The 54,535-nt window shown below is 64.2% G+C and carries 55 protein-coding genes, 1 tRNA gene and 8 pseudogenes (2 of these 64 only partly in view); 28 read left to right on the top strand and 36 right to left on the bottom strand.

What is annotated here, in order from left to right:
- The 5 genes from FOM02_RS34150 to fabI all read right to left on the bottom strand — a co-directional run.
- Nucleotides 1–241 carry the 5' end (the start) of a radical SAM protein gene (locus FOM02_RS34150; RefSeq protein WP_231164295.1) on the bottom strand. 887 nt of this gene lie to the left of the window's left edge, so the window shows 241 of its 1,128 coding nt (coding positions 1–241); its start codon is at nt 239–241; the stop codon falls past the left edge of the window.
- A gap of 535 nt (nt 242–776) precedes the next feature.
- Nucleotides 777–1,967 (bottom strand): adenylate/guanylate cyclase domain-containing protein, encoded by a 1,191-nt coding sequence (locus FOM02_RS34145; RefSeq protein WP_027558297.1) that lies wholly within the window; start codon nt 1,965–1,967, stop codon nt 777–779.
- Between the two features lie 76 nt (nt 1,968–2,043).
- The gene (gene aroC, locus FOM02_RS34140; protein ID WP_027558296.1) at nt 2,044–3,132 is read right to left on the bottom strand and encodes a chorismate synthase; all 1,089 of its coding nucleotides are present in this window, start codon (nt 3,130–3,132) and stop codon (nt 2,044–2,046) included.
- A gap of 205 nt (nt 3,133–3,337) precedes the next feature.
- Nucleotides 3,338–3,937, bottom strand: coding sequence for a histidine phosphatase family protein (locus FOM02_RS34135; RefSeq protein ID WP_027558295.1), 600 nt, complete (start codon nt 3,935–3,937; stop codon nt 3,338–3,340).
- Nucleotides 3,938–3,949: 12 nt separating this feature from the next.
- Nucleotides 3,950–4,765, bottom strand: coding sequence for an enoyl-ACP reductase FabI (fabI, locus tag FOM02_RS34130; RefSeq protein ID WP_027558294.1), 816 nt, complete (start codon nt 4,763–4,765; stop codon nt 3,950–3,952).
- Nucleotides 4,766–4,936: 171 nt separating this feature from the next.
- On the opposite strand from fabI, the gene FOM02_RS34125 reads away from it, so the two are divergent.
- Both FOM02_RS34125 and FOM02_RS34120 read left to right on the top strand, forming a co-directional pair.
- The gene (locus FOM02_RS34125; RefSeq protein WP_011085414.1) at nt 4,937–5,425 is read left to right on the top strand and encodes a sigma-70 family RNA polymerase sigma factor; all 489 of its coding nucleotides are present in this window, start codon (nt 4,937–4,939) and stop codon (nt 5,423–5,425) included.
- A 124-nt stretch (nt 5,426–5,549) separates the two neighbouring features.
- Nucleotides 5,550–6,140: pseudogene (locus tag FOM02_RS34120) on the top strand (anti-sigma factor); the annotation flags it as partial.
- Nucleotides 6,141–6,520: 380 nt separating this feature from the next.
- On the opposite strand, the gene FOM02_RS34115 reads toward FOM02_RS34120, so the two are convergent.
- Nucleotides 6,521–7,486, bottom strand: coding sequence for a DnaJ C-terminal domain-containing protein (locus tag FOM02_RS34115; RefSeq protein ID WP_027558292.1), 966 nt, complete (start codon nt 7,484–7,486; stop codon nt 6,521–6,523).
- Between the two features lie 187 nt (nt 7,487–7,673).
- Nucleotides 7,674–8,075, bottom strand: coding sequence for an RT0821/Lpp0805 family surface protein (locus FOM02_RS34110; protein ID WP_027558291.1), 402 nt, complete (start codon nt 8,073–8,075; stop codon nt 7,674–7,676).
- Between the two features lie 113 nt (nt 8,076–8,188).
- Between FOM02_RS34110 and pdxH the strand changes: the two genes are divergently transcribed.
- Genes pdxH through FOM02_RS34095 form a run of 3 tightly spaced genes read left to right on the top strand, consistent with a single transcriptional unit; the run spans nt 8,189 to nt 10,399 of the window.
- The gene (pdxH, locus tag FOM02_RS34105; RefSeq protein ID WP_027558290.1) at nt 8,189–8,830 is read left to right on the top strand and encodes a pyridoxamine 5'-phosphate oxidase; all 642 of its coding nucleotides are present in this window, start codon (nt 8,189–8,191) and stop codon (nt 8,828–8,830) included.
- Between the two features lie 25 nt (nt 8,831–8,855).
- Nucleotides 8,856–9,608 (top strand): SDR family NAD(P)-dependent oxidoreductase, encoded by a 753-nt coding sequence (locus FOM02_RS34100; RefSeq protein ID WP_027558289.1) that lies wholly within the window; start codon nt 8,856–8,858, stop codon nt 9,606–9,608.
- Nucleotides 9,609–9,625: 17 nt separating this feature from the next.
- Nucleotides 9,626–10,399 (top strand): class I SAM-dependent methyltransferase, encoded by a 774-nt coding sequence (locus FOM02_RS34095; protein WP_265440650.1) that lies wholly within the window; start codon nt 9,626–9,628, stop codon nt 10,397–10,399.
- A 72-nt stretch (nt 10,400–10,471) separates the two neighbouring features.
- Here the strand turns inward: FOM02_RS34095 and FOM02_RS34090 are convergent, their stop codons facing one another.
- Both FOM02_RS34090 and FOM02_RS34085 read right to left on the bottom strand, forming a co-directional pair.
- Nucleotides 10,472–10,690, bottom strand: a complete 219-nt coding sequence (locus FOM02_RS34090; RefSeq protein ID WP_027558287.1) for a hypothetical protein — start codon at nt 10,688–10,690, stop codon at nt 10,472–10,474.
- Between the two features lie 266 nt (nt 10,691–10,956).
- Nucleotides 10,957–11,934: a magnesium transporter CorA family protein gene (locus tag FOM02_RS34085; protein ID WP_027558286.1), complete on the bottom strand. Its 978-nt coding sequence runs from the start codon at nt 11,932–11,934 to the stop codon at nt 10,957–10,959.
- A 340-nt stretch (nt 11,935–12,274) separates the two neighbouring features.
- Here FOM02_RS34085 and FOM02_RS34080 point away from each other — a divergent pair.
- Nucleotides 12,275–12,960, top strand: a pseudogene (locus FOM02_RS34080) (L,D-transpeptidase).
- 36 nt (nt 12,961–12,996) lie between these two features.
- On the opposite strand, the gene FOM02_RS34075 reads toward FOM02_RS34080, so the two are convergent.
- Nucleotides 12,997–14,106, bottom strand: coding sequence for an extensin family protein (locus tag FOM02_RS34075; protein ID WP_027558284.1), 1,110 nt, complete (start codon nt 14,104–14,106; stop codon nt 12,997–12,999).
- A gap of 65 nt (nt 14,107–14,171) precedes the next feature.
- On the opposite strand from FOM02_RS34075, the gene FOM02_RS34070 reads away from it, so the two are divergent.
- Complete coding sequence (locus FOM02_RS34070; protein ID WP_027558283.1) at nt 14,172–15,800, top strand: fatty-acid--CoA ligase; 1,629 nt, start codon at nt 14,172–14,174, stop codon at nt 15,798–15,800.
- Nucleotides 15,801–16,118: 318 nt separating this feature from the next.
- On the opposite strand, the gene FOM02_RS34065 is transcribed toward FOM02_RS34070, so the two are convergent.
- Together FOM02_RS34065 and FOM02_RS34060 are read right to left on the bottom strand one after the other, a co-directional pair.
- Nucleotides 16,119–17,315, bottom strand: a complete 1,197-nt coding sequence (locus FOM02_RS34065; RefSeq protein WP_051378029.1) for a TAXI family TRAP transporter solute-binding subunit — start codon at nt 17,313–17,315, stop codon at nt 16,119–16,121.
- Between the two features lie 57 nt (nt 17,316–17,372).
- Nucleotides 17,373–18,512, bottom strand: coding sequence for a hypothetical protein (locus tag FOM02_RS34060; RefSeq protein ID WP_231164294.1), 1,140 nt, complete (start codon nt 18,510–18,512; stop codon nt 17,373–17,375).
- Between the two features lie 459 nt (nt 18,513–18,971).
- On the opposite strand from FOM02_RS34060, the gene FOM02_RS34055 reads away from it, so the two are divergent.
- Nucleotides 18,972–19,826 carry a DUF1499 domain-containing protein gene (locus FOM02_RS34055; RefSeq protein ID WP_027558280.1) on the top strand — a complete coding sequence of 285 codons (855 nt, stop codon included), beginning with the start codon at nt 18,972–18,974 and terminating at the stop codon, nt 19,824–19,826.
- A 71-nt stretch (nt 19,827–19,897) separates the two neighbouring features.
- Here FOM02_RS34055 and FOM02_RS34050 read toward each other — a convergent pair whose 3' ends face one another.
- The 4 genes from FOM02_RS34050 to FOM02_RS34035 all read right to left on the bottom strand — a co-directional run bounded on the left by FOM02_RS34050 (nt 19,898) and on the right by FOM02_RS34035 (nt 25,337).
- Nucleotides 19,898–20,815, bottom strand: a complete 918-nt coding sequence (locus tag FOM02_RS34050; RefSeq protein ID WP_027558279.1) for an MBL fold metallo-hydrolase — start codon at nt 20,813–20,815, stop codon at nt 19,898–19,900.
- 143 nt (nt 20,816–20,958) lie between these two features.
- A complete protein-coding gene (locus tag FOM02_RS34045) occupies nt 20,959–22,173 on the bottom strand; it encodes an acyl-CoA dehydrogenase (RefSeq protein WP_027558278.1) in 1,215 nt (404 codons plus the stop codon).
- 187 nt (nt 22,174–22,360) lie between these two features.
- Nucleotides 22,361–23,437: a 3,4-dihydroxy-2-butanone-4-phosphate synthase gene (gene ribB, locus FOM02_RS34040; protein ID WP_027558277.1), complete on the bottom strand. Its 1,077-nt coding sequence runs from the start codon at nt 23,435–23,437 to the stop codon at nt 22,361–22,363.
- Nucleotides 23,438–23,606: 169 nt separating this feature from the next.
- A complete protein-coding gene (locus FOM02_RS34035; RefSeq protein WP_027558276.1) occupies nt 23,607–25,337 on the bottom strand; it encodes a cation:proton antiporter in 1,731 nt (576 codons plus the stop codon).
- Between the two features lie 67 nt (nt 25,338–25,404).
- Between FOM02_RS34035 and FOM02_RS34030 the strand changes: the two genes are divergently transcribed.
- Both FOM02_RS34030 and FOM02_RS34025 read left to right on the top strand, forming a co-directional pair.
- The gene (locus FOM02_RS34030) at nt 25,405–25,923 is read left to right on the top strand and encodes a DUF3124 domain-containing protein (protein ID WP_027558275.1); all 519 of its coding nucleotides are present in this window, start codon (nt 25,405–25,407) and stop codon (nt 25,921–25,923) included.
- A 91-nt stretch (nt 25,924–26,014) separates the two neighbouring features.
- Nucleotides 26,015–27,247, top strand: coding sequence for a PLP-dependent aminotransferase family protein (locus FOM02_RS34025; protein ID WP_027558274.1), 1,233 nt, complete (start codon nt 26,015–26,017; stop codon nt 27,245–27,247).
- 7 nt (nt 27,248–27,254) lie between these two features.
- Here FOM02_RS34025 and FOM02_RS34020 read toward each other — a convergent pair whose 3' ends face one another.
- Nucleotides 27,255–27,527 (bottom strand): helix-turn-helix domain-containing protein, encoded by a 273-nt coding sequence (locus FOM02_RS34020; RefSeq protein ID WP_027558273.1) that lies wholly within the window; start codon nt 27,525–27,527, stop codon nt 27,255–27,257.
- A gap of 158 nt (nt 27,528–27,685) precedes the next feature.
- On the opposite strand from FOM02_RS34020, the gene FOM02_RS34015 reads away from it, so the two are divergent.
- Both FOM02_RS34015 and FOM02_RS34010 read left to right on the top strand, forming a co-directional pair.
- Entirely contained in the window at nt 27,686–28,138 is a 453-nt protein-coding gene (locus FOM02_RS34015; protein WP_035730066.1) for a hypothetical protein, read from the top strand.
- A 131-nt stretch (nt 28,139–28,269) separates the two neighbouring features.
- Entirely contained in the window at nt 28,270–28,494 is a 225-nt protein-coding gene (locus FOM02_RS34010; protein ID WP_027558271.1) for a hypothetical protein, read from the top strand.
- A gap of 67 nt (nt 28,495–28,561) precedes the next feature.
- Here the strand turns inward: FOM02_RS34010 and FOM02_RS34005 are convergent, their stop codons facing one another.
- From FOM02_RS34005 to FOM02_RS33965, 9 genes and pseudogenes are all read right to left on the bottom strand, one after another.
- Complete coding sequence (locus tag FOM02_RS34005) at nt 28,562–29,380, bottom strand: aldo/keto reductase (protein WP_027558270.1); 819 nt, start codon at nt 29,378–29,380, stop codon at nt 28,562–28,564.
- Nucleotides 29,381–29,634: 254 nt separating this feature from the next.
- A complete protein-coding gene (locus FOM02_RS34000; protein ID WP_027558269.1) occupies nt 29,635–31,200 on the bottom strand; it encodes an alkaline phosphatase D family protein in 1,566 nt (521 codons plus the stop codon).
- A gap of 290 nt (nt 31,201–31,490) precedes the next feature.
- Nucleotides 31,491–31,904: a hypothetical protein gene (locus FOM02_RS33995; protein ID WP_027558268.1), complete on the bottom strand. Its 414-nt coding sequence runs from the start codon at nt 31,902–31,904 to the stop codon at nt 31,491–31,493.
- Between the two features lie 109 nt (nt 31,905–32,013).
- A pseudogene (locus FOM02_RS33990) lies at nt 32,014–33,016 on the bottom strand (NAD(P)H-dependent flavin oxidoreductase).
- A gap of 63 nt (nt 33,017–33,079) precedes the next feature.
- Nucleotides 33,080–33,817, bottom strand: a complete 738-nt coding sequence (locus FOM02_RS33985; protein ID WP_027558266.1) for an SDR family oxidoreductase — start codon at nt 33,815–33,817, stop codon at nt 33,080–33,082.
- Between the two features lie 78 nt (nt 33,818–33,895).
- Nucleotides 33,896–35,506 (bottom strand): DHA2 family efflux MFS transporter permease subunit, encoded by a 1,611-nt coding sequence (locus FOM02_RS33980; RefSeq protein ID WP_027558265.1) that lies wholly within the window; start codon nt 35,504–35,506, stop codon nt 33,896–33,898.
- Nucleotides 35,503–36,657: an HlyD family secretion protein gene (locus tag FOM02_RS33975; RefSeq protein WP_027558264.1), complete on the bottom strand. Its 1,155-nt coding sequence runs from the start codon at nt 36,655–36,657 to the stop codon at nt 35,503–35,505. The genes FOM02_RS33980 and FOM02_RS33975 overlap by 4 nt, the downstream gene beginning before the upstream one ends.
- A gap of 197 nt (nt 36,658–36,854) precedes the next feature.
- On the bottom strand, nt 36,855–37,013 hold the full coding sequence (locus FOM02_RS33970; protein ID WP_167336523.1) for a hypothetical protein: 159 nt from the start codon (nt 37,011–37,013) through the stop codon (nt 36,855–36,857).
- Between the two features lie 21 nt (nt 37,014–37,034).
- Nucleotides 37,035–37,409 (bottom strand): PRC-barrel domain-containing protein, encoded by a 375-nt coding sequence (locus FOM02_RS33965; RefSeq protein ID WP_027558263.1) that lies wholly within the window; start codon nt 37,407–37,409, stop codon nt 37,035–37,037.
- A 143-nt stretch (nt 37,410–37,552) separates the two neighbouring features.
- Between FOM02_RS33965 and FOM02_RS33960 the strand changes: the two are divergent.
- The 6 genes and pseudogenes from FOM02_RS33960 (at nt 37,553) to FOM02_RS33935 (ending at nt 42,423) form a co-directional block, all read left to right on the top strand.
- Nucleotides 37,553–39,339: pseudogene (locus FOM02_RS33960) on the top strand (thiamine pyrophosphate-requiring protein).
- A gap of 3 nt (nt 39,340–39,342) precedes the next feature.
- Nucleotides 39,343–39,570 carry a hypothetical protein gene (locus FOM02_RS33955; RefSeq protein ID WP_027558261.1) on the top strand — a complete coding sequence of 76 codons (228 nt, stop codon included), beginning with the start codon at nt 39,343–39,345 and terminating at the stop codon, nt 39,568–39,570.
- Nucleotides 39,571–39,658: 88 nt separating this feature from the next.
- Nucleotides 39,659–40,210: a DUF4142 domain-containing protein gene (locus FOM02_RS33950; RefSeq protein ID WP_027558260.1), complete on the top strand. Its 552-nt coding sequence runs from the start codon at nt 39,659–39,661 to the stop codon at nt 40,208–40,210.
- 202 nt (nt 40,211–40,412) lie between these two features.
- Nucleotides 40,413–41,303: an SDR family oxidoreductase gene (locus tag FOM02_RS33945; RefSeq protein ID WP_027558259.1), complete on the top strand. Its 891-nt coding sequence runs from the start codon at nt 40,413–40,415 to the stop codon at nt 41,301–41,303.
- A 97-nt stretch (nt 41,304–41,400) separates the two neighbouring features.
- Nucleotides 41,401–41,754, top strand: a pseudogene (locus FOM02_RS33940) (phosphatase PAP2 family protein); the annotation flags it as partial.
- A gap of 213 nt (nt 41,755–41,967) precedes the next feature.
- Complete coding sequence (locus FOM02_RS33935; protein WP_027558256.1) at nt 41,968–42,423, top strand: DUF3147 family protein; 456 nt, start codon at nt 41,968–41,970, stop codon at nt 42,421–42,423.
- Nucleotides 42,424–42,601: 178 nt separating this feature from the next.
- Here the strand turns inward: FOM02_RS33935 and FOM02_RS33930 are convergent, their stop codons facing one another.
- On the bottom strand, nt 42,602–42,760 hold the full coding sequence (locus FOM02_RS33930; protein WP_167336524.1) for a hypothetical protein: 159 nt from the start codon (nt 42,758–42,760) through the stop codon (nt 42,602–42,604).
- Nucleotides 42,761–42,932: 172 nt separating this feature from the next.
- On the opposite strand from FOM02_RS33930, the gene FOM02_RS33925 reads away from it, so the two are divergent.
- A complete protein-coding gene (locus FOM02_RS33925) occupies nt 42,933–43,181 on the top strand; it encodes a hypothetical protein (RefSeq protein WP_027558254.1) in 249 nt (82 codons plus the stop codon).
- Between the two features lie 194 nt (nt 43,182–43,375).
- Here the strand turns inward: FOM02_RS33925 and FOM02_RS33920 are convergent, their stop codons facing one another.
- The 3 genes from FOM02_RS33920 to FOM02_RS33910 all read right to left on the bottom strand — a co-directional run bounded on the left by FOM02_RS33920 (nt 43,376) and on the right by FOM02_RS33910 (nt 44,114).
- A complete protein-coding gene (locus FOM02_RS33920) occupies nt 43,376–43,597 on the bottom strand; it encodes a hypothetical protein (protein WP_027558253.1) in 222 nt (73 codons plus the stop codon).
- Nucleotides 43,598–43,666: 69 nt separating this feature from the next.
- Entirely contained in the window at nt 43,667–43,798 is a 132-nt protein-coding gene (locus FOM02_RS33915; protein WP_265440642.1) for a hypothetical protein, read from the bottom strand.
- Nucleotides 43,799–43,919: 121 nt separating this feature from the next.
- Nucleotides 43,920–44,114 carry a hypothetical protein gene (locus FOM02_RS33910; RefSeq protein ID WP_027558252.1) on the bottom strand — a complete coding sequence of 65 codons (195 nt, stop codon included), beginning with the start codon at nt 44,112–44,114 and terminating at the stop codon, nt 43,920–43,922.
- Between the two features lie 94 nt (nt 44,115–44,208).
- Here FOM02_RS33910 and FOM02_RS33905 point away from each other — a divergent pair, with 94 nt between their 5' ends.
- Nucleotides 44,209–44,721 carry a DUF4142 domain-containing protein gene (locus FOM02_RS33905; protein WP_027558251.1) on the top strand — a complete coding sequence of 171 codons (513 nt, stop codon included), beginning with the start codon at nt 44,209–44,211 and terminating at the stop codon, nt 44,719–44,721.
- 5 nt (nt 44,722–44,726) lie between these two features.
- On the opposite strand, the gene FOM02_RS33900 is transcribed toward FOM02_RS33905, so the two are convergent.
- Nucleotides 44,727–45,023, bottom strand: coding sequence for a hypothetical protein (locus tag FOM02_RS33900; RefSeq protein ID WP_035730072.1), 297 nt, complete (start codon nt 45,021–45,023; stop codon nt 44,727–44,729).
- A 338-nt stretch (nt 45,024–45,361) separates the two neighbouring features.
- Between FOM02_RS33900 and FOM02_RS33895 the strand changes: the two are divergent.
- The 4 genes and pseudogenes from FOM02_RS33895 to FOM02_RS33880 form a co-directional block, all read left to right on the top strand.
- Nucleotides 45,362–47,209: pseudogene (locus tag FOM02_RS33895) on the top strand (HAMP domain-containing protein); the annotation flags it as partial.
- 383 nt (nt 47,210–47,592) lie between these two features.
- A complete protein-coding gene (locus tag FOM02_RS33890; RefSeq protein ID WP_027558218.1) occupies nt 47,593–48,036 on the top strand; it encodes a hypothetical protein in 444 nt (147 codons plus the stop codon).
- Nucleotides 48,037–48,154: 118 nt separating this feature from the next.
- Nucleotides 48,155–48,379 carry a hypothetical protein gene (locus FOM02_RS33885; RefSeq protein ID WP_027558217.1) on the top strand — a complete coding sequence of 75 codons (225 nt, stop codon included), beginning with the start codon at nt 48,155–48,157 and terminating at the stop codon, nt 48,377–48,379.
- 205 nt (nt 48,380–48,584) lie between these two features.
- A complete protein-coding gene (locus tag FOM02_RS33880; RefSeq protein WP_027558216.1) occupies nt 48,585–48,911 on the top strand; it encodes a hypothetical protein in 327 nt (108 codons plus the stop codon).
- 643 nt (nt 48,912–49,554) lie between these two features.
- Here FOM02_RS33880 and FOM02_RS33875 read toward each other — a convergent pair.
- A tRNA-Pro gene (locus FOM02_RS33875) sits at nt 49,555–49,631 on the bottom strand.
- Here FOM02_RS33875 and FOM02_RS33870 point away from each other — a divergent pair.
- From FOM02_RS33870 to FOM02_RS33860, 3 genes and pseudogenes are all read left to right on the top strand, one after another.
- Nucleotides 49,604–50,494, top strand: coding sequence for an L-threonylcarbamoyladenylate synthase (locus tag FOM02_RS33870; RefSeq protein ID WP_265440641.1), 891 nt, complete (start codon nt 49,604–49,606; stop codon nt 50,492–50,494). The two genes, FOM02_RS33875 and FOM02_RS33870, sit on opposite strands and share 28 nt — an antisense overlap.
- Complete coding sequence (locus FOM02_RS33865; RefSeq protein ID WP_265440640.1) at nt 50,412–51,134, top strand: DUF72 domain-containing protein; 723 nt, start codon at nt 50,412–50,414, stop codon at nt 51,132–51,134. The genes FOM02_RS33870 and FOM02_RS33865 overlap by 83 nt, the downstream gene beginning before the upstream one ends.
- A gap of 146 nt (nt 51,135–51,280) precedes the next feature.
- A pseudogene (locus FOM02_RS33860) lies at nt 51,281–52,290 on the top strand (ATP-dependent DNA ligase).
- A gap of 57 nt (nt 52,291–52,347) precedes the next feature.
- Here the strand turns inward: FOM02_RS33860 and FOM02_RS33855 are convergent.
- Together FOM02_RS33855 and FOM02_RS46970 are read right to left on the bottom strand one after the other, a co-directional pair.
- Complete coding sequence (locus FOM02_RS33855) at nt 52,348–52,575, bottom strand: KGG domain-containing protein (protein WP_027561359.1); 228 nt, start codon at nt 52,573–52,575, stop codon at nt 52,348–52,350.
- Nucleotides 52,576–52,768: 193 nt separating this feature from the next.
- Nucleotides 52,769–52,918 (bottom strand): DUF305 domain-containing protein, encoded by a 150-nt coding sequence (locus FOM02_RS46970; protein ID WP_231164189.1) that lies wholly within the window; start codon nt 52,916–52,918, stop codon nt 52,769–52,771.
- Here FOM02_RS46970 and FOM02_RS33845 point away from each other — a divergent pair.
- Complete coding sequence (locus tag FOM02_RS33845; RefSeq protein WP_265440638.1) at nt 52,917–53,309, top strand: hypothetical protein; 393 nt, start codon at nt 52,917–52,919, stop codon at nt 53,307–53,309. The genes FOM02_RS46970 and FOM02_RS33845 overlap by 2 nt on opposite strands.
- Before the next feature lies 1 nt (nt 53,310).
- Here the strand turns inward: FOM02_RS33845 and FOM02_RS33840 are convergent, their stop codons facing one another.
- On the bottom strand, nt 53,311–53,622 hold the full coding sequence (locus FOM02_RS33840) for a hypothetical protein (protein ID WP_265440637.1): 312 nt from the start codon (nt 53,620–53,622) through the stop codon (nt 53,311–53,313).
- 136 nt (nt 53,623–53,758) lie between these two features.
- Nucleotides 53,759–54,535: pseudogene (locus FOM02_RS33835) on the bottom strand (zinc-dependent alcohol dehydrogenase) (it continues 398 nt past the right edge of the window).

Here is a 54,535-nt window from a genome sequence, read left to right as displayed (position 1 = left end):
CCTCGCAGGCCTCGGCAAAGCCGTGGAAATTCTCGACGCCCCACAGCAACGGCTCGCCGCCGTGCAGAATGACGGGGAAATCGGCGAGCGAGAATCTGACAACGTGCTCCTCGATGCGCTGCAGCAGACGATGCTGCACGTCAGGGCTCATCAGCTTCGGCTTGGTGTAAACGGACGCGTCGCGAAACCAGTAACAATAGGAGCAGTCGATGTTACATCTCGTTGCGACCTTGACCAGCAATTGCGTGATCGGCTGATCCTGGAAAGCGACACAATCTGAACCGTCAGCCGACATGCCGACACCGAAACGAGCTGGAAGAAGTTTGTCTAGTACCCTCGAACGAATCCGCCTCGGCGGAACGCCCCGACACCCGGAGCGGTTGCCCCCCTGCGGAAGGCGCCTGCGTTGGCGCCCTTAGCAAAAGCGCCTCGCCTGAAAGCAGCCTGGGTCGCCACGGGGTCGTCGGAGACGACGCCCTGCTCCGCACGCTGTCCTCGCAAATCGTTCAGCAATGCGTCGATACCCTGATGGTCGCTCTGAATGGTTGCGCCAGGCCCATGCAATTGGATGAGGCTCGCAAAAACCTTCAGCGTCGTAATCGGCATAATTATGCTCCCCTTTTCGCGACGCAATGCAGGGATCGAACGAAAGGCCGGACTATCGAGCCGGCTGAGCAATGACGAACACTATACCTTTTCCATTGTTGCGGCAATGTGTCGGGACCGGCCGGTCTGCTCGACCTCGGGGAGCAGACATCGCTCCTGGAAAGACGCCCTTAGGCCATCACCACCGGCGTCTCCTCGCCGAGCCCGTAGACGCGCTGCGCTTTCGAAAACCCCGCGATCGGAAAATCGCCGAGCGCGCGCCAGTCGTGGCGGCAGACATTGGCAAAGCCTTCCGAGGCGACGACGGTGCGGCCGAGCCGGCCGGCGATCTTCTCCAGCCGCGCGGCGAGATTGACGGCGGGGCCGATGCAGGTGAAGTCGAGGCGGTTGCCGCCGCCAATGTTGCCGTAGAGGATGTTGCCGACGTGGAGCGCGACGCCGAAGCGGAAACGCTCGACGACGTCGCCGACCGGAAAGGCGAGCGCCTCGACGCTGGCGCGGGATTCGCGCGCAGCCTCGAGCACGCGAGAGCACACATACGGGGCATCGCCGACATATTCGTCGATCGGGAACACCGCGAGCAGGCCGTCGCCCATGAATTTCAGCACCTCGCCGCCGTGGCCGCGGATCGCGGTGACCTGGCAGTCGAAATACTGGTTGAGGATCTCGACCACGGTCTCGGCCGGTAGCCGGTCCGACAGCGCGGTGAAGCCGCGCAGATCGGAGAGCCAGATTGCGGCCTGCATGGTGTCGTTGTGGCCGCGGCGGATCTGGCCGCCGAGGATGCGCGCGCCGGCGCGATTACCGACATAGGTGTCGAGCAGCATCTCGGCGGTGCGGCGCAGGCTGATGATCTCGGCGACGCGCGCGAGCGGCGTCACGATGGAGCGGATTGCCGCGACGTGGTCGTCGCTGAAGCCACCGGGATGCCGCGTCACCCAGCTCGTCGCATGCACCGAGCCGTCGAGAAACGGCATCGGCACCGCGATATAGTCGGTCGCCCCTTCGGCCCGCATGTCGTCGAGAAACGGAAACCGCTCGTTGTCGGGATCGCCGATGCGTCCCCGCACCTCTAGCCCCTGCTCGAAAACGATCCGGAGCGGGCTTTTGGCGAATTCGGGCGTCTCCAGGATCTCGAAATCGACGGTGCCGATCTCGACCTCCTCGCCCTGCCGCCAGATGAAGTTGCGGCCGAAGATCTCCGGATGCAGCGTGCGGATGAAGATGCCGAACCGCCACAGCGGCAGGCCGGCCTCGACCAGATGCTCGCAGACCTCGGCGATCATCTCGGCCGGGGTCCCCGACGACCGCGCGCCGTCGATCAGCCAGTTGGTGATGCGCTGGAGCTCGGAGCTTTGCATGACCGCATTAGCGGATGAAGTTGTGTGGACGTCAAGCTACGCGGTGGGCTGGTACCGCGAGATGAGGACCTTTGCGCTAGCGTCCGACCTGCCCGCGATCGCGCAAGAAGTGGTCGGCCAGCACGCAAGCCATCATGGCCTCGCCGACGGGGACGGCGCGGATGCCGACGCAGGGATCGTGGCGGCCCTTCGTAAAAATCTCGGTGTCGGCGCCCTTGCGATCGACGGTGAGACGCGGCTGAAGGATCGACGAGGTCGGCTTCACCGCGAAACGCACCACGATCGGCTGTCCAGTCGAGATGCCGCCCAGAACGCCGCCGGCATGGTTGGAGAGGAAGCGCGTGCCGTCATTGCCGGTGCGCATCTCGTCGGCGTTCTCTTCGCCGGTGAGTTCGGCGGCGCCGAAGCCGGCGCCGATCTCGACGCCCTTCACGGCGTTGATGGTCATCATTGCGCCCGCGAGATCGGAATCGAGTTTTGCGTAGATCGGCGCGCCAAGGCCTGCGGGTACGCCCTCGGCGACGATCTCCAGCACCGCGCCGATCGAGGAGCCGCTCTTGCGGATGCCGTCGAGATAGGTCTCGAAGAAGGCGGCCTTGTCCTTGTCGGGACAGAAGAACGGATTCTTCGCGATCTCGTCCCAGTCCCACTTCTCGCGGTCGATCTTGTGCGGGCCGATCTGCACCAGCGCGCCGCGCACCTTCACGTCGGGCAGCACCTTTCGCGCGATGGCGCCGGCGGCAACGCGCATCGCGGTCTCGCGTGCCGAGGAACGGCCGCCGCCGCGATAATCGCGCAGGCCGTATTTCGCCTCATAGGTGAAGTCGGCATGACCGGGGCGAAACTTGTCCTTGATCTCGGAATAGTCCTTCGAGCGCTGGTCGGTGTTCTCGATCAGCAGCCCGATCGGGGTGCCCGTCGTGACCTGCACGCCGGTCTCCGGATGCGCCATCACGCCGGACAGGATTTTGACCTGGTCCGGCTCCTGGCGCTGGGTGGTGAAGCGCGACTGGCCGGGCCGGCGGCGGTCGAGATCCTTTTGGATATCGGCCTCAGTGAGCGGGATCATCGGCGGGCAGCCGTCGACCACGCAGCCGATCGCCACCCCGTGGCTCTCGCCAAAGGTGGTGACGCGGAACATGTGGCCGAAGGTGTTGAAGGACATGCCGAACTGCCGCCTAGCGTTGACTTGCAACGCCTATGGTGAATGTCAACGTGACGTAACGCGATCTGAATGGGGGGTCAAATGGTCCCCACAGGCGTCATGGCCGGGCTTGTCCCGGCCATCCACGTTCTTGGGGGCCGGAAGCGCAAAAGTCCGTGGATGCCCGGGACAAGCCCGGGCATGACGGCGGAGGACGGGAGCGCTCTTAACTAAACTTCTCCAGCCGCCCGTCGCGGAACACGTAGACGGCGCCCTGCTCGATATAGAGCTCGGCGGCGCTCGTGGGAGTCTCCAGCCCCAAGGCCACCATCAGGGCCCGGCAGGTGCCGCCATGGGCAACCGCGACGGTGTCGACGAGGATGGACTCGTACCAGTCGAGCATGCGCAGCTGCACCGCGGCATAGGTCTCGCCGCCGCTCGGGGCCACCGTCCATTTGTCGGCGAAGCGCCTTGCATAGACCTCCGGGTCGGCCGCCTCGCTCTCGGCGAGCGTCAGCCCTTCCCAGCTGCCATAGCCGATCTCGCGCAGGCGATCGTCGAGCGAATAGTCGGCAGGCGGCAGTTCGAGCTTGGCGCGCGCAAGTTCCATAGTCTGGCGGGCCCGGCCGAGCGGGCTCGACACGTAGGGCAGCGCCGCGCGGTCCTTGCCGTCACGCTCGAGCAGATCCGCCAGCACGCCGGCGGCGTGCACGGCCTGGCCGCGGCCGCGCGCATTGAGCGGGACGTCCTTGGTGCCCTGGAGCCGGCCGAGCGCATTCCACTCGGTCTCGCCGTGGCGAAGGAAATAGATCGTGGGCACGGGCATTGCAGCTAAAGATCAGTCCTTGCCACCGAGCGAAATATCCGGCGCGTCCGGGCGCTTCATGCCGAGCACGTGATAGCCGGAATCGACGTGATGCACCTCGCCGGTGACGCCGCGCGAGAGATCGGAGAGGAAATACAGCGCGCTGCCGCCGACGTCCTCGGTCGACACGTTGCGCCGCATCGGCGCGTTGTACTCATTCCATTTCAGGATATAGCGGAAGTCGCCGATGCCGGACGCGGCGAGCGTCTTGATCGGACCTGCCGAGATCGCGTTGACGCGGATGTTCTTCTCGCCGAGATCGGCGGCGAGATAGCGCACGCTGGCTTCCAGCGCCGCCTTGGCCACGCCCATCACGTTGTAGTGCGGCATCCACTTCTCGGCGCCGTAATAGGAGAGCGTGATCAGCGAGCCGCCGTCCGTCATCAGCTTCTCGGCGCGCTGCGCCACGGCCGTGAACGAATAGCAGGAGATCAGCATCGACTTCGAGAAATTCTCCTGCGTGGTGTCGACATAGCGGCCGTCGAGCTGCTCGCCATAGGCGATCGCATGCACCAGGAAGTCGATCTTGCCCCACTTCTCCTTCAGCACCGCGAAGACGGCGTCGATGGTCGCAGCGTCGGTGACATCGCAATGGCCGAGCACGAGGCCGCCGATCTCGGCGGCGAGCGGCTCGACACGCTTCTTCAGCGCATCGCCCTGATAGGTGAAGGCGAGCTCGGCGCCGGCGGCGTGGCATGCCTTGGCAATGCCCCAGGCGATCGAGCGGTTGTTGGCGACGCCGAGGATCACTCCGCGCTTGCCTTGCATCAGACCTGAATTCTGCGCCATTTCTTCACGTCCCATCGAGCGGGTTGAGGTCTGGAGGTACACCAGCCCTCCCCTGCGGTACAGCCCTAATACGCGGCGTTAACGCTGTTTCGAGCGCCGGAATAGCCGTTCCATTCGGGTGTTATGATGATCGAGGCGCTCGCGCCTGATATGAGGGACGACAAGACGGTAATGAGTGCGTTTCGCCAGAGTGTGGAAGCCATGATCCCGGCGTTGCGCCGCTACGCCCGCGCGCTGACGCGCGATGCGGATGCGGCCGACGATCTGGTGCAGGACACCTTGGTGCGGGCGCTGCGTTCGGAGCGCCTGTTTCTCGGAGGCGATGTCAGGAGCTGGCTCTACACAATCCTGACCAACCTCAACAAGAACCGGCGGCGCTCGCTGGCAAGGCGTCCGCAATTCATGCAACTGACGGAGAACAACCCGGATGCCAGCGGGACCGAAGCCGAAGGGCGCGACATCGAGAAGGCGCTGGCGACGCTGGTCGAGGAGCAACGCTCGGTGCTGCTCCTGGTGATGCTGGAGGGCATGAGCTACCGCGAAGTCGCCGACATCCAGGGCGTGCCGATCGGCACCGTGATGTCGCGCCTCGCACGAGCGAGAGCCCACGTCAAAGCCTCGCTGGAGGGCGAGCGCCCGGCGCTCAGGCGGGTGAAATGATGGCAGGGTTGATGCATCGCGTTTTGTCCCGCCTGTCGATGAGGCGAGCCAAGTTGAGTCACCAAGAACATTTTGGGCCGCAGAGCCAGATGACGATCGATATGAACGACCGCAATATCCCAGCCTGGAGCCGGTGCCGGCGCGGCTGGAGCTCGAGCGCCTGGAGCGCCGGCCGCGGCAATGGCTGTATGGCGCCGCGGCGGCTGTGCTGGTGGCTTTCGTCGCCGGCGGCTCCGCCGGCTGGCTCGCGCACGGCGCCGCCAACGCCCCCTCGACCTTCCAGAGCTTCACGGCGGACGCGCTCGACGCCCATCGCCTCTATGTCGTCGAGGTCCGGCATCCGGTCGAGGTCGGGGGCAACGAGCGCGACCACCTTCAGGCCTGGCTGACCAGGCGCTGCGGCTGGACGGTGTTCGCGCCGAACCTGGAGGCGAGCGGGCTGAAGCTCGTCGGCGGCCGGCTCCTGCCGGGGCCGAACGGGCCGGCCTCGTTCCTGATGTATGAGGGCGCCTCGGGCGAACGCTACACGATCTACAGCGCCAAGACCGAAAATGGTGCAACGCAGATGCGCTACGCCAAGACGGACAAGGACGGGGCACTGTTCTGGGCCGAGCGCGGCGTCGGCTACGTCGTCAGCGGCGTCGGCGCCGACCGCGACCGGCTGAACAAGGTGGCGCAAGCCGTTTACGACCAGGCAGAGAAAAGCGGCGGCTAAACAACCGCGCGAAACGCGGTGCCCAGATTCCGACATTGAAAATTTCGAATCAAGACATGCGTGCGTCTCATTATCGCACCGGGTGATCACGCGATTATGAGCGGCGTTCGATCCGCCGATCGACGCGGGCGGCCTCGATTGGGGTTTTTGGTACCGCGCTGGTCCCCCTCTCGAGGCCGCACCTTTTTATCGGCTGCCCCGCCGGACAGCCGACACGTCTCAGACGTCAGCGTCGAAGCGCGGCCCGCGCTTCGGGCGTATGTTGAGCATCATCCTGTGGGGAAGAGAATGCTCCGATCGTCGACACGGTCTCGGATAGCGCCCTAATTCATGGGCATGATTTTTTCGGAAAACCGCTACGCACTTTTCCGAATCATGCCCTAGCCGAGCCCGCTACGCGGATTGTACGGATGTTGGTCGCGCCACTTCTCCATCAATGCCTCAAGCTCGGCGTCGTTCCCATCCGGTAGCATAATCCTGATGGTGACGAAGAGATCCCCGGTTCCGCCGGCCTTCGGCAGGCCTTTGCCCTTGAGGCGGAAGGTCCGGCCGCTGGAGGTGTTTTTCGGGACCGACAGCTCCACGGCATTGCCGAGGGTGGGCACGCGGACCTTGCCGCCGAGCACCGCCTCATACAGCGTGACCGGCAGATCGATTCGCAGGTCCGCGCCCTCGACCTTGAAGTAAGGATGCGGCGCGATGTTGATGGTGAGCAGGAGGTCGCCGGGCGGGTGGCCCTGTGCGGTCTCGCCCTGGCCGCGCAGCCGGATCTGCTGGCCCTCGGTGACGCCAGCCGGAATCTTGACGTTGAGCTCCTTGCCATTCGGCAGCCGGACCCGCTTCTCACCGCCCTTGACCGCTTCTTCCAGCGAGACGCTCATGGCGACATTGACGTCGAGATCGAGCCCGATCCCGCCGGTGTCGAACTCGAACTGGGCGCCGCCGCCGGCCCCGGGCCGCGCGCCACGCGTCCCGCCGCCGAACATGCTGTTGAGGATGTCCTCGAACGCACCCCCGCCCGGACCGCCACCCGCACCACCGCTCCGGAACGTGTAGCTCTCGAACCCGCCGGGACCTGCGCGGCCACGCGGACCTCCGCCGCCCGGAAAGCCCTGGAAGCGCGGCTTGCCGTCGGCGTCGATCTCGCCACGGTCGAACTGCTTGCGCTTGTCCTCATCGCCGAGGATCTCGTTGGCCGAGTTGATCTCGGCAAAGCGCTCAGCGGCCTTGGGATCGCCTTTGTTGCTGTCGGGATGGTGCTTCTTGGCAAGCTTGCGATAGGCGCTCTTGATCGCGGCAGCGTTGGCGCTCCGCGGCACCCCCAAGACCTCATAGGGGTCGCGCATCCGTCACGTCTCCTTCAAGAATTCGAAATTGTTCAAAGGGCTCCCCACCCCAGCTGTCATCCATGTGGGGGCGGAGTGGCATTTTTGCAACTAGTCGGGTGAAGCGGACCGCTTCGATTCGAGCACGATCTTATCGGAAAACCGGTTCACACTCTTTGAGAACCGCCCTTCCGGGTCAGGATCCTGCTCAGCTCCGCCATGGCTTTAGCGTATGAATCTCCCAACGGCCATGGCTGCTTTGGCAGCCGGCGCCCTGGAGCCAGCTTTCGGTGCTGCCGTTGACGTAGCTCGCCAGGAAATCGCGGCACTTGCGGCCGTCCTCGGCGGCATAAGACTGCGCGATCGGCGTCACCGAGCCGCGCGCCCCGGTCTCCGGATTCTCCCAGTGCTGGCTCGAATCCTTGTCGCCCTTGCTGAGGACGTCGGAGGCGGCGTTGCGCGCGAAAGCGAGATCGGTCTCGGTCGGCGGGGCATCCTTCCGCGCGATCGAACCGGTGAGGTCGCTATCGTCGGCCTTGGCATAGGCGGTCTTGTCATTGCGGGAAAAGCTGCAGCCGCCCGCGCCAAGCCCGATCAGGATGATCGTCACGACAAGGCCCGATCGATGGATCGCCGATAGGCCAACGCGTCCCCATGCCCTATATAGGGTGGGAGCGGACAACAGCGCGTTTTGGGCCGCGGGACGCAACTCGGACTCCGGACATGACCGACACGACCTCGATGAAACACCAGACACCCTTAACATCCGGTGATTTCACCGCCGCCGACGAGCCCTTTGCGCTGTTCGAGGCCTGGCTCAACGAGGCGATCAAAAGCGAGCCGAACGATCCGAACGCGATGGCGCTCGCGACCGTCGATCCCGACGGGCTGCCTGACGTGCGCATGGTGCTGATGAAGGGCTTCGATGCCGAGGGTTTCGTCTTCTACAGCCACATCGCCAGCCAGAAGGGCCGCGAACTCGCCGCAAACCCTAAGGCCGCTTTACTTTTTCACTGGAAGTCGCTGCGCCGTCAGGTCCGCATCCGCGGCAACGTGACGCCGGTGACCGACGCCGAAGCCGACGCCTATTTCGCGACGCGGCCGAAGCAGGCGCAGATCGGCGCCTGGGCCAGCAAGCAGTCCGAGGCGCTGGAGAGCCGCTTCGCCTTCGAACAGGCGATCGCAAAAGTCGCGGCCAGATACGTCATCGGCGAAGTGCCGCGGCCGCCGGGCTGGAGCGGCTGGCGCATCACGCCTGTTCGCATCGAGTTCTGGCACGACCGCCCATTCCGCCTGCACGACCGCATCGAATTTCGCCGTGACGCGGCCGGCCAGCCATGGTCCAAGACGCGGATGTATCCCTGAGCTTAGGCCGACCTGAAAGATGTCCATGCCGCACTCGTCCAACGCGCCGCGCCGCACACTGCTCTTGACCGGAGCAAGCCGCGGCATCGGCCACGCCACCGTGATCCGCTTCTCCTCGGCGGGCTGGCGCGTCATCACCTGCTCGCGGCATCCCTTCCCTGAGGACTGTCCGTGGGACGCAGGGCCGGAGGATCACATCCAGGTCGACCTCGGCAACCCTGAAGACACCGCGCGCGCCATCAACGAGATCCGCAATCGTCTCGAGGGCGGCACGCTGCATGCGCTGGTCAACAACGCCGCGATCTCGCCGAAGGGCCCCGGTGGCGCACGGCTCGGCTCGGTCGACACCGATCTCGACACCTGGACCCACGTCTTCCACGTCAACTTCTTCGCACCGATCATGATGGCGCGCGGATTGATCGCGGAGTTGAAGGCGGCCAAGGGCTCGGTGGTGAACGTCACCTCGATCGCGGGCTCGCGCGTGCATCCCTTCGCAGGCGCCGCCTACGCCACCTCAAAGGCTGCGCTCGCCGCGCTGACGCGCGAGATGGCCTCCGACTTCGGCCGCGTCGGCGTGCGCGTCAACGCCATCGCGCCGGGCGAGATCGACACCTCGATCCTGTCGCCGGGCACCGAGAAGATCGTCGACCAGCAGATCCCGATGCACCGGCTCGGAACGCCCGACGAGGTCGCCAAGATCATCTATGTGCTGTGCACGGACACCTCGTCTTACGTCAACGGCGCCGAGATCCACATCAACGGCGGCCAGCACGTTTAGGCCAAGACGGCGGAAGCATGGGCCGGTTCGCGAGCACAGCGTCACTCTACGAACATTTGCGGCCGCCATATCCGCGGGAATTTTTCCGCACCGTTGCACACAAGCTCGGCCTCACCAAACAGAGCAGCCTGATCGATCTCGGCACCGGGCCCGGTTTGCTCGCGCTCGGCTTCGGCCCTCATGTCGGCCGTGTCGTCGGTGTCGACCCGGAGCCCGCAATGCTCGATGCGGCGCGGCGCGCGGCTGCGGGCGCAGGGCGGCAGCTCACGCTGATCGAAGGCAAGGCAGAGACGCTTGCTGACGACATCGGCAGCTTCGATGTCGTGACGATCGGCCGCGCGCTGCACTGGATGGATCGCGACGCCACGCTTGCGCGGCTCGACCATCTGGTCGCGCACGATGGTGCGATTGCGATCTGCGCCTCGTTTTCGGTCACCGACGGCCGCAACCCATGGCTCGACGGCTACAACGAGATCCGCCGCCGCTGGTCACCCGCCAAGCTGTGGGAGGAAGCCGGCAAGGGCACGCGGACCCATCGCGATCTGCCGGCATTCTTTCGCGGCAGTGCGTTTCGGCCTGCCGAGCTCGTCGCGGTCGAGACCAGCCATAACGTGAGCGTGGAGGACCTGACACGCCGCACCCTCACCTACTCGTCGTCCTCACCGGACGCGTTGGGCGAGAATGTCGAGCCGATGCTGCGCGAAATCGGAGAACTTCTTGCATCCTTCAGCCGCGACGGCGTGATCGCCGAGAGCCTCGTCTCGACGGCGGAGATCGTGAAGCGTTATTGAGTTGCCGAACGATGGAAGCAGGCGATCCAGACAACGCCGCCGCAAGACCTGGATCGCCCTTCCTTCCACTCCTCAATCGAGTCGAATCCGACGCGACCTCTCGCGCGGCCGCGGAGCAGCCGTGCTGAACGCAGTCGAGCAGTCGTCGTCGTTCTCGCCGTCGAGCAGCGGAGCACCACAGTGCCGGCACATGCGCGCCGACATCGACGACGCCTTGCCGCTCGCCACCACCTGACGATAGTTCGCCAGGTCGATGACGTTGCGGGGCGACGTTATGTGTTTTTCAACCATGGCTGTTCCTCGCGGCTACACACTGCTTATCGCAGACAAGTTTCGCGCAAACGTTCAGCCCACCGCTCAAATTTTACCGGAGGAATTGGGGCGGCGCGCACACATCACGGCGCGGCCGCAATCCCGCTCTATTCTGCGACACGATACTCCGTCTCTCGGCGAACGGCGTAAGATATCGGTAGGTATCTTTGCCTGACGACGCTGGATCACTGCGAAAGTCAGGCTGACGTTTCGAGCATCCACTCAGCGCAGGCGCGTTCTGCGCTTTACAGCCACTTCTTGAACTTGAAGAGCCAGTACGGGACGATCGCGGCGATCAGCATCATCACCAGCGCCATCGGATAGCCGTGGACCCATTCGAGTTCCGGCATCACCTTGAAGTTCATGCCGTAGATCGAGGCGATCAGCGTCGGCGGCATCAGGACAACAGCCATGACCGAAAACAGCTTGATGATGTTGTTCTGCTCGAGATTGACGACGCCGAGCATGGCATCGAGCACGAAGGTGATCTTGCTGGAGAGATAAGAGGCGTGGTCGGTGAGTGACGCCACGTCGCGTTGCATGGTCTTGAGCTGCTCGCGCATGTCCTTGGACCATTTCACGCCCTCAACCACCGCCGAGAGGAAGGTGACGACGCGACCGATCGAGACCAGGCTCTCGCGAACCTTCGAGGTCAGATCGCCCTTGCGGCCGATCGAGATCAGGATCTGGGAATATTGCTTGGCGTGGCCGTGGCGCTCGCTCTCGGGCTCGAAGATGTCGTGCGAGACCTGGTCGATCTCGGCACCGCAGCGCTCCAAAATGTCGGCGCAGCGGTCGATCACGGCGTCCAGCAGCTCCATCAGCACCATCTCACCGGTGATGGAAGGCGTGCAGGAGCGGGCGAGCTTGGCCTCGACCAGGGCGAACGGCTTGGGCAGGTCATAACGCACCGTCACCAGGCGGTGGTCGCCGAGGATGAAGGTCACCGCCGTGGTCCGGGGCATGTCGGTATCGGAGTGGCACATCAGCGTCGCCGTCATGTAGCGCGCGCTGTTCTCGATATAGAGGCGGCTGGAGATCTCGATCTCCTGCATGTCCTCGCGGGTCGGGATGGCGATGCCCAGCAGCCGCTCCACCGCCTTGTCCTCGGCCGCGGTCGGGCTGACCAGGTCGACCCACACCGCATGCTCCGGCACGGCCGCCAGATCCTCGACCACGGCTCTTTTGAGGGTGCCCTCGGAGGGAACGAAAACAGAAAACATGCACCAACTCCAGCAGGGGCCTGCGACAGAATGACAAGCCCTTAGCGCGATTCTGACAAGTTCATGATGACAAGCACATTAATGGAGCGTTTGCATTTGTGGCGGCGCCGTGGCCCAACCGTGGCACGGAATCGACAGATTCGGCATTCCCCGCCCCAAAACCAGCCCAAGACCGCAAAAATTGCGGCAAAAAAGCCACAGCTTGGGTCTCGCAGCGCGGGATAAGGTCCGAAACGCTGGAATTGTGGCAGATTTCAACGATAATAGGCTCAACGGAGTCGTGGTCTTGAGCTTGGCTCAAGCCCCACGAAAGCTTGTTGTTGTCGATTGGAACCAAATCATGTCGTCGCTGAAAGTTACGCTGGGTATTTTGGCCGCGGGCCTGATGCTGTCGGGCTGCATGCAGGCCACACATTTTGAGGCGACCGATACCAAGGCCTTCAAGCCGAAGGATAAGGAACTTCTCGCCAAGGTCCGGTACGAGAACACCCCGGTCGCCGAGCCGTTCCGCCGCGCCATCGTCGATTACCATCGCAAGGAATCGCCGGGCTCGATCGTGGTCGATTCCGACAACCATTACCTCTACTGGGTGATGGATGGCGGCAAGGCGATCCGCTACGGCATCACCGTCGGCGAAGAGGCCATGGCCTGGTCGGGCATCGCCAAGGTCGGCAGCATGACCGAGTGGCCGGCCTGGCATCCGACCCCGGGTGAGATTTCGCGCCTTGGCGTTCCGACCTATGTCGCGCCGGGTCCGGACAATCCGATGGGCTCCCGCGCGATGTATCTCTACTCGGGCGGCAAGGACACGCTGTTCCGCATCCACGGCACCAACCAGCCGGAATATATCGGCGCCTCGATCTCGTCGGGCTGCATCCGCCTGACCAACGAGGACGCGATCGACCTCTACAACCGCGTCAAGGTCGGCACCATCGTCGTGGTGCTCGAGCCGAAGCACGGCGACTCGCCATACAACTCGCGCTCGCGCTCGGCGGAAGCCAGACTGGCCAGGCGGGCAGCTACTGATCGCTTCCGACCTTTAGACATCCAAAAGCGCCGGTTTCACCGGCGCTTTTTTGTTGCCCGCTTGTGCGGCTGGGTTTTGTCGCCGTCGGCCGCCGGCTTGTCCGCAGGCGCGGGAGATTTCTCCGCAGCCTCGTCATCAGCCCCACCCTTATCCTCCGGCTTCGCCGCGACCTCGCGCGGCGGTGCTTCCTCGGGCCGTTCCGCCGGTAGCAGCGGGGCGACCTGCGGCAGGGGATCCCAGACGTTCCACTGACAGATCCGGTAGTCGTTGCGCCGCTGCGCCAGATCGAGATGGATGTGGTCCTCGTGGTACCAGTCCGAGCCCGGGCCGAGCACGGTGGAGAACCGCGAACAGACCGAATGCAGCACGCGCTCGCGCACGTCGCGCGACATAGTGCGGTCGGTGAGGCCGATCGACTGGCCGTTGGCGAGCTTGATGGCGCGGACGTCGAGCGCGTTGGCCTTGCCGTGCTCGGACAGCATTGCGCCGACCACGCGATTACGGCCGCGGCACTCAAAACTGTCGAAATTGTCGAGATCGCTGATGGTCGAGCCGAGGCTCGCGGCCAGCGGCACCATGTCCTTACGCACCCAATCGGCGAGCGCGGAGGCCATGGTGCAGCGGAGGATCGCCGCGGGCTTGACCGAAACCTTGCGCTTGTCCGGCAGCACGATGGCTTCCAGCCGCACCAGATCCTCGCCGCCGCAGGCGCCGGGACCACGGATGTCGGGGATGGAGGGCGCGATCGCGATCTCCTCGGTCAGCGCCAGCCGGCAAGCCGAGAGCTGCTTTGCGGGCGGCGCGGCCTCGGCGGGCTTGTTGGCGCCGGGCTTGTCGGGAGAAGCCTTGTCCGGCGAAGGCTTGCCGTCGGACTCCGGCGCGGCCTCGTCCGTCGCCTTGGGGGCTTCGTCAGGGCGAGGTTTTGGTAGCGGTATCTTCGCAGGTATCTTGGCGGAATGAACCGCCGCGCGCGGCCGTGGTGTACCAAGACCAAAGATATCGAGCGGCGCAGCATATTTGCGCGCCTCTGCCCGCTCAGTCAGTACGAGCGACAATCCGGCTACAGCGGTAACCATTGCCGCGCGGGCGGACATATAGCCGCGACAAGACCATTTGCGGCGAAAGTCCGGCAGGCTAAAACTCATGACAATTCTTTGGCCCAACGCTGAGAGCTATAATCCGCCCAGCGACTTCTCGGAGGAACGACGGAATGCTTGGTTTGATGCAAGATTGGCCCCTGCTCTGCCACCGGATCATCGAACACGCCGCCAGGATTCATGGCAAGCAGGAGGTGGTCACCCGCTCGGTCGAGGGACCGATCCATCGCACCAACTATGCCGAAATCCACAAGCGCGCGCTGAAGGTCTCGCAGATGCTGGAGCGAGACGGCATCAAGCTCGGCGACCGCGTCGCAACCATCGCCTGGAACACCTGGCGCCATCTCGAAGTCTGGTACGGCATCATGGGGATCGGCGCCATCTGCCATACCGTCAATCCCCGTCTTTTCCCCGAGCAGATCGCCTGGATCATCAACCATGCGCAGGACCGCATCGTGATGACCGACATCACCTTCGTTCCGGTCCTGGAGAAGATCGCCGACAAGCTGCCAAGCGTGGAGCGCTATATCGTGCTCACCGACAAGGCGCATATGCCGCAGACCACGCTGAAGAATGTGATGGCATACGAGGACTGGATCGCGCAGGCCGACGGCAAATTCAAATGGAAGGACTTTGACGAGAACACGGCAGCGGCGATGTGCTACACGTCGGGCACCACGGGTGACCCGAAGGGCGTGCTGTACTCGCACCGCTCCAACGTGCTGCACGCGCTGATGGCCAACAATGTCGACGCGCTTGGCACCAGCGCCTCCGAGACGATGCTGCCGGTGGTGCCACTGTTCCACGCCAACAGCTGGGGCATCGCCTTCTCCGCGCCCTCGCAGGGCACCAAGCTGGTGATGCCCGGCGCCAAGCTCGACGGCGCCTCGGTCTACGAGCTGCTCTCGACCGAGAAGGTGACGCACACCGCCGGTGTGCCCACGGTGTGGCTGATGCTGCTGCAGCACATGGCCGCCAATAACCTCAAGCTGCCGGAGCTGAAGATGGTGATCTGCGGCGGCTCGGCGATGCCGCGCTCGATGATCAAGGCCTTCCTCGACATGGGCGCGAACGTCCGCCACGCCTGGGGCATGACCGAGATGAGCCCGATCGGCAGCGTCGCGGCGCTGAAGCCTCCGTTCCAGAGCGCGACCGGCGATGCCAAGCTCGACGTGCTCCAGATGCAGGGCTATGCGCCCTTCGCCGTGCAGATGAAGATCACCGACGATGCCGGCAAGGAGCTGCCCTGGGACGGCAAGACCTTTGGCCGCCTCAAGGTCTCCGGGCCCGCAGTCGCCAAGGCCTATTACCGGGTCGATGCCAACATCCTCGACGAGGAAGGCTTCTTCGACACCGGCGACGTCTCGACCATCGACGAGGACGGTTACATGCGGATCACCGACCGCTCCAAGGACGTGATCAAGTCCGGCGGCGAATGGATCTCCTCGATTGACCTCGAAAACCTCGCCGTCGGCCATCCAGCCGTGGCGGAGGCCGCGGTGATCGGCGTGTTCCATCCGAAATGGGACGAGCGGCCGCTCCTGATCGTGCAGCTCAAGCAGGGCCAGCAGGCTACGCGCGAGGACATCCTGAAATACATGGACGGCAAGATCGCCAAGTGGTGGATGCCCGATGACGTCGCCTTCGTCGACGGCATCCCGCATACCGCCACGGGCAAGATCCTGAAGACGGCGCTGCGCGACCAGTTCAAGGATTACCGCTTCCCGAACGCGGCGGCGTGAGCGGACCGGAATAGCTTGCCCCGAGACCCGCTTGCCCCAGGACCTGGTCGGTCCTGCGGTTGCGAATTCGCTTCACCTCCCCCGCTTGCGGGGGAGCTCAGTTTCATCACGAACGCAAATCGATCCGATCTCGTGAGAGCCTCTGGCCCTCCGGCAAGTATCAAGGTCAGGCAGGCAGAGTGATCATGATCTGATGCGACCTTCGGCGGATCACGCTCTAAAGCGCAATGAGATTAGGATTGATCGTCATCGCGCTTTAGGTTGTTGTTTGAGCATGATCTGTTCGGAAAACCGCTGCGCACTTTTCCGGATCATGCTCTAACGCTTTGCCTCCGCCTGGCCGGTGCTCTTCTGCCATTTCAGGAATTGTTGATAGAGCGCTTCGTCCTGTTCCGGCGTTCGCGCGCCCTGCTGGCCGGTTTCGCGGGTCTGTGCGGCAAGGAACTGGTCGAATCTCGCGCGTGTGTCGGAGGCTGGACCGGAATGCTGGTCGAGCCACTCCTGCGCCGGCGGGAAGCGATTCCATCCCTTCAGTGGCGCGCTCAACACCACCTCCTTCCACTTCGGATGGAAGGGCGACCGCTGCAGGTCTTTCAGCCGGTCGAAGAAGACCTGCACGAAATGCTCCACCTTACCGTATCGCTCGGTCTTTGCGGGCCAGTTGTAAGCCGCAAGGATGGCGGGCACAGCGATCGTGTCAACGCGGCCGCCAGGTGGGATCAGTGAAGGATAGTCCTCCGCCTTGAGGACAGATGGAAGATAGTCGCTCTGCAAGGGCCCGCTATATGGGATCGGTACGAAATGCAGGTCGTCTCCCTTCACCTGGCTCACGGCCTTGGAGGGACTTCCCTGCACCGCGATCACCGCGTCGAGTTCGCCGTTCTTCAGTTTTTCATAGGCGATGCGCTGCTCGATATAGGCGTAGACCGGCTTGACGCCGAGCCTCTCGAAGATCGTGATTGCGGTGACGAAAGTGCCTCCGTTCGGCAAGTCGACGGCAACACGCCGACCGTTCAGATCGGCAAGGCTGCGGATCGACGACCGCGCGACGACGTGCATCTCCTCATTGTAGAGCTTCGTGATATAGACGAACTGGTTGCGGATGTTGCCGGTGTAGCCCTTCCTTTCCAGGTAATCGAGCGTGTCGGCGCGCACGATGCCGAGATCGACCCCCTTGAGGAAAAGGATGTCCGCGATGCTCTGGACCGAGCCCCTCCCAATGATCGGCAGCACCCGCATCCGGTCGCCGTCATCCAGCGCGGAGGCAAGGTCGGCGCCGAACTGGACATAGGTTCCGCCGATTGTGCCTGACATCAGCGTCACGGTGTTGGCGTTGAGCCTCTCGCGCGTGCTCTTGCTGGTGCTGGAATAGCTGAAAATCGCCTTCAGGCCCTCGCTCACTGCGGCCGGGTCGACCTCGCCTCCCCTGTCCTGGGAAAAGGCCGGCGTCGCCAGCAGCACCGCGACCCCGGCCGCGCAGCCGAAAGCCAGGTCGGTCAAACGTCGGATGATCATGTCGTGAAACTCCGAATGGTCGAGATTGACAGGCGCGCGCGACGCACGCTGCCGGGATCAGCGGGTGGGCGTGAGCGTATCAAGCTGTCGCTGCGCCTCGGGGTCACCCCATTCTTTTGCCCGTTGGTACCAGTTGCGGGCCTGCGCGAGGTCCGCGAGCGGGCCACTGGCGCCCAACTGCTTGAGCACGTTCGGATCGTAGGTCCTGGCCACCAGCAGCGCGGCGCGCGCGTCTCCTCCTTCGGCCGCACGCAGAAGCAGCAGCCTCGCCGCCGAGACGTCGCCGCTGGTGAGCAAATCCTGTCCACGTTTGACGAGGCCAGAAATTTCCTTCGGATCCAGGCTACGCACGGCGTCCGTCTGCGGCGGCGGGGAGGCCACCAAGGAGCGCGCGGGCGGTACGGCCGTGACGGCTGTCGACGGCTGCGGAGCGACGCTGGCGGCGGGTTTCCAGGAAAGTCGGCTCGAGCCAACCACGAGCACGGCGCCGTTGCTGTCACGCAATTCTGCCATCGCGACCATCTGGCCGACGAAACCGTCTGGCGGAATGACCGACACGGCGGAAACTTCCGAAGCCGGCACGCGCCACTCGTTGGCGACGCGCTTGCCAGACGTCAACCGTGCGTCGGCTGGCAGTCCATTGATGGCAACGATAGCGCCGGAAGGGGGAGCACCCACGCGCATCCCGAGCGGCAAGGGGGCGTTGGCAAGCCCGCTGCTGTCCTCCACCGCAAGGGTCGCGACTTGCTTGCGTTGCGGTGCCGGACCGATCGCGGCTTTCACCGATTGCCAAAGCGACGAGATCGATGTGGCGTCGTTCGATTGAACTCCAGGCCTTTGCGATGCCGGAATGACTATGACGAGAATGAGCGCGATGCCTCCCGCAACTGCTGCCGCGATCGCGAACCTGACCACTACGCTGAGCAGCGCGCTCCTCCCCGAGTTACGAAGGGCGGCCGGCACCTCCATGGGCTCCATCGCCTCGTGCATGGCTTGGGCGACGGCTTTGGAGAACACGTCCGAATGGTCACGACGTCGCCGGTTGCCGGGCGATTGCAGGGGCGGGCCATCGGCAGTCGGCTCCGTGAATCGTCTTGGCGCCGCCGTCGGCTGCACCGTCCGCTCGCGCAAGTTACGCGGCGCGTAGTACGTCGGATCTTGCGGATCGATATCGCTTTCGTGCGGTCCACCACTCATACTGAACACTCGCCCTGATGGGGCGGCCCACCAGCCGCGCTGGTCGGCACCGGCTACGCTGTTCGCGATCCTTGCAGCTCATGAGGCGCAACCGCGCACGTCCGGTCAGCCTTTGCGGCACGACCGGGAGCTGAGGTCACTCTTGCAACGTTTCCGGCTGACGCCCGCCGTTGTTCCTAGCCGTTGTTCTTTTTTTGACCTTTCGCCGGGACGGTCCCTCGCCTCGGCGGTTCCGACAACCTGCAGTAGAGCCTTGGGGCGAAATTACGACCAAGTCAATCTACAACTAAAGATCATTTAGATTGAATGGTTAATCAACTAAGTTGCATAATCCCGTCTGTTCTCTGTGCCGTATCGTCCGCAAACCTTGAAATTGCCGGGCCGCCGTGGTCTCAAGCAGCCAGTTTTCAATCGGCCCCCTGGCGGCGGGCCAAGCCCCCAACCCGGCAGTTCTCATCGATGGCCCGCAGGTTTTCCGCTCCCTATCAGACGGAGCCCGTGTCCAGCCTCGCGAGCTGGGCGCGCAATCTGGCCGTGTTCGCGGTGGTGGCGGTGCTGGTGTCGATCCTCATCGTCCGCTTCGGCTTTCTGGAGCCGAAGCCGGCGCTCGCCACTTTCTTCGGGGGCCTTGCGATCGCCGGGCTCTCCATCCTGTTCGGGCTCGCCGGCTTTGCCGCGATCTGGCAGAACGGCTCGCGCGGCATGGCGCGCATCCTGCTCGCGTTCCTGATCGACGGGATGATCCTCGCCTACCCCGCCTATCTCGGCCTGCAATACCGCAAGCTGCCGGCGATCCACGACATCACCACCGACCCGATCGATCCGCCGCGCTTCGAGGCGCTGGCCCCGCTGCGCGCCGGCGAGGGTGCCAACACCGCGGTCTATGCCGGTCTCTACTCGGCCGAACAGCAGCGCCAGTTCTATCCCGATATCGAGCCGATCGAGCTCGAGATCCCCGTCGACCGCGCCTATGCGATCGCGCGCCAGCTCGTCATCAAGCGCAAATGGCTCGTCATCGACGAACGCGAGCCGAGGCCGCCGCGCCGCATCGGCCGCATCGAGGCGGTGGCGCGCACGCCGATCATGGGCTTGCGCGAAGACATCTCCATCAGGGTCGTGCCCGATGGCGACGATTCCCGCGTCGACATCCGCTCCGCCTCGCGCAATTTCGACAGCGATCTGGGCAGCAACGCCGCGCGCGTGACCAAGTTCATCGAGGATCTCAACACCGCTGCGGATGCCGATGCGCTGAAGCCGGTGAAAAAGACACCGGTGGCGCCGCCGAAGGCGCCGGCGAAGACGGTGAAGAAATGAGATTGGCGAATGGGGAGTAGCGAATAGCGAGTGCAGAGCACCTATTCGCTATTCCCAATTCGCCATTCGCCTTAGGCCATCCGATACGAACCCGTGATCACGGGATCGCCGTCCGTCGCCACCACGCCGCGGGCGACGAGATCCTCCAGATGCGCCAGCACGGAATAGCCAGCGGCCGTCGTCAGGCGCGGGTCGATGCCGATATAGATCGCGCGCACCATGGTCGGGATGTCGGTCTCGCCCTTGGCGAGGCGGTGCAGGATCGAGGCCTCGCGCGCCTTGCGGTGACGGATCAGGAAGCGCACGAAGCGCTGGCCGTCCGGAATCTCAGGGCCGTGCCCGGAGAAATAGAGATCCTCATCGCGTGCGGCGAGACGATCGAGCGATTCCATGTAGTCGATCATCGAGCCGTCGGGCGGCGCCACGATCGAGGTGGACCAGCCCATCACATGGTCGCCGACGAAGTTGAACTTCCGCTCGGGCCAGGCGAACGCGAGATGATTGGCGGTGTGGCCGGGCGTTGCCACCGCCTCGAGCCGCCAGCCATCGCCCTCGACGACGTCGCCATGGGCGATCCTGATATCGGGCGCGAAGTCGCGGTCGGCGCCCGATTCCGGGTTGTGCTTCTCGCTCTCGAAGCGCGGACGCGAGGCGCGGTGCGGGCCCTCGGCATAGACCGGCGCACCGGTCGCCTGCTTGATCCGCGCGGTGTTCGGCGAATGGTCGCGGTGGGTGTGGGTGACGAAGATATGGCTTACCGTCTCGCCGCGCACGGCATCGAGCAGCGCGGCCGCATGCGCGGCGTCATCAGGACCGGGATCGATGATCGCGACGTTGCCCTTGCCGACGATGTAGCTGACCGTGCCGGTGAAGGTGAACGGGCTCGGATTGTTACAGAGCACGCGCCGCACGCCGGGGCGGACTTCCTCGACGACGCCAGGCTTCAGTGGAAAGTTGCGGTTGAACGGGACGTCGTCGTTGTCGGACATGGCTTGCTCATACCTTGCTGACTTCGTCATGCCCGGCCTTGTGCCGGGCATCCACGTTCTTCGCGCGGGCTAAGACGTGGATGGCCGGGACAAGCCCGGCCATGACGGAGGTGGAGAGTTCTCTTGCCTCGTACCGTAAGCGCTCAGAAAAACGCCTGAATGCCCGTGATGGCGCGGCCCAGGATCAGGGCGTGGACGTCGTGGGTGCCCTCGTAGGTGTTGACCGTCTCGAGGTTATGGACGTGGCGCATGACGTGGTACTCGGCCGAGATGCCGTTGCCGCCGTGCATGTCGCGGGCGACCCGGGCGATGTCGAGGGCCTTGCCGCAATTGTTGCGCTTCATGATCGAGATCATCTCGGGCGCGAACTTGCCCTCGTCCATCAGGCGGCCGACGCGAAGCGAGCCCTGCAGGCCGAGCGCGATCTCGGTCTCCATGTCGGCGAGCTTCTTCTGCACGAGCTGGGTCGCGGCAAGCGGCTTGCCGAACTGCTTGCGGTCGAGCGTGTACTGGCGGGCACGATGCATGCAATCCTCGGCGGCGCCCATCGCGCCCCAGGAAATGCCGTAGCGGGCGCGGTTGAGGCAGCCGAACGGTCCCTTGAGGCCGGAGACGTTGGGCAGCAGCGCGTCCTCGGGAACCACGACGCCGTCCATCACGACCTCGCCGGTGATGGAAGCGCGAAGTGAGAGCTTGCCGCCGATCTTCGGCGCGGACAGACCCTTCATGCCCTTCTCCAGCACGAAGCCGCGGATCTGGTTGTCGTGCTCGGCCGACTTGGCCCAGACCACGAACACGTCGGCGATCGGCGCGTTGGAGATCCACATCTTGCTGCCGGTCAGGCGATAGCCGTCCGAGACCTTCTCGGCGCGGGTCTTCATGCCGGCCGGGTCGGAGCCGGCATCGGGCTCGGTCAGGCCGAAGCAGCCGACCCACTCGCCGCTGGCGAGCTTCGGCAGGTACTTCTTGCGCTGGTTCTCATCGCCATAGGCGTAGATCGGATACATCACCAGCGAGGACTGCACCGAGTTCATCGAGCGATAGCCGGAATCGACCCGCTCGATCTCGCGCGCGACGAGGCCGTAGGCGACGTAGCTCGCATTGGCGCAGCCATATTCCTCCGGCAACGTGATGCCGATCAGGCCGAGCTCGCCCATCTCGTTGAAGATCTCGCGATCGGTCTTCTCTTCGAGATAGGCCTTGGAAACGCGGGGCAGCAGCTTGTCCTGGGCGTAGGCGCGGGCGGTGTCGCGCACCATGCGCTCGTCTTCGGTGAGTTGCTCGTCGAGCAGGAACGGATCGTCCCACTGGAAGGAAGCCGCAGCCGGCTTGTCCTTGGTCTGAGGGCGCACGCTCATGAAACGTCCTTTCGCGTCTGGTTCCGTCAAATAATTGCCCGACAAATTAAAGCGCCGCGGCAACAAGTGCAATTGCATCCTGGTTTCGGTCATTCCGGGCCGTTACGAAGCGTCGAACCCGGCATCTCTTTGCCTTCGAGATTCCGGGTTTGGCGCTTTCAGCGCCATCCCGGAACGACACTGCGTGTCAGCTCTCGAGCTGCTCGTTGGCGACGATCTCGATGCCAAAGCCCGACAGGCCCTTGTAGTCGTGCACCGAGGAGGTGAGATGGCGGATCGAGGTGACGCCGAGATCGCGCAGGATCTGCGCGCCGACGCCGACCTCGCGCCACTGGCGGTTGCGGTCGGCCTCCGTCGCCGACTCGTCCGGCAGCGGCGACACGGGGACACCGGCCGCCCCGTCGCGCAAGTACACCAGCACGCCGCGGCCGGATTTCTTGAAATGCTCGAGCACGACCGCCATGCGCTTGTGGCCGGTGAAGGTGTCCTTGACGATGTTCGGCTTGTGGAAGCGCGTCAGCACGTTCTTGCCGTCGCCGACGCCGTTGTAGACGAAGGCGACGTGGGCGATGGAGTCGAACGGCGAGCGGTAGGCATAGCCCTGCAAGGGGCCGATCGGACTTTCGGTGACGAAGGTCGAGACCCGCTCGATCAGCTTCTCGCGCGCCTGACGGTAGGCGATCATGTCGGCGATGGTGACGTGCTTGAGCTTGTGCCTGGCGGCGAACTGCGAGACCTGCTCGCCCTTCATCACGCTGCCGTCGTCGTTCATCAGCTCGCTGATGACGCCGACCGGCGGCAGGCCGGAGAGCTTGCAGAGGTCGACGGCGGCCTCGGTATGACCGGAGCGCAGCAGCACGCCGCCATCCTTGGCGATCAGCGGGAAAATGTGGCCCGGACGGGCGAAATCGTTGGCGCCGACATTGGGATTGGACAGCGCGCGACAGCATGAGGCGCGCTCCTCGGCCGAGATGCCGGTGCCGCCGTCGGGCTTGTAGTCGATCGAGACCGTGAAGGCGGTGGTATGCGCGGAATCGTTGTGGGCGACCATCGGATCGAGCCGCAGGCGGCGGGCGTCCTCGGTGGTCACGGGCGCGCAGACGATGCCGGAGGTGTGGCGGATGATGAACGCCATCTTCTCGGCGGTGCAGAGCGAAGCGGCGACAATCAGATCGCCCTCGCCCTCGCGGTCTTCGTCGTCGGTGACGACCACGAGCTCGCCCCGGGCAAAGGCCTGCAAGACTTCCTGAACGCTATCGGGCATGTCCCAATCTCTATCGGTTATGAGCGGGAGGCTTAGCCGGACTTCGGCCGGGGCGCTAGTGTCCTGGACGCAACCGCATATTCCGGCTCGCGGGCCTGCCCGCGGCTTTCAGGCTTGCACCGCAGATACCATCGATATAGGCGCGGATGCCCCAGGGGGAAGACCGCCGTCAGGGCAGCACTTCGCGCCGCTCGCCGAGCCGCAGGTCGAGCTCGGCGCGCTTGTCGGCCAGAAGCCCCGCCTGGGCGGCCTCGATCACGGTAAATAGCTCATGAGCGTCGCTGAGCCGGGTCACCGTGACGTAGCTGGCTCCGGCCTCATAGAGTTCACCCACATCCGACAGGAGATCGGCCGTAGCGACGATCATGGCGGTCGGGTTCAGCGTGCGGACGTGGCGGACCAGCTTCTCGTTGCTGGCGCCCTTGAGGAGCGCATCCGGCACGCTGAGGATGATCATCTCGGACTTGCCGACGCCGGCATGGAGCAGCGTGTCGGCGCTGCTGATGTCGCCATAGATCACGTGCAGGCCGCGCGACAGCAGCGTCTGGTACACATTGGGGTTGAAATCAACCACCGTGATCTGCTCGAGCAGCACCGGCGCCTGTCGTTCGATCTCCGCCAGCAGCGCGCTCGCCGCACGGAAAAAGCCGAGGATGACGATGCGGCGGGCCTCGCCGTGGCCGCCCTCGTGGCCCTCCTCGCCGCGCGCCTGGCCGTCGTCGAGGTCCTTCAGGCCGATCCGCTTCAACGGGCCGATCGCCCAGCGGGTGATCTCGTCGCTGCGGCTCATCGCGAAGGTCGAGAGCACCGCCAGCACCACGAAGGCGAAGGAGGCGGCGTTCGCCGTTTCGGCCGCAATGTGGTGGTCGGCAACGCCGGTCTGGATCACCACCAGCGAGAACTCGGAGATCTGCGCGAGGTTGAGGGCCGGCAGCAGGCTGGCGCGCAGGCCCTGCTTCATCAGATAGAGCGGGGTGAATGTGGTGACGAGCCGGCTCACCACCGTGAACGCCGCGATCATCAGCGCCAGCCCGATCACGGAAAGGCCGGGCACGGGAATCGTCATGCCGAGCGCGACGAAGAACAGCGTGATGAAGAAGTCGCGGAGCGTCGTGACCTTGGCGGTGACGTCGAGCGCATAGGGAAAGGTCGAGAGCGAGACGCCGGCGATCAGCGCGCCCATCTCGCGCGACAGCGACAGCCGCTCGGCGGTCTCGGCGACGAGAAAGCACCAGGCCAGCGCCCCGAGCAGGATCAGCTCAGGCCGGCGGGCGATCTGGTGGAACAGCCGTGGCAGCACGTAGCGGCTGACCAGGAGCGCGGCGGCGACCAGCACCGCGACGCGGCCGATCGAGAGCAGGATGACGCTGACCTGCAGATTGGCAAGGCTCGGCTGCACGGCCAGGAACAGGATGGCGAAGATGTCCTGGAGCACCAGCACGCCGAGCGTGATGCGGCCTGGCAGCGTATCGAGCTCGCGCTTCTCGTAGAGCACCTTGACGATGATGACCGTGCTCGACAGCGCGCAGGCGACGCAGAGATAGAGCGCATCGAAATGGCCGCCGCCGAGCGACAGGCCGATGCCGACGAAGAACAGCACCCCGAGCAGGCAGCCGCCCAGCAGCTGGCCCCCCGCCGCGAACAGGATCACCTTGCCCGCCCGCACGATCTTCTTCAGGTCGATCTCGAGGCCGATCATGAACAGCATGAAGATCAGGCCGAGCTCGGAGATGACGCTGATCGATTCCTGCGATTGGACCCAGCCGGCGCCGAATGGACCTATGCAGAAGCCGGCGATAAGGTAGGCCAGGATCAGCGGTTGCCGGGAGAAATGGGCCAAAAGGCCCAGCATCCAGGCAAACAGGATACAAAGAGTGATGTCGCGAATAAGCTCATGCATGCCAAATCGGTCCGTTTTGCCGCACCCTAGTGACCGAGTGCAGCGCGGCAAGCGAGCAATTCGTCACATGCGGATCGTGCTCTGGCTGATAGCCCTACTAGGTTCGTTCGCGCCTGCAATCGCTCAGCCCAAGGTCAATATCGAGCAGACCTTTGCCGATTCGCTCACCGCGCTGCCGAAGGAGGAACTGGCCGTCTCCGGCGGGTTCTACGTGCCCGCCTATTCCAGCGTTGCGATGAGCCAGGGCAAGCTGCGTGTCGACTTCTCGGTGACCTTGAGCGTTCACAACGCCTCCGAGACGCAAGCACTGGTAGTCAAACGCATCGCCTATTTCGACACCGCAGGCAAGCAGGTCGAGACCTATCTGAAGACACCGGTAGCCTTGAAGCCGCTGGCCACCGTCTCGATTTTCATTGCGACCGACGACGTGCGCGGCGGGACCGGGGCCAATTTCCTGGTCGACTGGGCCGCAACGGGCGAGATCGCCGAGCCGGTGGTCGAAGCCTTGATGGTTGGCGGCGTCGCCAATGCGCATTACGCTTTCATCAGCCAGGGACGTCCGACCAGGACGGCCGGAAAGAAGTAAGGCCGCCCTCCCAGGCGGCCGGCAAAGAAGAAACAAGGCTGGCCGGCGCAACGCCGGCTGCTCAACAAGAACAGAAACGAGGAACGCTCCCATGACGTCCAGCTTCGATTTCGCGCCCCTGTTTCCCGCAGGGCTGCCGGCCCCTTCTGCGCGCTGGACGGGCCTTGCCAAATACAGTTTTGTCGGCGGCAATAACGATTCCGAGCAGCTGCCACTCGAGGGCCTGATCGAGGCGACCAACTCGGCCCTGCAACGCGAGGGCCGCTCGCTCGCCACCTATGGGTTGGCGCATGGTCCGCAAGGCTATTTGCCCCTGCGCGAGTTCCTCGTGACGAAACTCAAGCGCGATGCCGGCATCAACTGCGCGGTCGACGATCTCCTGATCGTGTCCGGCTCGCTCCAGGCCCTCGACCTCGTCAACAACACGCTGCTGGCGCGCGGCGACACCGTGATCTTCGAGCAGGAGAGCTACCAGGGCTCGTTGACTCGCCTGGCGCGGCTCGGTGTCAACGTGGTCGGCATCCCGCTCGACAAGGACGGCATGCGCATGGACGTGCTGGCCTCGACGCTGGCCGATCTGAAAAGCCGCGGTATCCGTCCCAAATACATCTACACCATTCCCACCGTGCAGAACCCGACCGGCACCATCATGCCCGAGAGCCGCCGCGCTGAGCTGGTACGGCTCGCGACCGAGTACGGCGTGCCGATCTTCGAGGACGATTGCTATGCCGACCTCGTCTGGTCGGGACAGCGGCCGCCGGCGATCTACGCGATGAGCCCGCACGGCGGCGTGATCCATATCGGCTCGTTCTCGAAGTCGATCGCGCCGGCGCTGCGCGTCGGCTTCATCGTCGCGCCCTGGGATGTGATGTCGCGGATGCTGGCGCTGAAGACGGATGCCGGCTCCGGCGCGCTGGAGCAGATGGTGCTCGCGGCCTATTGCAAGCCGCATTTTGCGAGCCACGTGCCGGCGCTGACGAAGGCGCTGCGCACCAAGCTCGATACGCTGATGGAGGCGCTGAACGAGCAGTTCGGCACCGCGGCCGAGTTCGAGGAGCCCAAGGGCGGCATCTTCCTCTGGGTCAAGCTGCCCGACCAGGTCGATACGCTAAAGCTCTATCAGGCCGCGCTTGCCGCCGGCGTCTCGATCAATCCGGGGCCGGAATGGTCGACCAACAAGAGCCATTCCAGCTCGCGGCTGCGGCTGTGCTTTGCAAGCCCCTCGCATCAGCAGATCCGCGAGGGCGTCGCCGTGCTGGCCGAGGTCTGCCGCAAGGAGTTCGGCGTGCCGGCCCGCAGCGCCAATGTGGAGAAGCGGGCCTGAAGGTCGCTTAGGCCACCTGAGGCTGGCTGCTATGGATCGCGGCGGCCAGCCGCAGCAGCAGCACGATCGAGACGTTGCCCTTGCCAGCCTCGATCTGGGCGATATAGCGCTCGGAAATCCCGGAGCGGCGGGCGAGCTCCCGGCGCGACAGCTCGCAGCGCGTGCGCGAGGTTCTCAAGCGTTCGCCGAGCTCGGCCAGAAACGCGGCCTCGGAATAAGGCGGCACGGCACAGCTCCCCGGCAGCACCTCGCCCGCGAAATCCATGACTTGATTCAGCATCGCTCTCACCACGTATCGCCTTCGGGAGCGTCATCCTACGCCTGATGCGACCGGCCTCATTGACGCGGATCAAATTCGCGCGCGAATGGCAGCCAGCGTGGACGATCGCGCCCGGGATGCTAGAATTTGGAATTGTTCGAGGCGGGGTTTTCCAGGATATGACGCGTTGTGTGAGCCGCTGGACCACGGCAGCGGTGCTATGGATTGCGTTCGCGTCCGCGGCCGGCGCCGAGACGCTGGCAGCAACAGTCGAGCAATGGGGCCTGCTCGGCGAATGGGCGGTCGATTGCGCAGCAAGGCCCGATCGCGACAAGGGCGCGCGGCTCAGTTACGAAATCCGGAAGGACGGCCGGGTGATGTACCGGCGCAGTTTCGGCGAAGCCAAGGACGAGAACGAGGTGGTGTCCGCGACGGTCAAGGCCGAGGGCCTGCTCAATGTGATGGTGTACTTCCCCTCGATGCAGCAGACGCGCGAGTTCGGCCTGCTGCTGTTGAAGGACGGCGGCTTGCGCGCGATCTACAATCGCAGCGAGCGCGGCGTCTACACGATCAAGGACGGCAAATACGTCGCCACGGGCGAGCCGACGCCGGTGCAGCAGCGCTGCGATTAACCATTGCGTGCGAGCATGATCTTTTCGGATCATGCTCTGTCTGAACATCCATTCAGAAATCTCTTCCCGTTCCTCCGGAACGTTCATGCGAATGCGCGGTTTAGATTTGCATTCGATTGGAGGAGGACATCATGAAGAAGCTTGGTTATGTGGTTGCGGCCCTCGGTGCGCTCGTGATCGCGGCGCCGACGCTGGCCAACGCCGAGACGGTGGTGGTCCAGCGCGGTCATCATCACGGCCTGTACGGCGCCCGCGCCGAATACGGCATGCATCGCGACCACGGCTGGCATCGCGGCTGGCACCATCGCGACAAGGTCGTGGTGATCAAGCGCGGCCATCGTCACCACTGGGACTAATGCGCAACGCAACATCGAAATGGCCCCTCCCCGGGGCCATTTCTTTGCGTTCGCGACATGCCCTCGCCTAATCCCACGCCGGCGCAAAACCTGGATTGACGCAGCGCCTGTCCTTGGGCAGCGCGGCGATCTTCCTGCGGTCGGCATCGTCGAGCATGATTTTCAGCGCGTCGAGATTGGCCTGCTGGCTCTCGCGGCGCGAGGCCTTCGGGATCGCGGCGACGCCGTTCTGGTCGAGCAGCCATTTCAACGCGACCTGGGCTGCGGTCGCATTGTGCTTGGCGCCGATCTCTGCCAGCACCGGATCGGAGGCGATGCGCCCCTGCGCCAGCGGACAATAGGCAACCAACGGAATCGACTTGGCGTTGAGATAGGCCAGCACCTTCGATTGATCGAGCATGGCGTGGTATTCGATCTGGTTGCAGGCGATCGGCGCCCTGATGTCCTCGACCGCGATCTTGAGCAGCGCCGTGGTGAAATTGGCTACACCGATCGCCCGCGTGCGCCCTTCCTCCTTCAGCTTCATCAGGGTCTCAAACACCGCGCCCCAGTTCGCTGACTTCGACGGCCAATGCACGAGGTAGAGGTCGACGTGATCGAGCCTCAGCTTCTGCAGACTGGCATCGAAAGCCCGGCGGATGGCGTCTGGGCTGAGATTTTCGTGCCAGACCTTGGTGGTGACATGCAGATCGCCACGCGGCAGCTGGGCGGCGGCAAGCGCGGCGCCGATGGCTTCCTCGTTGGCGTACATCTCGGCGGTGTCGATGTGGCGATAGCCGATCGAAAGCGCGCTCTCGACCGCGGCGCGGCAGGCATCGCCCTGCATGCGGAAGGTGCCGAGGCCGAGCTTGGGCATGCTGATGCCCTGTGTCTTCAGATGATCCATGGGTAAACTCCTGACGTCTTTCGTGCCGCCAGACACGCGGTGGGACCGCGGGGGACAGACTCTTCGGTGATGGAAAAGAGGTGGCGGGAGCGAGCAGTGTAGCGCGTGTGGCGCAAGGCTGCCAATCAAGATCGGGTTAGTTTTCCCTCGCCGTCATGCCCGGGCTTGTCCCGGGCATCCACGTTCTTCGTGCCAGGCAAGACGTGGATGGCCGGGTCAAGCCCGGCCATGACGACGGAGAGACTGCACGCCCCTCACGAATGCTGCGCCACCACGGCAGGGCGCGCCTGCGGCTGCGGCTCGATGTCGACCGACCAGAGGTCGCGGTTGTCGACGTCCTTCAATGTCACGGTCATCACGCCACTGGCGCCGTCGATGTCGACGCGGCCGAAGAACTGCAGGCCGAAGCACGGCGCGAGGTTGTCGCCCTGCGCCTCGCTGCATCCGTACTGGTACATCGCGACCGGGCCAAAGGTGTTGTCGAGCTCGCCCGGGCTCCAGGTGCCGGCATGCAGCGGGCCGGAGACGAACTCCCAGAACGGCTCGAAATCTTGGAACTGCGCCTTGTTCGGATCGTAGTAGTGCGCGGCGGTGTAGTGCATGTCGGCGGTGAGCCAGACGATGTTGCGCACGTCGGCGCGCTTGATCGCACTGAGCAGATCAGCGATCTCGTGCTCGCGCCGGTCGGGTGCGCCGTCGCCAAGCGCGACGGCATCGAGACTGACGAGGCCGATGGGTAGGTCGGCCGCGATCACCTTCCAGGTCGCGCGCGAGGCGGCGAGCTCCCGCTTCAGCCAGGCGAGCTGCTTGGCACCGAGAATCCAGCCGCGATGATCGTCGCCCTTGTTCCAGGTCTCGTCGCGATAGCTGCGCATGTCGATCATGAAGACGTCGAGCAGCGGGCCGTAGCCGATCTTGCGGTAGACCCGGCCCATGCGCGCGCCGATGTCGCGGATCGGCATGAAGTCGAAGAAGGCGCGGCGAGCGCGTGCGACGAGGCGCGGGGTGCCGTCGTCCTCGAAGCCGGCTTCATCGTAGCTGCCGATGGGCGACCAGTCGTTCGTGACCTCGTGGTCGTCCCACTGCGCGAACATCGGCACCTGCGCATGGAAGGCGCGAAAGTGCTCGTCGAGATGGTTGTATTTGTAATTGCCGCGAAACTGCGCCAGCGTGTGGGCGACCTCGGCTTTGTCCTCCGTCACCACATTGCGCCAGGTCTCGCCGTTCGGCAGCTTCTGCTCGGAGGGAATCGCGCAATCGGCGTAGATGTGATCGCCGGAATGGATGAAGAAGTCCGGACGGTTGTCGAGCATAGTGCGATAGCTGCGATAGCCGCCGCGCGAGACGTCGATGCCCCAGCCCTGCCCCGCGACGTCGCCGGACCACACGAACGAGATCGACTGGCCGGCCGCCGGCGCGGTGCGGAAATGGCCGATACGGCTTTCGCCGGCGATGCCGGTCGCGATGTCGTCGAAGCGCACGCGATAGAAGATGTCCTGCCCCACCGGCAGATCGTCGAGCTGCAGCTTTGCGGTGAAGTCGGCGTCGGGCAGCGCATCGCGCGAGACGGATGCAATGATGGTCTTGAAGCTCTCGACGGTGGAGCACTCCAGCTGCATGCGCGCGGGCCGATCCGCGCGCGCCCAGATCACGGCGGAGCCATCGCAGACATCACCGGACTGGATGCCGCCCGCGAGCTGCGGACGATCAGCGGCGCGACTGATCGAAGGCTTCGCAAGCGAGGCGATGGCGAGGCTTGAGGCGGAGCAGACCAGGAATTGCCGCCGGGTCCATGCGCGCGAGGCGCGGAGCGATGCCATTCAGGAGACCTTCGTCGAATCGCGACGGAAGGTGCCTGCGCTCCTTGACTCCGAGCTTACGGTTTCTTGACTCTGCGCCTACGGTTTTGCGACGTGGAGATGACGCATTGAGCGGGAGCCGCAGCGGCGGTCCACTCCCTCGCCCCGTTCTTACGGGGAGAGGTGGGTGAGGGCTCCATCCACACGTGCGATCGTCGCGGGACCTGTCCCCCTCACCCGGAATCCGCGCTACGCGCGAATTCCACCCTCTCCCCGCAAGCGGGCGAGGTAAAGACACAGCGACAGCGCGCCTAGCGCTTCCAGTTGCAGATGCCGCCGGAGCGGCACGGCCAGGTCTGGATGCGGGTGTCCATCGCCTGCGCGTCGAGCGGATTGCCACGGCGATGTGCTAGCTTGGTGCGCGCTGCACCGCGCGGCTCGGCGCTCCTGGCACGCGCGACCTTCGGCTCGGGCACATGTACGCGCTCGGCGGCGACCTTCTTCGGCACATCCATCGGCTCGACACGGGCCTGCGCCTCGTTGCCGCCCTTGGCCTGGAGCGCCACCGGCGCGAACTGCGTCTCGGGCCCGAGCCGCTTCGGCGACAGCACCGCCTTGGAGAGATCGAGGCCGAGATATTCGTCGGGCTTGTAGTCGTCAGCGCGTGCGAGTCCGCCCCATGCGAGCACGAGGGCAACTGCAAAACAAACGCTTTTCAGGACCACGGACGCCTCCTGAAATTGAATTATTAAAGGGGTAATTTACCCCTATTTAGGAGGCGCCGCGTGCAATTCCAGCGGCCGATTGCCGCCGTGGTTAAGAAGTTTGCCGGTGTCAGGCGACTTTTCTTGCCGTTCCCGTACCCTCCAGGAACCCCAGCAGGCGGCTGCGGATGATGGTTTCCGCCTCGCTCATGATGCGATCGACGAGTTCCTTGCAGGTGGGGATGTCGTGGATGAGGCCCGCGACCATGCCGCAGCTCCAGGCGCCCGCGTCCATCTGGCCGTCCAGCATGATTTTTGGATAGACGCCCGCGACCTGGTCGTGGATGTCGTCGATGGAGAGCTTGGCGCCCTTCTCGCGCTCGATCTCGAGCAGGCGATCGACATTGGCGTTCTTGAGGACGCGCTCGGTGTTGCGCAGCGCGCGCATGATCAGGCGCGTGTCGAGCTCGGTGGCGGCGACCAGCGCATTCTTCACGTTCTGATGCACTGGCGCTTCCTTGGTGGCGATGAAGCGCGTGCCCATGTTCATGCCGGCCGCGCCGAGCGAGAGCGCCGCGACGAGGCTGCGCCCATCGGCCATGCCGCCCGAGGCGACGAACGGGATCTTCAATTCCTCCGCCGCACGCGGCAGCAGGATCATGTTCGGAATGTCGTCCTCGCCGGGATGGCCGCCGCACTCGAAACCGTCGACGCTGACGGCGTCGCAGCCGATCTTCTCGGCCTTCAACGAGTGCCGCACCGAGGTGCATTTGTGGATCACCCTGATGCCGGCGGCCTTCAGTGCGGGCATGTATTGTTCCGGACTGCGGCCCGCGGTCTCCACCGCCTTGATGCCGCCTTCGACGATGGCCGCGATATATTCCGGATAAGGCGGCGCCAAGAACGTCGGCAGGAAGGTGAGGTTTACGCCGAACGGCTTGTCGGTCATGTCACGGCAGCGCGCGATCTCCTTCGCGAGCAGCTCCGGCGTCTTCTGTGTGAGACCGGTGATGATGCCAAGCCCGCCGGCATTGGAGACGGCGGCAGCCAGCTCGGCAAAAGCCGACGAAATGCATGCCGCCCTGGATGATCGGGTGCTCGATGCCGAACAGTTCGGTAATCGCGGTCTTCACGTAGGTCCTCCTCCCGGAATTTGCTCAGGTTGATTTCAGTCTAGCCGGACTTTTGCGCCGCGGTCACCATTTCTCTCCGAACGGGCGGATCTCCATCTCGAAGGTCCAGGCACTCTTCGGCTGCTGGTAGAGCTGCCAATAGGAGTCGGCCACAGCCGACGGCGGCATCAAGAGGTCGGGATTGTCGAGCGCATTCGGGCCGAGCGCTTCGAGCCGGCGCTGCCGCACCCATTCGGTGTCGACGCCGGAATCGATGATGAGATGGGCGACGTGGATGTTCTTCGGCCCGAGCTCGCGCGCCATCGCCTGCGCCACGGCGCGGAGACCGAACTTCGCGCTGGCGAAGGCGGCAAAGCCGCTGCCGCCGCGCAAGCTCGCAGTCGCGCCGGTGAAGAAGATGTTGCCGCCGCCGCGCGGCAGCATCAGCCGCGCCGCTTCACGGCCGGCGAGGAAGCCGGAATAGCAGGCCATCTCCCAGACTTTGCGGAAAACGCGTTCGGTGGTGTCGAGGATCGGAAAGTTGACGTTGGCACCGACGTTGAAGATGCAGACTTCGAGCGGCGCATGCTTGTCGGCATCGTCGAGAAAGGAGATGACTTCCTCCTCCTTGCGCGCATCGAGCGAGCGCGCGTGGATCTCGCCGCCGGCAACTTCGATATCCTTCACCAGCGGCACGAGCTTGTCGCCGTTGCGCCGGCCGGCGAAAATCGAAAAGCCCTCTGCGGCAAATTTCTTGGCGATCTCCGAACCGATGAAATCGCCGGCGCCGATCACGGCCGCTGTCGCGTTTCGCTTGGGCAAGGTCGCCTCCTCCGGGCAAGACACGTGATTGGGCCGGAGGCTATAATCCCAACATAGAGCCGTCAAATACCCACGAGCTCAATGTCGCGCCGGCGCATGCAGATCGATCGGCCGCAGCACGGCCGCGGTGGGGATCATCAGCACCGCAACGATCGCAAGCGTCCAGAACACGTCGATATAGGCGAGGAAGTCGACCTGCTGCTGCAAGGTGCGGCCGACCCAGGCCACCGCCTGTGACGCCGCATCGCTCGCATTCGAGCCCTGGGCCTGGAAGTAGCGCGTCATGGCGTCGATGGTCTGCTGATAGCCGAGATCGGACGGTGCGGCGTGCTCGATCAGACGGCTCTGATGGAATTGCTGGCGCTGCGCCAAAATGGTCTGCGCCAGCGCAACGCCCATGGATCCTCCGATGTTGCGGGCGACGTTGATCAAGGCAGAAGCCTGGTTGGTCTTGTCCGGCGGCACGCCGTCATAGGAGGCGGTCGTCACCGGCAGGAACAGGAAAGGAAGACCTATCGCGAGGAAGATGCGCGACAATGCCGCATAGCCGTAGGTGATGTCGCCGCTGAGCCCGGTGAGATGCCACATCGAGAACGCGACGACCGCAGCGCCGAACATGATGAGATATTTCGGCTGCACGGTGCTGATGAGGCGACCGACCACCGGCATCAGCACCAGCGTCGCGACGCCGCCGGGCGACAGCGCAAGTCCGGCCAGCATGGCCGTGTAGTTCAATTCGGTCTGGAGCAGTTGCGGCAGAAGCTGCGTGGTCGAGATCAGCACCGCACCGGTGCCGAGCATGACCAGGAAGCAGGCGCCGAACTGGCGCCGGCCGAGCAGACGGAGGTCGACGATGGGATCCTCGCGCGTCAGCTCCCACGGGATCAGCGCGAGCAGCGACACCGCCGCCAGCACCGCGAAGACGATGATCATGTTCGAGCCGAACCAGTCGTTGCGCTGGCCTTCATCGAGAACGTATTCGAGCGAGCCCAGCCCGATTGCGACGAGTGCGAAACCGACATAATCGACCCGCAGGCCCTTGCTCAGCAGCTTCTGCCTCTCTTCCTCCGCGCCCGAGGGCTCCTTGACCAGCGTGCCGACCAGGAATAGCGAGAGCAGGCCCATCGGCACGTTGATCAGGAACACCCAGTGCCAGCTGTAGGTGTCGGTGATCCAGCCGCCGAGCGTCGGGCCGATCACCGGCGCGACCACGACGGCGACGCCGTAGATCGCAAAGGCCTGGCCGCGCTTGTGCGGCGGGAAGGAGTCGGCGAGGATCGCCTGCTCGCTGGTCGCCATGCCGCCGCCACCGAGGCCCTGGAGAATCCGGAACAGCACCAGCGCCTCCAGATTCCAGGCAAAGCCGCACAGCAGCGATGCCACCGTGAACGTCGCCACGCACATCATGTAGAAGCGCTTGCGGCCGATCACGGTCGACAGCCAGCCCGAGATCGACAGCACGATGGCATTCGCAACGAGATAGCTGGTGATGACGTAGGTGCTCTCGTCGAGGCCCACCGCGAGCCCGCCGGCGATGTGGCGCAGCGCGACATTGGCAATGGTGGTGTCGAGCACCTCCATGAAGGTCGCGATCGAGACCACGAAGGCGATCAGATAGGGATTGTGTCCACCGGCCGCCGAGCGCTCCGGCGACCAGCCTCCGGCGCCCTCTTGCGTGGCGTCGGTCATCGCACCCTGGTCCAGGGCACGACCGACATGCCGGGACCGACAGGCAGATCGGCCGGCCAGTTGTCGACCACGATCTTCACCGGCACGCGCTGCACCACCTTGACGTAATTGCCGGTGGCGTTCTCCGCCGGCAGCAGACTGAACGCGGTGCCGGAGCCCGGCTGCACGGAATCGACATGGCCGGTCAGCTTGCGCCCGGGATAGGCGTCGATGCGGATCTCGACGGGCTGGCCCGGACGCATGTCGTTGAGCTGCGTCTCCTTGTAGTTGGCGACGATCCAGACCTCGTCCGGCACGAACATCATCAGGCTCTGGCCTGCCGTGACGAAGGTGCCCTTGGCGCCCGACAGCTTGACCACGCGGCCGGACTGCGCCGCGACGACGCTGGTGTATTGCAGATTCAGCTTGGCCTGATCGAGCTGCGCCTGCGATTGCTCCAGTTGTGCCTTGGCGCCTTCGAGCTGCGCCTGCAGCGTCTTGATGCCGACCTGCGCGGTCGTGACCGCGGTCTTGGCGCGCTCGGTATTGGCCTGCTGCGCCTGAAGGTCGGAGCGCGTCTGCTGCTGGCGCTGCACGGTGCCGGCGCCCTTCTCGACCAGATCTTCCGCGCGCTTGAACTCCTCTTGCGCGAATTGGAGCTGGGCCTGCGCCTGATCGAGCTGGGCCTGAGCCTGCTTGATCTGCTCCTCCTGGGAGACGATCTGCGCCTCGACATTGGCGATGTTGGCCTTGGAGACTTCAACCTGAGCCGTAGCCTGATCGACCGCGATCCGGTAGTCGCGCTCGTCGATCTTCGCCAGCAGATCGCCGGCCTTGACATGCTGGTTGTCGGTAACCGGCACGTCGGTCACGTAGCCGCCGACCTTCGATGCCACGGAAAAGCTGCGCGCCGCGACGAAGGCGTCGTCGGTGGATTCGTAGTGGCGGACCTCGAGCCAATAGAGCACGCCGCCGACGAGGGCTGCGATCAGCACGACGGTGCCGACACTTGCCAGCAGCCAATGCTCACGCAGCCGGTCGCGCAGCGATGGCGTCTGCGCCGACTTCTGGCCGTCGGCGTCGCGGGTCTGATCAGGAGGGGTTTTCGGAGCCTCCTTCGCCCTCTGCGGCTGCTCCGCGGACGGATCGCGCTGCCGTGTCTGAGCATCCACGGTGAACACCTTTCTTGCGGACTAAACCGGCGGGAGAGCAGAGACGAGCAGCTCGCGCACTGCGAGCCTAACCGCAGCGCTGAGGCATGGTTCCGGCTTTAAAGAAGCTCACCGCCATTCGTGATTGCATCGCTCAAAAAACAAGCGCGGCACTCTCGGTGCCGCGCTTGTCTGAAGTGTCGGTAAGACGAACTTGCTCAGTGCGTCTTGGTCTCATGCCATTTCTCGAGATCGGGCTTCACCTTGCCCGACCCCTGCTCCTTCTCCGGAGTGCCCTTCCAGGGCGTGTCCGTTTGACTGTGCGAGCCCCAGTCATTCTGCTGCCGGGGATCGTCGTTGGGTCGTTCCTTGCTCATCGCAGGCTCCTTCGCTGGATGCTATGCGAAGGGAACGCCGTAATAGGAGTTGATGCCGCGAACCGCGGCGTCGTCACCCCAGTTCCAGTCGCTCCGATCGCCGTATTTCGGCGCGCCTTCCAGCTCCTTGGTGGTGATGCCGGTGACATAGCCGCCGAGCTCCGTGTCGTATTTGAGCGACTGCCAGGGCAAGGGATAGTGATCATTGCCGAGCCCCAGGAAGCCGCCGAAGCCGAGCACGGCGTAGGACACCTTGCCGCTGACCTTGTCGATCATCACACGCTCGATCGAGCCGATCCGGTTGCGATCCGCGCCATAGACCGATGTTCCCTCGACCTTGTCGCTGCCGATCAACCGGCCCATCTCGCCGCGGTCCAGTTCGCCTTGATTCAACATATCAATTCTCCACTCTGCCAATGTGTGAACCAACCGCACAGGCGAGCGATCGTTCCGGCACGCAACCTGCCCAACATTCAGGAACATCGCCGGAAACGCGCGGTTCTCTAACGTCACACCGAGAGAAACCGGAAGCCGCCTCGATGTCCCAGACCGTCTCCGACTTCATCGTCCAGCGCCTGCATCAATGGGGCGTGCGGCACTTGTTCGGTTATCCCGGCGACGGCATCAACGGCGTGTTCGGCGCGCTGAACCGGGCGGACGGCAAGATCGGCTTCGTGCAGGCGCGGCACGAAGAGATGGCCGCGTTCATGGCAACCGCTTATGCGAAGTTCTCGGGCGAGCTCGGCGTCTGCATCGCGACCTCGGGCCCGGGCGCCTCGCATCTCATCACCGGCCTCTATGATGCGCTGCTCGATCACCAGCCGGTGCTGGCGATCGTCGGCCAGCAGGCACGCGATGCGCTGGGCGGGAACTACCAGCAGGAACTCGACCTCGTCTCGATGTTCAAGGACGTTGCCGGCGCCTATGTCATGCAGGCGTCCTCGCCCGCGCAGGTGCGGCACCTGATCGATCGCGCGGTGCGGACTGCATTGGCCCGGCGTGCTCCCACCGCGATCATCCTGCCCAACGATCTCCAGGAAGAGCCCTACGAAAGCCCGCCCCGTGCGCACGGCACGCTGCATTCCAGCGTCGGCTACAATGCGCCCAGCATCTTGCCGCGCGACGCCGATCTCGACCGCGCCGCGGAGGTGCTCAACGCCGGCAAGAAGGTCGCGATGCTCGTCGGCGCGGCGCGCTCCACGCGACCGACGAGGTCATCGCGGTCGCCGACCGCTTGTCGGCTGGCTGCGCCAAGGCGCTGCTCGGCAAGGCGGCGCTGCCGGACGATCTGCCTTGGGTGACCGGCGCGATCGGGCTGCTCGGCACCGAGCCCAGCTACAACATGATGATGGGCTGCGACACGCTGCTGATGGTCGGCTCCGCCTTTCCCTATGCCGAATTCCTGCCCAAGGAAGGCGCTGCGCGCGGCGTGCAGATCGACATCGACGCCAGCATGATGTCGATCCGCTTTCCCATGGAAGTCGGCCTCGTCGGCGATGCCGCAGAGACCTTGCGCGCGCTGCTGCCGCGGCTCGCGCCGAAGGCCGATGGAGCCTGGCGCAAGGGGATCGAAGAGGACCTCGCAAAATGGTGGAAGACGCTGGACGACCGCGCGCATCAGCCAGCCGCGCCGGTCAATCCGCAACTGGTCGCCTGGGAATTGTCCCCGCGCCTGCCTGACCGCGCCATCATCACCAGCGATTCCGGATCCTGCGCCAACTGGTTCGCGCGCGATCTGAAGATACGCCGCGGCATGATCGCCTCGCTCTCGGGCGGCCTCGCCTCGATGGGCGCCGCGGTGCCTTATGCGCTTGCCGCGAAATACGCCCATCCGGACCGGCCGGTGATTGCGCTGGTCGGCGACGGCGCGATGCAGATGAACAACATGGCCGAGCTGATCACGGCCGCGAAATACTGGCGCTCCTGGCGCGACCCGCGCTTCATCGTCTGCGTCTTCAACAACGAGGATCTCAACCAGGTCACCTGGGAGCAGCGCATCATCAACGGCGATCCTAAGTTCGAGGCCTCGCAGCGCATTCCCGACGTGTCCTATTCCCGCTTCGCCGAGATGATCGGCCTCACCGGCATCTTCGTGGACAGTCCGCAGCTGCTCGGCTCGGCCTGGGATCAGGCGCTGGCGAGCGAGAGGCCCGTCGTGCTGGAGGTGAAGACCGATCCCGAGGTGCCGCCGCTGCCGCCGCACATCACGCTCCAGCAGGCCAAGAACTTCTCGCTCGCGCTGATGAAGGGCGATCCGAACGAGAGCAGCGTCATCAAGGGCGCGGCACGGCAGGTGCTCGAAACCATCCTGCCCGGAAAGGAGTGAACCATGAGCGATTTCCGCGATATCCAGCATGGCGTCAACGACCCCGTCGATGGCGTCGACGTGAAGCAGCACTTCAACGACAACAAGACGCCCCACGAGCGCGCACAACACCATGCCGACGTGCGTGCAGAGCCTTCGGCCTCGCCAAGCGAGCCGTTTCTGCCCGAGCGGCTGCGGCGCAAGCCGACCGATCCGATCAATCCGCGCACCGGCCGCAACCCCACCGATTAGCCGTTAGGAACCTCGGCCCCAGCGGTGGGTTGGTCGGCGCAACGTCGCGCGGCGGGAGGCTGCGCGCCCACATCGGAGAGATCGGACCATGAAACGGACCATCGTCGCCATCGCCTGCGTGCTGCTTGCAGGCCCCGCGCTCGCCCAGTCGCTGGGCGAGAAGACCGGGGTCAATTCGGCACTCGGCGTCGCGCCCACCACAGCCGACTTCGTCAAGGAGGTGGCGATCAGCGACATGTTCGAGATCGAATCGAGCAAGCTCGCCGAGCAGAAGGGCAATGCGCAGGAGAAGGCCTTCGCCCAGCAGATGGTGACGGACCACACCAAGACCAGCGGCGAGCTGAAGGGCCTGGTCAGCGGCGGCAAGGTGCAGGCGACGCTGCCGACGGCGCTCGACAGCTCGCACCAGAGCAAGCTCGACAAGCTCAAGGGCGCGACGGGCAAGGATTTCAGCTCGGACTACAATTCCTACCAGGTCAGCGCCCACGAGGACGCCGTGTCGCTGTTCGAACGCTATGCCAAGGGCGGCGACAATTCCGCGCTGAAGGACTGGGCCGGCAAGACCCTGCCGGCACTCAAGCACCATCTCGACATGGCCAAGGAGCTCGGCAAGGCCCCGAGCGTCGGTCAGTCGAAGTAACCATCTTCTGATGGACGCCGGCCCTTGCGGTCCTCCCCGTTAGCAACGATGCCGGTCTCGGCGGATTGATCTCAAAATCGCGGAGACCATCGTGGCACAGCAAGACAAGACCTCACTCACCCGCCGGCACGTCGTTCACGCCGCGAGCACAACGCTCGCGGCGGCTTCGCTGGCGTCTTCGTCAGTGAAAGGAGAGACATCCATGGCCGAGCAGAAGCTGATCGACCCCGTCATCCGCTATCCGAAGCCACCGTTCAAGAAGCAGTCGCAGCCCTGGCCGGGTCTTGCCGGCAAGATGGAGCCGCGCCCCGATCATGGCGAGACCAGCTACAAGGGCTCCGGCCGCCTTGCCGGCCGCAGGGCGCTGATCACCGGCGGCGACTCCGGCATGGGCCGCGCCGCCGCGATCGCCTATGCGCGCGAAGGCGCCGACATCGCCATCAACTATTTCCCGACCGAGGAGGCAGATGCGCAGGACGTGATCGCGCTGATCAAGAAGGAAGGCCGCAGCGGCGTTGCCATCCCCGGCGATCTCCGCGACGAGGCTTTCTGCAAGACGCTGGTCGAGCAGGCCGTACAGCAGCTGGGCGGGCTCGATATCGTGGTTTGTAACGCCGCACGCCAACAGAGCCGCGAGTCGATCGTCGATGTATCGTCCGAGGATTTCGACGCGACCATGAAGACGAATATCTACGCGCCATTCTGGATCATCAAGGCGGCGCTGCCGCATCTGGGGCCCGGGTCCTGCATCATCGGCACGACCTCCGAGCAGGCTTACGATCCGTCTCCGGAGCTCTACGATTACGCGCAGACCAAGGCGGCGACGATGAACTACGTGAAGTCGCTGGCCAAGCAGCTCGGCCCGAAAGGCATCCGCGTCAACGGCGTCGCGCCGGGCCCGATCTGGACGCCCCTGCAGGTCTCCGGCGGCGCATCGATGGAGAAGCTCGAGAAGTTCGGCGGCATGACTCCGCTCGGGCGCCCCGGCCAGCCTGCCGAGCTCGCGTCCATTTACGTGCAACTGGCCGCGGCGGACGCAAGCTACGCGACCGGTCAGGTGTATGGATCCGCCGGCGGATCAGGTCAGCCATAGCCTCGGCGCCGCGGGCCGATGACAGGTAAAAGCCAGGAACGATCGCCGCCTTCCTGGTTTACATAACTGTCACAAAGGAACCACCGCCTGCGGACCGATGGCGCTCGCAACTGTCAAACCTACCCGGATCGATACAGCGATCGCGAACGAGATCGCGGACCACACCAACCCAGGGCTTGAGCACGCTGCCGAGACGTTGACGTGGGGCGCCGACGAGCACGTGCTGCTCGCACTCGCCGCGGCAGGATGGCTCTACACAAGGCTGCGGCAACCGCAGGAGCGCCGCCTTGCCGATCACGTGCTGATGGTGTCGATGGCGACAGCCGTGCTGCCGCACGTCCTGAAGTCAGTGTTCAATCAGACGAGACCGGACCGGCTGACAGTGCGCGGCCATCGGCGCGGCATTCCCTTTTCCGGACGATCCCGGGACGCATTTCCCTCAGGTCACGCCGTGCATATGGGGGCACTCGCCTCCGCCGCCGGCCTGTTGTCGCCGGCGCGGCGCCGGGTGGCGCGGGAAAGAGCTGTCCATCACCGGTTTGACGCGGCCCTCGCGCAAAAGCGGCATCCACTTTCTGCTCGGATTGCCGGCCACCATTGCCGCCTTCGCGGTATGGCTCGTGGTCGCCTTCGGCCTGCTCGCGGGCTTCGGAGGTGCGGCGTGATGCTCGTCAAGCTGTCGTCCGCCTCGCTCAAGCAGACGCGCTGGTACGAATACGGCATTCGCTTCCTGTTCGGAGGCCTGGCCACGGTTTTCGCTGGCCTCGTCAGCGCGCGCTTCGGCGTCGCCGTTGGCGGGCTGTTCCTCGCGCTCCCCGCCGTCCTCTGCGCCAGTGCGACGCTCATCGAGAGCCATGAGCGCCGCGCCAAGGAGAAGACCGGCCTCAGTGGGCGGCGACGCGGGCAGCAGGCCGCAGCGCTGGACGCTGCGGGGGCCGCTCTTGGAAGCATTGGTCTTGTGGCGTTCGCTTCTGTCTTTTACGCCCTGGTTCCGGCGAGTGTGGTCGGCGCATTCGCCGCCGCCTTTCTGGTGTGGGCTGCCGTCGCGGTGGCGGCGTGGTCGCTGAGGCGGACGCTTCGCATCACCTCCGGCCGCAGACAGTCCGAACGCCGGGCGTGATCAGCGAGGAGCCGTAGCCTCTTCTCGTAACATCAGGAAACCGTACATCTCGGCGGCGGTCTGAAGCTGATCGAGGCGCGCGAGAACCGAGTCGCGCAGGTGTCCGTCCGGCAAGCCGGACAGCTCATGCTCGAGCCGCAGCCTGTGCGCATCGAGGCGTTGCTCGAATGTGTGCGGCTCAGATCGTCTTCGCATCGTCCGTCCTCGGCGGTTGCAGGCCGGGGCTGTTGGCCCAGCGCTCGACCTGTTCGATGACCTTCTGGTGGCTCGGACGCACCGGCTTGGGGGCTTCGGGCTCCTCGGAAAGCTTGCGGGGTAACCTGACGTCCTGTGTCATGGCTTCTCTCCCTTTCAAAGAGAATGCGCCATCGCACGAGTCGTTTCAACGTAACTTATTGATTTTACTGATGTTTCTTACTAATTTGATGATTTTTCCGACTCTTGTGGAACTCCAGACAAGTTCGTTCATTGAGTAAACTACTCAACTTACACATTTTGCGTGATCGACCATGAACGACCTTCGCGCCGAGCGCCTTCAGGTCATGCTCTCGCCGGAAGAGTTGGCCGCCGTTGACGATTTCCGGTTCAAACACCGTATGCCCACGCGTGCAGCAGCGGTCCGCGAACTACTCAAGTTCGGACTGGCCGCCCTCGGCGTTGACGCCGTGGCTGGCGTGAAATCGAGCAGCTTCGGCGTGTTCGGCCGCGGCCCTGAGGGCCACACTCAGGGCGAGCCTGACACCGGCAAGGACGACTAATCCAACGTCCTACTCGCAAGCAAAACGGCCCCGGCACGGGAGTGCCGGGGCGTCCTTGGAGATTGCTTCCGGCGCACCGGGGGCATGACAGCCGGAAGCAACCCGTCGACTCTTCGCGCGGGGATTCGTTCCTCGCGCTATTTTTGCAGCATGATCTTTCCGGAAAACCGCTTCACAGTTTTCCGGATCGTGCTCTAGCCGCTCGGTGCGGAGCCGGAATCATCCGGCGTCATGCCCGAGCCCGGCGTCTTGCTGTTGTCGTTAAGCTTGGGATCGCGCGTCGCTTCACGCGACGGCGAGCCCTTCGGATTCGTTTTTTGGGGATCCGTCTTGTGCACGGTCTGTGCGCGCTGCTTGTCGCTGGGCTGGTCTTCAGCGCGCTTATCCCTAACGATGCCGTGGTCGGAATGCGCCATGATGTCCTCTCGCTTCTCCGATGTCTCGAAGCGCTTACGCACCGCGGCGCCGAATGTTCCGGCGTGGCACTAACTGTGCGCGGCGTGGACCGCGACCGATGCCTTCTCCAGATGCACCTGCCGAACGGTCGTCACCGTCGCGAACGCGACCGAGACGCCGAAGGCGAGAATGAGTGAAAGCAGAGCCAGACGTGGAGCCATCGCAAAACCTCCTTCCGGAATCGGAAAAATCAACGCGATCGACTGTTGCTCAATGATCCCAAATTGGTCGCTTGCATTCCGTGAGCGGTCTCACACGCGGATCCACGAAGCGGAGAGTTACTTACGCACTTCGCGTTTGAGGGGTCCGGATCGTAACGGGCGGGATTTCGCCATCAAGCCAATCCTGCTCGTTGGCGAGCGCCGTCCAGGCGTCCGCCATGCGTGAGTAACGCTTGTGGGCAGGTTGTCCCTCCGCTCGCTCGGCGAGCTGAAGACAGTTGTCCGCGTTATCCCTGAAGATGTCAGACTGTTTCATCACAAGCATCTGGGGATGGAACTCCCGCGTCGCAACCGGCCTTACTCCATCGTAAGGTTAGGGAACTTCGCACGCCGCCAGTCATTGGAGCTGCATGAGGATTCTTGTCGCGATTGTCCTGACCTTCATCAGCACCGCGGCGCCCGCCGACAATACGGGTGAGCGAACGGCCGGCGACCGCACGCCGACCACGACCGACGTCATCAGCGGCCTCTACAGCTTCAGCCGCTTCCAGCAGGGCCTTCTGGAGAGCACCGATCTGAAGGGCAACGCGGAGGTCAAGAACCTCGCCGCCTTGCGCGCCGAAGAGGCGGCCAAGCGCGACAAGGCGCTGAAGCAAATCCAGGAGGCGATCGGCACCGAGCCGCGCGCCGGCAAGACGACATCGGTGAGCGCAGGCCTCGTCGAACCCGAAAATTCGGACGGGCCGACTTACGTCAGAAGCTTCTATGCCGCACAGATTCCCGAGTATGAATCCGTCATCAGCCTGCTCGATCACTATCTGAAGGCACCCGATAATGCGCAACTCGCCGCCTTCGCGCGCGAGCAGCTCCCGGCGCTGCGCTCGCAGGTTAGAGATGCCGAGCGCACCATGGCGGATAAATAGCCGCTTTACTTGTCATTCGGATGATGTTGCTGGCTCTCCGGCCGCACGGTGCGGTCGCTGTCCGGCATCCTGTCCCGGCCCGCATCGCCATTGTCATCCTTGCCGCCCGAGGTCGAGGTGCCGCTGCCGCTCGGGTTCGACCTGGTCGAGCTCCTCCCGGTGGTTGACGAGCCGGCATGCGGGGTAGCGGAGCTGGCGGCGGGATCGCCGGTCACGGCCCCGCGGCCGCTCGGCGTACCCTGGGCGAACGCCGATCCCGCGGCGAACAATAAGACGATGATCGCGGCAATTCCTGCTCTCATATGCACACTCCCTCTCTTTCGGGCTAACCGCAGGGGCGGCGCTCCGTTCCGAGCATCGCCGGCGTGGAGGGTCACCACGCCTATGGCAATTTTTTCCGAAGCCGCATGGAACCAATCCGATTGATCACCGTTAAATCGGCCGGGCTGAGCAAAGCAGGTTCCATTTGCACGCGTCGCAACCTTAACGCTTGATTTCGAATTTGGCTGACGCTCTATTTTGACCAACCGCGTTGTGCCAGGATTCGGCCGATGCCTGCGGGGGAATCAGTATGAGCGACCTCGATCCCGGAACTGCATCACGCTCCGGTCGTCGCGTCCCAAAACCTAAAACCAACGGTATGTCAGAGCCGGATTCCCGGGCGGAACTGCTACTCGTCTTACAGGCCATGCGCAGCGGCGATTTCTCCGCGCGGATGAGCGGCGACTATCTCGGTATCGACGGCAAGATCGCCGACACTTTTAACGAAATCATCGCCGCCAATCAGCGCATGGCGCAGCAGCTCGAGCTGGTCGGCCAGGTCGTCGGCCGCGAAGGCAAGACCCGCCAGCGCGTGAAATTCGGCCTCGCCTCGGGCTCCTGGGCCGACATGGAAGGCTCGGTCAACACTCTGATCGACGATTTGCTCTGGCCGACGCGCGAGGTGACCCGCGCGGTCGCCGCCGTCGCCCAAGGCGACCTGCTCCAGACCGTCAAGCTCGATGTCGACGGCCGGCCGCTCCGCGGCGAATTCCTGCAGTCGGCGACCATCGTCAACACCATGATCAAGCAGCTCGGCGTGTTCACCTCCGAGGTGACGCGCGTGGCGCGCGAGGTCGGCACCGAAGGCAAGCTCGGCGGCCAGGCCCAGGTGCCTGAGGTGACCGGCGTCTGGAAGGACCTGACCGAGAGCGTCAACTCGATGGCGAACAACCTGACCAACCAGGTTCGCAACATCGCCGAGGTGACGATCGCGGTGGCCAACGGCGACTTGTCGAAGAAGATCACGGTCGACGTCCGCGGCGAGATCCTTCAGCTCAAGGAAGCCATCAACACGATGGTGGACCAGCTGCGCTCCTTCGCCTCCGAAGTCACCCGCGTGGCGCGCGAGGTCGGCACCGACGGCAAGCTCGGCGGCCAGGCGATCGTGCCCGGCGTTGCCGGAACCTGGAAGGATTTGACCGATTCCGTGAACGCGATGTGCGGCAACCTCACCGCACAGGTGCGCAACATCGCCAACGTCACCACGGCCGTGGCTCGCGGCGACCTCTCGCGCAAGATCACGGTGGACGTGCGCGGCGAGATCCTGGAGCTGAAGGACACCATCAACACCATGGTGGACCAGCTCAACTCCTTTGCCTCGGAAGTGACGCGCGTCGCGCGCGAGGTCGGCACCGAAGGCAAGCTTGGCGGCCAGGCCCAGGTGCCTGGTGTGGCCGGCACCTGGAAGGATCTCACCGACAACGTCAACTTCATGGCGTCGAACCTCACCGCGCAGGTCCGCAACATCGCCGACGTCGCCACCGCCATCGCGGGCGGCGACCTGTCGAAGAAGATCACCGTGAACGTCTCGGGCGAAATCCTTCAGCTGAAGGAAACGCTCAACACCATGGTCGACCAGCTCAACGCCTTCGCCGGCGAAGTCACGCGCGTCGCCCGCGAAGTCGGCACCGAAGGACGACTGGGCGGCCAGGCCAACGTGCTCGGTGTCGCCGGCACCTGGAAGGACCTGACGGAAAGCGTCAACTCGATGGCGTCGAACCTCACCGCGCAGGTCCGCAACATCGCCGAGGTGACGACCGCGGTCGCCGGCGGTGACCTGTCGAAGAAGATCACCGTGGACGTTCGCGGCGAAATTCTCGAGCTGAAAGACACCATCAACACCATGGTGGATCAGCTCAACGCCTTCGCCGGCGAAGTCACGCGCGTGGCGCGCGAGGTCGGCACCGAAGGCAAGCTCGGTGGCCAAGCCCAAGTGCGCGGCGTCGCCGGTACGTGGAAGGACCTCACCGACTCCGTCAACTCGATGGCTTCGAACCTGACTGGCCAGGTCCGCAACATCGCCGAGGTCGCGACCGCGGTCGCCAAGGGCGATTTGTCGAAGAAGATCACCGTGAACGTGTCGGGCGAGATCCTTCAGCTGAAGGAAACGCTCAACACCATGGTCGACCAGCTCAACGCCTTCGGTTTTGCCGTACGCACGGCCCGCTATTCGCCGCAGTTTTCCCAGCCCTGTCGACAAAGCCGGAAACTTACAGGCGAGACGAACCTGACAGCGCCGTTCGTCCACGCGAAGCCTCGGGCTCACGGAGAGCAATCCGCCCTGCCCTTGGCCACTGCGCCCGACGCTGCCGCGTCCACCGCAAACCCCGCTCGCGAACATGACGACCTCACGATCGCCCCTCAAGGATGAGCCGGGATGGGCGACACATACGACAAATCCGAATTTCGGTAAAGTGGAATATTTTTGCGAAATCGGATTGACAGCCTGCCGACACAGCCGCTTCCGCCCGGCGGAAAGTGCCGACGACAAAGTGTAATCTTGTGCGCCTACGCTGCTGCCCGATCGATGCACCGAGCGGAGCAGACGCGATGTCGAACGAGCTGGCCGAGAGCGTGACGGCGTTTTTCCAGACCTATTGCGCAGCGTTCGAGGCGCTGGATGTGGAGGCGATCGCCGACTGCGTCGCCTATCCCAGCCATATCGTCTCGGACGGCGAAGACGTCACACTGATCGCGATGTCGAACAGACAGGAGTGCCTCGCGGCGATGACCCGCGTCGTCGAGTTGCATCGCCAGCTCGGTGCGCCCTCCGGCCGCGTCGAGGACCTGTCGATCCTGGAATTGTCGCCGCGGCTCGTGCAGGCCTCGCTGCGCATGGATGTGCTCGATGGCACGTCCAACCTTCTCTACGATTTCCGGGCCACCTACAGTCTGGTGAAATTTGCCGGCGCATGGCGCATCGTTGCGATCGCGCACAACCAGATCCCGCGACTGCTGCGATGCATCGCGCAGCGCCAGCCGGGCGCGGCCTGATCGGGAACTTTCGTTGCCAATCTGCAACGGTTCCCTGCGATCTGAAGCCGGACAAAACAAACTCCCATTCCGGCCACGAACCGCTCTCACAACGCCGTGAGACGACAGGGGAATGACGATGCGTGCACAACGCGTTTGGAAAGTGAACGGGGCTGCCAGCATCGGGCAGCTCCAGTCGAGACTGGACGATCTCAACAAGCGTCTCAGCCAGCTCGAAGGCCAGAATCCGGAGAATTGGAAGCTCGAAGAGCTGAGATCGAGCGCGCTCAGGCTGTCGCGAGAGATCGACGACATCCGCTGCGCGGAAGCGACGGCGGCGCTGAGCGAGCTTTTGCGGAAGTAACCGGCGCCCGGGTGATTCGCTCGCCGCTTAGGGAACCAACGCGTCCCGCCGCAATTTCCATGCTGAGCATGGAGCAAGATCATGACCAGGCACCTGACGCGAGCCGATCTCGCCCGCGGCGTGGCCGGCGCGGTATCCACGCTGGTCCTGTGCGCGACGGCAGCCTTCACCATCGCACGCCACTTCGCGCTGTGAGGGATTTGGCATGACATCCGATCCCGAGGAGTCGGTGAGGCTGCAAGGCTTTGGCGAGATGACATTGCGCACCGCGATCGCGACGCTGATGGCGCTCGCACCGCGCGAGCGAACCGACGCCGCCATCTTCCGCATCCGCGACGGCTCGCGTTTGGCTTCGAGCGAGATCACCGAGCTCGCATCCGACTGGGGCATGACGCCGATGGCCGAGGTCAGATCGCCACGACTGGCGCCGGATCAGCACTGGACAGACATCGTTCGCGGCATGGTGCGCGAGGCCCCGCTGCCGTCGTTGATGGTGGCGTTTTTGGTGGGCGTGCTGGTGGCGCGGCGGTAGGCCTTACCGCGGCCGCGCCTGCAGGAGAGCGGCACCTATGTGAAGCGGCACAATCAATCCGCTTGTCTCGTGCAACTTTTCAACGTGAGGTCGAGATGCTACCGTGCGCGAGCGGCCCTGGCCGCCGCCAGAAATAGCAATGGGGGAAGTGCTATGAATGCCTCGTCACTCCTGCTTGCTGCGCTCGTCCTCGCTTCGATCAATCCAGCAAACGCCGCTCCGCGCACGCACCTCGCCACGCCGGCGTCCGACACCACGACCACCGGATCCACCTGCAGCGGCGGTTCGTGGCCTAGTTTTGGGGGAGCGTGCCGAAACTTCGGCAACTGGGCGAACTACAACGAATGCCTGGCGTGGGGTGCAAAGGCCGGCTGGAGGGGCACCGAGCTCTGGTGGTATTGCAGCAGCGTCGGGCTCAAGCAGTAGGAAGAGGCTACCGGTTGTGAATGGCGGTACGCCTCTGACCTAGCTCGCAAGTCCGAACCGTCGGTGCTCGCTAGTGACAAGCCATGCCGCGCGCTCAAGCGCCCCTGCCCGGCCAAATCGGCCGTGGACCCGCCCCGAAAATCGTTGCAGAAAGGCACCCTGAGGCGCCGGCGGGCCGGTCCGCCAAGCCTCTGGAAAACGTCAACTTTTGGAAGAATGGTCGGAGTGGCAGGATTCGAACCTGCGACCCCTGCGTCCCGAACGCAGTGCTCTACCGGGCTGAGCCACACTCCGACAAGAAGGCGGCTTATAGCGTCGGGTTTGACGCACTGCAAGCGGCCGAGCCGAGGAATTTTGTCCCTGTGAAAACGGGCCTTGAGACACTGATTTTGCCGGCTGGTGAGGCCGGCGCGGAAGCCGCCGCCCGGACCTTGGCCGCCGGCGGGCTGGTCGCGTTTCCGACCGAGACGGTCTACGGCCTCGGCGCGGACGCCGCCAATGCCACCGCGGTGGCCCATATCTACAGCGCCAAGGGGCGGCCGGCCTTCAATCCGCTGATCGCGCACGTGCCGGACATCGCGGCTGCGCGCCGGATCGGCCGGTTCGACGCCCGCGCGCTGAAGCTGGCGGAGGCGTTCTGGCCGGGGCCGCTGACGCTGGTGGTGCCGAAGACCGACGATTGCCCGGTGGCGGATCTCGCCACGGCTGGCCTCGACACCGTCGCGATCCGCATTCCCGCCCACCCCGTGGCCGAGGCGATCCTGCGCGCCTTCGGCGGGGCGGTGGTGGCGCCGTCGGCAAATATCTCCGGACACGTGTCGCCGACGCTGGCGGCGCACGTCGAGAGCGACCTTGCCGGACGGATCGACCTGATCGTCGACGGCGGGCCGGTCGCCGTCGGCGTCGAATCGACCATTGTCGGTTGCTTCGACGCACCGATGCTGCTGCGGCCCGGCGGCTGTCGCGCGAGCGGATCGAGGCGGTGCTGGGCGCGCCGCTGGACGTATCCTGCGCCCCAACGTTGTTCTTTGAAAGCGCGACTTGGATGCATCGCGCTCAACAATGGCAAGGCAGATGGCGCGCGTTCTGATTGGCACCTCCGGCTGGCACTACGCCTCCTGGCGAGGTCCGTTTTTTCCCGAAGGATTGCCGCTTAAGAAGCAGCTCCCCTACTATGCCGGGCGGTTTGAGACCACCGAGCTGAACGGCGTGTTCTACCGTACTCCTACGCCAGAGGCAGTGAAGGCATGGCGCGACCAGACCGGGCGCGACTTCGTCTTCGCTTGGAAGGCTTCGAAGTTTATCACGCACTGGAAGCGCCTGTCCGAACGCTCCGAGAACAGCCTCGACCTGCTTGAAAGTCGCATTTCCCTTTTACGCGGCAAGGTCGGCCCGATCCTGTTTCAGCTTCCGCCGCAGTTTGAAGCGGACCCCGATCGGCTGGGATCCTTCTTCAAGCTTCTCTCCAGGAAGCGCCGCTACAGTTTCGAATTTCGGCATCCGAGCTGGTATCAGCCGCGCATTCTCCGGATGCTGTCTGACGAGAATATCTCACTCTGCCTGTCCGATCATCACGAGGCGCCGGCTCCGTGGAAGCGCACTGCGGACTTCGTCTATGTCCGCGGACATGGCCCAGGCGGACGCTATCACGGCCATTACTCGCAAGCCGCGCTCGCCCAGTGGGCCGGACGCCTCAAGTCGTGGAAGCGGCAAGGCTGTGACGTCTATGTTTATTTCGACAATGATCAGAAGAGTGCAGCGCCGGCCGACGCGCAGGCATTGAGAGAACTGCTGTAGCGGTTGGGCCAGAAGCCGCCAACATTCAGTCGCAGTATAACTGTGACGGAGGAACGTTTCGGGACGGTTTCGCTTGATGCCGTGAAAAGCCACACGATCAGTGTCCTGCGCCCCCTCCCGGAGGCTTGAACCGCACAATGCAGCTCATGGAAGCCGAGTCCGTCGCCCAACTGCCACGGGGGGCCCAGTGGCAATACCAGCCGAAATGGGATGGATTCCGTTGTCTTTTGATCCGCGAACGCAGCCGAGTCAGCATGCAATCCAAAGCGGCCGCGATCGGGTTCGTTACTTCCCGGAAATTGCCGCAGCCGCGGCCGCCTTGTCGCCGAAGACGCTCACCCTGGATGGTGAGTTGATTATCGGGCTTGATGAGGGCTATTCGCTTGATGCGTTGCTTCAACGCATTGATCCGGCCGCCAGCCGGGTCAAGCACCTTGCCAAAGAAACTCCCGCAACCTTCATTGTTTTTGACCTGTTGCGATCGGGCGCGAGAGATCTTTCGGGTCTGCCGCTTATGAAGCGCCGCGCCGCCCTTGAAACACTTGCGGGAATGGCCTTCCGGGCGAGCGGGCTTTTCCGGCTGACACCTGCAAGCCGAAACTATGCGGATGCCGAGGCCTGGCTCAACAGCGTAAATGAAGATCATGACGGCGTGGTCGCCAAGCGCCTCGACCTGCCCTATCGAGGCGGCACCCGAGACGGCATGCAGAAGATCAAGCTGCTGCGATCGGCTGATTGCGTTGTCGGCGGATTTCGTTATGCCGAGAAGAAGCAGGGCAATCGAAAAGTCGTTGGCTCATTGTTGCTCGGCCTCTACGACAAGGGTGGACTTCTGCACCATGTCGGATTTACGTCCGGCATCCGATCGTCCCATCGACTGGCTCTCACCGATCGGCTGGAGAAAATCGTCAGGTTGCAGAGCTTCACCGGCAATTCACCGGGCGGTCCAAGCCGCTGGTCGACAAAGCGATCGGCTGAATGGAAAGCCGAGCGTCCAACTTTCGTGGTCGAAGTATCCTATGACCATGTGACGGGCGACCGCTTTCGGCACGGCACGAAATTCATCCGGTGGCGTCCTGACAAGAAGCCCTCGCAATGTCGCATGGATCAGCTTCGGCAGAGGGCGGTCACACAAACCTTCCGAGCAGCGACGTAGCTCGGCGCTGGCCAGGACATCTCATCGACGTCCTGGCCTTGCTGGGTCAGTGAAGCCTTAGGACTGGCCGCCTTTACGTCCGGCTTCGCTGGCCTTCTCGCGATCGTTGGCGAAATTGCCCGGATTGTCCGTCGCGCTCCCGCCCTGCTGGCCGGGCTTGCTTCCGCCCTGGGTCTGCTGTCCCTGCTGGCCGTGGCTTTGCTCGCCACCCTTCTTGCCGGCCTCAGACGCGCGCTGCGGATCGTTGGCGAAATTTCCGGAGCCACCACGTTGTTCGTCTGCCATCAATCTTCTCCTTGTTTGTTGCCCGGCCCATGAAGGCTAATGGCGAGATCAGAAGCTCGTTCCTGAGAGAAAGATTAAGGTTGGTCAGAGATTGTTGGCCAGCATGTTGCGCGTCGCCTGCCGCACGGCTTCGATGCCCGTGACGTTGTTCATCAAATCTCGCCTTGCTGCTCATGTCGTATGGCATGCGCCATCAGACGCAGGCGGGGATCGCCGGACGAATGCCATTGGTTATCCGCCATCTGGACGGCGCCGGCATCAGACGGATAAACATCGCATCAAACTCACCATCGGCCGCGTTGCGCGCATCCGCCATTTGTGCCGACGTCAGATAGCCAGGCATGGCCACCCGCTCCTCGCTCGAGCAGAGCGCCATCGGCTCGCTGAACCACCCGCCGCCACCAACGATCGAAGATGCGGTTCTCGCCCTGCTGGCTGGCGATCATCAAGGCCGCGAGCGCGCGCAGGTGCGGGTCCTGCGCACGCTGCTAGCCGAGCTTAGCAAGCTCAATTCCTTGCTCATGATGCGTGACCATATGGCGGATATAGCGCTGATCACCGGCAACATCGCGGCTGAGGATTGGCAGCGGCCAACCCATCCCATCAATCACGGAAACAAGGCCGAACGTTGCAAGCACGAGAAGTGCTCCCGCTGCCCACCGTTTGGCAAAGCGCACCGCGGATGTTGGCGGCGCGCGCCCCAGCGGCCAACGCAGCCAGGCGAACGGGGATAGATCAAAGCGGACGAGAGATGAACGAGAAAGCCGATCCAGTAGGGTTGCTGCAAAGTGAAGATCGCTGGAAGAACGGAAACAGCGGCACCAGTCCAAACCACTCGGTCGCCGAAGTAAACGCGGCCCAGGGTATCGCCAGCCAAAAGAGAGTGCCGGGCACAAGTCGGCTCGTCCAGCGCCCAAACAGACCGAAGAAGACCAGCGCCCAGGAAAAGTCCGCCCATTGATGAAAGGCGATGCCAAGGGCAATCGCGTGAACCGAAGGCGACGCGCTCAGCATGGCGTCGCGACCTGGAATGGCAGCGACCGTCATCCAGTCGACCGCCGCGTCCCGTCCCAACTGTGACGCCGCAAGCTGGCTGATGAGCGTCGAAACGTGCTGCTGACAAGCCCGAGTTGAGCGGCCGCCAGCCAATTCGACTTCGACTCTTTCGCGGCGCCCTCTCCCATCAGCCGAACGGCTTCATCACGACTTTGATGCAGCCATCCTGTTTGGCGCGGAACATCTTGTAGAGATCGGGCCCTTCCTCAAGCGTCGCTCGATGGGTGATAACGAAGCTTGGATCGATCTCGCCCTTTTCGATGCGTTGCAAAAGCTTGGGCAGGTAATGCTGAACAGGGGTCTGGGCCATGCGGAAGGTTAGTCCGCGATTGATGGCACTGCCCATCGGGATGTTGTCGAGCACGCCGCCATAGACGCCGACAATCGAGACAGTACCGAAGTTGCGGCAGCATTGGATGGCCTGCCGCAAAACATGCGGGCGATCGGTTCCCATGAAGGTCGCGACTTGATGCGATCGATCACAGAATCCTTGCTTGCCATGGTCTCAGGCTCGGTGCCGACCGCATCGATGCAGGCATCGGCGCCGCGCCCTTGCGTGAGTTGCTGGATGCGCTCGTAGACATCCTCTTTCATAAAATCGAGCGTGATGGCGCCCGATTGCATGGCGAGGGTCAATCGCTCGGGCACCGTGTCGATGGCGATCACCCGTTCGGCGCCCAGCAGAAATGCGCTCTTGATGGCAAACTGGCCGACTGGTCCGCAGCCCCAGACGGCGACTGTCTCGCCGCCTTTGAGGTTGCAAAATTCCGCGGCCATATAGCCGGTCGGGAAAATATCCGAGAGAAACAAGACCTGTTCGTCCGTGAGCCCCTCCGGGACCTTATAAGGCCCGACATCCGCGTACGGTACGCGCATATACTCGGCCTGGCCGCCGGCAAAGCCG

The sequence above is a fragment of the Bradyrhizobium sp. SEMIA genome, from assembly GCF_014844175.1.
GTDB lineage: Bacteria > Pseudomonadota > Alphaproteobacteria > Rhizobiales > Xanthobacteraceae > Bradyrhizobium > Bradyrhizobium arachidis.
This window is presented reverse-complemented; position numbering and strand designations above follow the sequence as displayed.

Bases quoted from the DNA above. Each gene is read 5' to 3' on its own strand.
- FOM02_RS34145 (WP_027558297.1), bottom strand. From the start codon at position 1,967: ATGCAAAGCTCCGAGCTCCAGCGCATCACCAACTGGCTGATCGACGGC.
- aroC (WP_027558296.1), bottom strand. From the start codon at position 3,132: ATGTCCTTCAACACCTTCGGCCACATGTTCCGCGTCACCACCTTTGGC.
- FOM02_RS34135 (WP_027558295.1), bottom strand. From the start codon at position 3,937: ATGCCCGTGCCCACGATCTATTTCCTTCGCCACGGCGAGACCGAGTGG.
- fabI (WP_027558294.1), bottom strand. From the start codon at position 4,765: ATGGCGCAGAATTCAGGTCTGATGCAAGGCAAGCGCGGAGTGATCCTC.
- FOM02_RS34125 (WP_011085414.1), top strand. From the start codon at position 4,937: ATGAGTGCGTTTCGCCAGAGTGTGGAAGCCATGATCCCGGCGTTGCGC.
- FOM02_RS34115 (WP_027558292.1), bottom strand. From the start codon at position 7,486: ATGCGCGACCCCTATGAGGTCTTGGGGGTGCCGCGGAGCGCCAACGCT.
- pdxH (WP_027558290.1), top strand. From the start codon at position 8,189: ATGACCGACACGACCTCGATGAAACACCAGACACCCTTAACATCCGGT.
- FOM02_RS34100 (WP_027558289.1), top strand. From the start codon at position 8,856: ATGCCGCACTCGTCCAACGCGCCGCGCCGCACACTGCTCTTGACCGGA.
- FOM02_RS34095 (WP_265440650.1), top strand. From the start codon at position 9,626: ATGGGCCGGTTCGCGAGCACAGCGTCACTCTACGAACATTTGCGGCCG.
- FOM02_RS34090 (WP_027558287.1), bottom strand. From the start codon at position 10,690: ATGGTTGAAAAACACATAACGTCGCCCCGCAACGTCATCGACCTGGCG.
- FOM02_RS34085 (WP_027558286.1), bottom strand. From the start codon at position 11,934: ATGTTTTCTGTTTTCGTTCCCTCCGAGGGCACCCTCAAAAGAGCCGTG.
- FOM02_RS34075 (WP_027558284.1), bottom strand. From the start codon at position 14,106: ATGAGTTTTAGCCTGCCGGACTTTCGCCGCAAATGGTCTTGTCGCGGC.
- FOM02_RS34070 (WP_027558283.1), top strand. From the start codon at position 14,172: ATGCTTGGTTTGATGCAAGATTGGCCCCTGCTCTGCCACCGGATCATC.
- FOM02_RS34065 (WP_051378029.1), bottom strand. From the start codon at position 17,315: ATGATCATCCGACGTTTGACCGACCTGGCTTTCGGCTGCGCGGCCGGG.
- FOM02_RS34060 (WP_231164294.1), bottom strand. From the start codon at position 18,512: ATGAGTGGTGGACCGCACGAAAGCGATATCGATCCGCAAGATCCGACG.
- FOM02_RS34055 (WP_027558280.1), top strand. From the start codon at position 18,972: ATGGCCCGCAGGTTTTCCGCTCCCTATCAGACGGAGCCCGTGTCCAGC.
- FOM02_RS34050 (WP_027558279.1), bottom strand. From the start codon at position 20,815: ATGTCCGACAACGACGACGTCCCGTTCAACCGCAACTTTCCACTGAAG.
- FOM02_RS34045 (WP_027558278.1), bottom strand. From the start codon at position 22,173: ATGAGCGTGCGCCCTCAGACCAAGGACAAGCCGGCTGCGGCTTCCTTC.
- ribB (WP_027558277.1), bottom strand. From the start codon at position 23,437: ATGCCCGATAGCGTTCAGGAAGTCTTGCAGGCCTTTGCCCGGGGCGAG.
- FOM02_RS34035 (WP_027558276.1), bottom strand. From the start codon at position 25,337: ATGCATGAGCTTATTCGCGACATCACTCTTTGTATCCTGTTTGCCTGG.
- FOM02_RS34030 (WP_027558275.1), top strand. From the start codon at position 25,405: ATGCGGATCGTGCTCTGGCTGATAGCCCTACTAGGTTCGTTCGCGCCT.
- FOM02_RS34025 (WP_027558274.1), top strand. From the start codon at position 26,015: ATGACGTCCAGCTTCGATTTCGCGCCCCTGTTTCCCGCAGGGCTGCCG.
- FOM02_RS34020 (WP_027558273.1), bottom strand. From the start codon at position 27,527: ATGCTGAATCAAGTCATGGATTTCGCGGGCGAGGTGCTGCCGGGGAGC.
- FOM02_RS34015 (WP_035730066.1), top strand. From the start codon at position 27,686: ATGACGCGTTGTGTGAGCCGCTGGACCACGGCAGCGGTGCTATGGATT.
- FOM02_RS34010 (WP_027558271.1), top strand. From the start codon at position 28,270: ATGAAGAAGCTTGGTTATGTGGTTGCGGCCCTCGGTGCGCTCGTGATC.
- FOM02_RS34005 (WP_027558270.1), bottom strand. From the start codon at position 29,380: ATGGATCATCTGAAGACACAGGGCATCAGCATGCCCAAGCTCGGCCTC.
- FOM02_RS34000 (WP_027558269.1), bottom strand. From the start codon at position 31,200: ATGGCATCGCTCCGCGCCTCGCGCGCATGGACCCGGCGGCAATTCCTG.
- FOM02_RS33980 (WP_027558265.1), bottom strand. From the start codon at position 35,506: ATGACCGACGCCACGCAAGAGGGCGCCGGAGGCTGGTCGCCGGAGCGC.
- FOM02_RS33970 (WP_167336523.1), bottom strand. From the start codon at position 37,013: ATGAGCAAGGAACGACCCAACGACGATCCCCGGCAGCAGAATGACTGG.
- FOM02_RS33965 (WP_027558263.1), bottom strand. From the start codon at position 37,409: ATGTTGAATCAAGGCGAACTGGACCGCGGCGAGATGGGCCGGTTGATC.
- FOM02_RS33955 (WP_027558261.1), top strand. From the start codon at position 39,343: ATGAGCGATTTCCGCGATATCCAGCATGGCGTCAACGACCCCGTCGAT.
- FOM02_RS33950 (WP_027558260.1), top strand. From the start codon at position 39,659: ATGAAACGGACCATCGTCGCCATCGCCTGCGTGCTGCTTGCAGGCCCC.
- FOM02_RS33945 (WP_027558259.1), top strand. From the start codon at position 40,413: ATGGCCGAGCAGAAGCTGATCGACCCCGTCATCCGCTATCCGAAGCCA.
- FOM02_RS33935 (WP_027558256.1), top strand. From the start codon at position 41,968: ATGCTCGTCAAGCTGTCGTCCGCCTCGCTCAAGCAGACGCGCTGGTAC.
- FOM02_RS33930 (WP_167336524.1), bottom strand. From the start codon at position 42,760: ATGACACAGGACGTCAGGTTACCCCGCAAGCTTTCCGAGGAGCCCGAA.
- FOM02_RS33925 (WP_027558254.1), top strand. From the start codon at position 42,933: ATGAACGACCTTCGCGCCGAGCGCCTTCAGGTCATGCTCTCGCCGGAA.
- FOM02_RS33920 (WP_027558253.1), bottom strand. From the start codon at position 43,597: ATGGCGCATTCCGACCACGGCATCGTTAGGGATAAGCGCGCTGAAGAC.
- FOM02_RS33915 (WP_265440642.1), bottom strand. From the start codon at position 43,798: ATGGCTCCACGTCTGGCTCTGCTTTCACTCATTCTCGCCTTCGGCGTC.
- FOM02_RS33910 (WP_027558252.1), bottom strand. From the start codon at position 44,114: ATGAAACAGTCTGACATCTTCAGGGATAACGCGGACAACTGTCTTCAG.
- FOM02_RS33905 (WP_027558251.1), top strand. From the start codon at position 44,209: ATGAGGATTCTTGTCGCGATTGTCCTGACCTTCATCAGCACCGCGGCG.
- FOM02_RS33900 (WP_035730072.1), bottom strand. From the start codon at position 45,023: ATGAGAGCAGGAATTGCCGCGATCATCGTCTTATTGTTCGCCGCGGGA.
- FOM02_RS33890 (WP_027558218.1), top strand. From the start codon at position 47,593: ATGTCGAACGAGCTGGCCGAGAGCGTGACGGCGTTTTTCCAGACCTAT.
- FOM02_RS33885 (WP_027558217.1), top strand. From the start codon at position 48,155: ATGCGTGCACAACGCGTTTGGAAAGTGAACGGGGCTGCCAGCATCGGG.
- FOM02_RS33880 (WP_027558216.1), top strand. From the start codon at position 48,585: ATGACATCCGATCCCGAGGAGTCGGTGAGGCTGCAAGGCTTTGGCGAG.
- FOM02_RS33865 (WP_265440640.1), top strand. From the start codon at position 50,412: ATGGCGCGCGTTCTGATTGGCACCTCCGGCTGGCACTACGCCTCCTGG.
- FOM02_RS33855 (WP_027561359.1), bottom strand. From the start codon at position 52,575: ATGGCAGACGAACAACGTGGTGGCTCCGGAAATTTCGCCAACGATCCG.
- FOM02_RS33845 (WP_265440638.1), top strand. From the start codon at position 52,917: ATGGCCACCCGCTCCTCGCTCGAGCAGAGCGCCATCGGCTCGCTGAAC.
- FOM02_RS46970 (WP_231164189.1), bottom strand. From the start codon at position 52,918: ATGCCTGGCTATCTGACGTCGGCACAAATGGCGGATGCGCGCAACGCG.
- FOM02_RS33840 (WP_265440637.1), bottom strand. From the start codon at position 53,622: ATGACGGTCGCTGCCATTCCAGGTCGCGACGCCATGCTGAGCGCGTCG.